Genomic DNA, 54,350 nt, shown 5'->3' with positions numbered 1-54,350 from the left:
GTCGCGCTTTTCCACCGGGATGCGGTCGGGGGTGAACTCCTGGTAGCCGGCGGGCACCATCTTGTCCTTGGCCGGCAGGTTGATCCAGAGCTGGAAGCCGGAGAGGAGGCCGTTCTCCTGTTCCGGCATTTCCGAATGGACGATGCCGCTCCCGGCCGTCATCCACTGGATGCCGCCCGGCTCGATAACGCCGGCATTGCCGCGATTGTCGGCGTGGCGCATGCGGCCGTGCAGCAGGTAGGTGACCGTCTCGAAGCCCCGGTGCGGGTGGTCCGGGAAGCCGGCGAGGTAATCCTGCGGCTTGTCGGAATGGAACCAGTCGAGCATCAGGAACGGGTCGAGGAAGTCGAACCGGGGCGTTCCCAGCATGCGCCGCATGCGCACGCCGGCGCCGTCGGAGGCGTTCATGCCGTCGGTGCGAAAGACGACCGGTCGGATTTTCTGGTCGATATCGGTGACGGTCATCGTTTGCTCCTTGCTGTCTCGTGCTGCGCGCCCGCCGGACGCGTCATCTTGTGGCGATATGTGGCGTCGTTTGCGCCTTTGAAAAGCGCTTGCAGCGGAAACAGAGTGTTTGCGGCGGATCAGGAGAGGGCGTCGGCGGTGCCGTGCGCGGCGCGAAGGTCTCTGAGGAAGGTCTTCAGGGTTTCCGTCGGCCGGTAGCCTTTCCTCAGGATCAGGCAGAAGGTGCAGGTATAGGCGACCTCGTCCGGCAGGATCGCTTTCAGCCGGCCGTCCTCGACCCATTGCCTTGCATAGTGCTCCGGCAGGAAGCCGAGATAGCGGCCGGACAGGATCAGCATCAGTTGCGGCTCGATCTGGTGGACGGTCGCCTCCACCGGGCCCAGCAGCAGCCGCTTTTCGTCGGCCGCCCGCCAGTAGCCGCGGCGGATGAAGGCGTGCTGGCGCAGCGCCTCCGGCGTCACCGCGTCCTCGGCCAGGACCGGATGGTCGGTGGCGGCGTAGAGGTAGTGCTGTTCGTCGTAGAGCGGGACGGATTCCAGCCCGGAGATCAGGTGCGGGAAGCTGCCGATGCCGCAGTGATAGACGCCGTCATAGACCTTCTGCTGCAGTTCCTGGGGGCGGTCCTGCATCAGGGTGACGGAGACGTCGCCGCCGCGCCCACCGAATGCCGCGATCGCCTCGGAGATGCGGGAATTGGGGTCGGTGACCATGCTGTCGACGAGGCCGATGCGCAACTCGCCCGTCAGCGTGCCCTTGAGTGCGCCGATTTCCGCGTCGAAATCGCCGATCGCCTTGAACAGGCGCCGCGCCGCGTCGAGCACCATGGCGCCCTTTTCCGTCAGCCGGAAGCCGGTGCGGCCGCGCTGGCAGAGCTTGATGCCGAGGCGCTCTTCCAGCGCCGTCATGTGGTTGGAGATCGTCGAGCCGGAAATGTTGAGCTCGGCCTCAGCGGCGGAGAAGGCGCCGTGGCGGGCGACGGCCTCAAAGACCTGCAAGAAGCGCAGGTCGCTGCGGGACAGGCGGACGGGCATAGTTTGATATTTCCAAAAGTGAGTTTTGATAATTCCCTATTTTTTCCAGCTACGCCAGCCGTTAGCCTGCTTAAACGATTGGCATGACTAATTCGTGGTCAATAACGAGGTGTCCATGAGGTTCAACCAGCCGCTCGGCGGCAACGAGATGCCGCGCTTCGCCGGCCCGGCGACGATGATGCGGCTGCCGTCGCAGGAAACGGCGGAGGGGCTGGATGCCTGCTTCGTCGGAATCCCGCTCGATATCGGCACCTCGAACCGCTCCGGCACGCGCCAGGGACCGCGCTACATCCGCATCGAGTCCTGCATGCTCAGGCCCTACAACATGGGCACGGGGGCTGCGCCCTTCGACAGCCTGCAGGTCGCCGACATCGGCGACGTCGCCCTCAACACCTTCGATCTGAAGAAATCGGTCGCGATCATCGAGGAGGCCTATGACGGCATCCTTGCCCATGACTGCCGGCCGTTGACGCTCGGCGGCGACCACACGCTGGTCTATCCGATCCTCAAAGCCATGGCCAAGAAGCACGGGCCGGTGGCGCTCGTTCACGTCGATGCCCATGCCGACATCAACGACGAGATGTTCGGCGAGAAAATCGCGCACGGCACACCGTTCCGCCGGGCCCTCGAAGACGGCTGCATCGCAGCCGACAAGGTGTTCCAGATCGGGCTTCGCGGCACCGGCTATTCGCCCGACGATTTCAACTGGTCGCGCCAGCAGGGCTTCACCGTGGTGCCGGCCGAGGACTGCTGGATGAAGTCCTTGAGCCCGCTGATGGCGGAGATCCGCGACACAATCGGCGACCACCCGACCTATCTCTCCTACGACATCGACAGCCTCGATCCGGCCTTTGCACCGGGCACTGGCACGGTGGAGATCGGCGGCCTCACCATCTGGCAGGCGCTGGAGATCATCCGCGGCTGCCGCGGCCTCAATATCGTCGGCGGCGATCTCGTCGAGGTCTCGCCGCCCTACGATCCGTCGGGCAACACCGCGCTCGTCGGCGCCAACCTGCTCTACGAAATGCTCTGCATCCTGCCCGGGGTCCGCTATCCGCACGAGGCCCCGCAAGCCAAAGAAAACCAATAAACCGACCAGATCCCTCCAAGAACCATCCAGAGGTGAACCGAGCCATGAACACCGCGATCAAACGACTGAAGCTGACGGGCGCCGTTGCGCTCAGTTCGCTCCTTGCCGGCGTCGCCGCCATGCCCGCCGCCAATGCCACGGAAGAACTCAACGCGCTGGTCTGGTGTGATCACACCGACCCGGCGCTGATCGAGCCGTTCGAGAAGAAGTTCGACGTCAAGGTGAACCTGAAGGAATATGAGGGCACGGGCTCGGCGCTTGCCATCGTGGAACAGTCGCAGCCCGGCGACTGGGACGTCTTCGTCATCGACGGCGTCGACGTGCCGCGCGCCATTGACGCCGACCTGCTGGCGCCGCTACCGGCCGACGAGTTGCCGCTCGACGACATCTTCCCGGAGCTGCGCCTGGAAAGCTCCCTGATGCGTGACGGCAAGCTCTACGCCGTCTCCGAAAAATTCGGCTACAACACCGTCTCCTTCAACAAGACCAAGGTCGATGCCGCCGACATGAAGGACATGACGGTGCTGTGGTCCGACGCATACAAGGGCAGGATCGCGGTCTACGACTACTACCTGCCGGTGATCGGCATGGTCGCCGTCGGCCTCGGCAAGAAGACCTCGGAGCTGACCGCCGACGACCTGCCGGAGATCAAGGAGACCCTCTTCAAGATCAAGGACAACGCCAAGCTCGTCGGCGAGGTGGTGTCGAGCCAGACGGCGATCGCGACCGGCGAGGTCGACATCCTGGTCGGCGGCGGCGAGTGGGTGACGGCCGGGCTTTCCGCCGACAAGCCGGAGCTGGACTGGATCCTGCCGGACCAGGGTGGCGTGCGCTGGTCGCAGTCGATCGGCGTCTTCAAGGACAGCAAGCGCAAGGAGCTGGCGACGGAGTTCGTCAAATACATCGTCTCGCCGGAAGGCCAGGCGCGGCTCGCCACCTCGTCCTGCTACTGGGCGATGCCGGCGAACGCCAAGGCGGGCGCGGAGCTGACCGACCAGCAGAAGGCGGCGCTGCGCTGGGACGACCAGGAAGCCTATCTGAAGAACGCCCAGATGTACCCGGCGCCGGACGCCGAACTGGACGCCGCCATGCAGGATCTGTGGACGGAATTCCTCCAGCACTAGAAACTCCTCCTGCAATCAGGCGAGCCTTGCCGGGCGTGACGTGACGTCCGGCAAGGCTTGACGCGAACGAGGCGGCAAGGACGATGGCGGCACGGGGACAACGGTTCGATCTCGGCCCCTGGGGCTTCGTTGCCCCGGCGCTCCTTTGGACGGCGGCGTTTTTCGTTGCCCCGTTCGTCGTCATGGCGGTGGTCAGCCTCTGGGAGCGGATCGGCACCGATCTCGTCGCCAGCTGGAGCTTTGCCAACTACCTGAAGTTCTTCGAGCGCGGCCACTTCCTGGAGGCCATGCTGAATTCGCTGGAGGTGACCGTCATCGTCACCGTCACCTCCATCCTGCTGGCCTATCCCTTCGCCTGGATCATCGCCGAGAAGGTGCCGCCGCGGCTGCAGCGGATGGCGCTGGTGCTCGCCATCCTGCCGTTCTGGACCTCCTATGTGGTCCGCTCCTATTCCTGGCTGCTGGTGCTTGCCAATAACGGCATCATCAACGAGACGCTGCTTTCCATCGGCCTCATCGCCGAGCCGCTCGACCTTGCCAACAGCCGCACGGCGACGGTCATCGGCTTCGTCCACTTCTTCGTCATGCTGCTAACGCTGACGATCTACGCCAACCTCGTCCAGCTCTCGCCGAACTACCGAAAGGCCGCAGCCGATCTCGGGGCCGGGCCGCTCTCCACCTTCTGGTTCGTGGTGCTGCCGCTGACCCTGCCGGGCATCATGGTCGGCGCCTTCCTCACCTTCGTGCTGTGCATCGGCGACTACATCACGCCGCAGGTGCTCGGCGGCAACAACGAACTCCTGATGCCCCAGGTGATCATGCTGCAGATCGGCCGGCGCGCCGACTTCCCGACCGCCTCGGCGCTGGCGATCCTCTTGATGATCGTCGTCACCATCGCCTATCTCGGCTTTGCCCGCTGGATCCGGCTGGAAAGGGCATGACCATGCGCGGCACGTCCTGGCGCACGGCTGCCTCCGCCCTCTACGCCGTCCTCGTCTACGGCTTCATCTTCCTGCCGGTCGTGGTGCTGGTGCTGTTCTCGTTCCAGGATGGGCGGTTCCCGATCCCGCCGTTTGAGGGGTTCAGCCTTCGCTGGTACGAGGCGGTGCTTGCCGACAGCCGACTGATGGAGGCCCTCGCCAACTCCATCGTGGTCGCCGTCGGGTCCTCGCTCGTCGCTGTCCTCCTCGGCTTCCTCGCCGCCTACGGCCTTGCCCGCTTCGCCCTGCCGGCCAAGGGCGTGCAGCGGGCGCTGCTGACGGCGCCGCTCACCGTCTCCTACCTGATCATCGGCATGGGGCTTCTCATCACCTTCAACTTCATCGGCTTTCCGAAGTCGCTGCTCGCCGCCGGGATCGGCCATGTGGTGATCAACCTGCCGCTCTGCTTTGCCATCATCTACAGCCAGATGGGCGACCACCAGGCGAATATCGAGAAGGCGGCCCGCGACCTCGGCGCCTCGGAATGGCAGGTGATCACGCTCGTCACGGCGCCGATGCTGTGGCCGGCGCTGTTCGCCGCATTCTTCCTGTCGATGACGTTCTCCTGGGACGAGTTCATCATCTCGTTCCTGCTCACCCGCTTCGACGTCACCCTGCCGGTGGAGATCTGGAGCTTGCTCCGCTCCGGCCTCAACCCCAAGACCAACGCCGTCGGCAGCCTCGTCTTCGGCATCTCCGCCGTTCTCGTCGTCGTGCTGGAACTGGTCGTCCTCAGAAAGGGGAGGCGCGCATGAGCGCGACCGCCGTCGACGTCAAGAACGTCACCCATCGCTACGAGGCGTTCACCGCGCTCGCCGATGTGTCGCTGACCGTTCCGACCGGCTCCTACACGGTGTTCCTGGGGCCCTCCGGCTCCGGCAAGACGACGCTTCTGTCCGTCATCGGCGGCTTCCTGGTGCCGCAGGCCGGCTCCGTTCTCATCAACGGCGCCGACATGACCGCGGTGCCGCCGGCAAAGCGGCCGACGACGACCGTGTTCCAGGACTACGCGCTGTTTCCGCACATGACGATCGGCGCCAATGTCGCCTTCGGGCTCCGCATGCGCGGCATCGGCTCGAAGGAGCGCATGCGCCGGGCGCACGAGATGCTGGAGCTTGTCGGGCTCAAGGGCTCGGAGGCCAAGCGCCCGCACGAGCTTTCCGGCGGCCAGCGCCAGCGCGTGGCGCTCGCCCGGGCGCTTGCGGTGGAACCCTCCGTGCTCCTCCTCGACGAGCCGCTCGGTGCGCTCGATCTGAAGCTGCGCCGGCAGATGCAGGCGGAATTGAAGGCGATCCAGCGCGAGGTCGGCACCTCCTTCGTCCACGTCACCCACGACCAGGAGGAGGCGATGGCCATCGGCGATACCATCGTCGTCATGAGCCACGGCCGGATCGAGGATATGGGGACGCCGGAGCGGGTGTACCTGAAGCCCGCGACCCTGTTCGCGGCCGGCTTCATGGGCCAGAGTTCGTTTCTGAAGGGGAAGGTGAGATGGCGCACCGGCGGGCGTCTCGATATCGAGACCCCCGTCGGCCGGTTGCCTCTTCCCCTCAACGGTTCAGGCGCCGACACGGGCGACGATGTGGTGCTCTCCATCCGGCCGGAGCATTTCGTCGTCGGTGCCGTGGAGGGTGCGGCGCTGTCGCTTGGCAGCGCCACGGTGGAGGACATGACCTTTGCCGGCGCCCACCACCTTGCCGTCATGCGCCATGAGACCGTCGACAGTTTCCGGCCGATGGTGCAGATGCCGCAGACCGGCGAGACGACGCCGGGCACCACGGTGGCGCTCGGCGTGCTGCCGGAGGACGTGGTTATCCTGAAGGACGACAGCTGATGGCGGAGTTACCGCGGGCGACGGCGGAGGCCTGGTACGAGACGAGGACGGTCGGCGACGACGTCACCTTCATCTCCGAGCCGTTTATTCTGGAGTTCTACCGCTGCAACATCTGGCACGTGCGCGGGCGCGACAAGGACATGCTGGTCGACAGCGGCATGGGCGTCGTCTCGCTCAGGCAGCAGGTGCCGCTGGTCACCGAGCGGCCGTTGGAGGCCGTCGCCAGCCACACCCATTTCGACCATATCGGCTGCCACCACGAATTCGACCACCGCACCGTCCACCGTGCCGAGGCAGAGCTTCTGGCGGAACCGACGCGGGCGAACACGCTCGCCGACCCCTACGTCACCGACGCCATCTTCACCGCGTTGCCGCCGCAGCCGTACCTTTCCACCGAATATGCGGTGAGGAGGGCACCGGCGACGCGCATCGTCGAGGACGGCGACGTCATCGACCTCGGCGACCGGCATTTCACGGTCATCCACACGCCGGGCCATTCACCGGGCGGCATCGCGCTCTTTGAGGCCGCCACCGGCATCCTTTTCTCCGGCGACATCCTCTATGACGGGCCGCTGATCGAGGATACCTACCATTCCGATCTCGGCGACTACATCGCCAGCATGGAGCGGCTCCTCGACCTGCCGGTGCGGCTCGTCCATGGCGGCCATTTCCCGAGCTTTTCCGGGGAGCGCTATCGCAGCCTCATCCGCGACTGGCTGGCGGCGCACGACCGGTGAGGGGGCTTCCAAAAGAAGGCTTGTCGTCATCGCGAGGAGCCGCAGGCGATGCGGCGATCCAGAGGCAACGCGCTCGGAGCGTGCCGCTTCTGGATTGCCGCGCTCGCTTCGCTCGCTCGCAATGACGACACGCTGAGGTCGGCTCTCGTTTTTCGCGTTAGTCGGCTGTCCATTCGACCCGCCCTTCGGGCCAATCCGCCGGACGATCTGCCGCGGAGGAGCATTTCGCGGCGGCGACGGATTGCCCGAAAGTTAGAACATTTGTATATTGCATGCATCAAGTGTTAAGTGCGCGTGTTTCATTCAGAGGTTTCACTCCCATGAAAGCGACATGTCTGAAGGCGCTCGAGGAGCTCGGCGCCGCGCTCTCCCGGCTCGACGACGACGCCATGCGGGCCGCGATCGACGAGATCGCCGCGGCGGACAGAATCGCGCTTTACGGCGTCGGCCGCGAGGGGCTGCAGATCAAGGGCCTGTGCATGCGGCTGTTCCATCTCGGCCTGAAGGTGGCGATGGTCGGGGACATGACGACGCCGCCGCTCGGCAAAGGCGACCTCCTCGTCGTGTCGGCCGGTCCGGGCAATTTTTCCACCGTCTCCGCGCTGATGGGCGTTGCCAAAGAGGCGGGTGCGCGGACGCTCGTCGTGACCGCTCAGCCGGACGGTGCGGCGCCGAAGGCTGCCGATACGGTGCTGCCGGTGCCGGCCCAGACCATGGCCGACGACCAGGCCGGCGAGGGGAGCATCCTTCCGATGGGATCGCTCTTTGAGGGCGCGGAATTCATCGTCTTTGAGGCCCTCGTCATCGGCGTGCGCGACCGGCTGAAGGTGAGCCCGGAGGCGATGCGCGCGCGCCATACCAATCTCGAATAGGCGCGGTTTCCGCTACGGTGTAAGGATTGACGGGGGCGCGAGGAAATGCCGGGCAGAAGGGCCGCATGACGACGTCCCGCAGGAAGAGGCAAGGAATGGCGGACGGTTCCGACGGACTGACAGGCGGTATGGATGCCGAGCACCTCGTGGCCCGGGTCGCCTGGTACTATTACGTCGCGAACATGACGCAGCAGGAGATCGCCGACCGGCTCGGTCTGACGCGCCTCAGGGTCAACAAGATCATCGGCCAGGTCCGCGCCGACGGTTCGGTGCAGGTGGAGATCCGGCTGCCGCTCGCTTCCTGCGTTGCCCTGGAAGAGGAGCTGAAGTCCCGCTTCAAGCTGCAGGACGCGGTGGTCGTGCCGTCGATCCGCGACGAGGTGGCCCAGAAACGGGTGATCGGCGAGGCCGCCGGCGTGCTTCTCAACGGCATGCTGAAGGACGGCCAGACCATCGGTCTCGGTTGGGGCGACACGCTGGGGGCGGCCGTGCGCAAGCTGACGCCGCGCCAGTTCTCGCGCACAAGGGTCGTCTCGCTGATGGGCGGGCTGACCCGCGGCTCCGGCGCCAACACCTTCGAGGTCGCCAGCCAGCTCGCCCGCGCGCTCGGCGCCGAATGCCACTACATTCCCTCGCTGCTCTACTATCCGGACGACGAGAGCTTTGCCGGCCTGATGGCCTATCCGCCGCTGGCCGAGGTGATGGCCGAGGCGCGCCAGGCGGATCTGGTGCTGGTCTCCTGCGGCGACCTCTCCGGCCGCTCGCAGCTCTTTTCCGCCGTTTCCCTGTCGCCGCGCGACATCGACGAGCTGAAGGAAAAGGGCGCCGTCGGCGAACTCCTCGGCACCTTCCTCGACGCCGACGGCAAGGATGTCGACCATCCGCTGAACAAGCGGGTGATGGCGCTGCACCCCTCCGGCCTCGGCAACATCGCCAAGACGATCCTCGCCTCGGGCGATGCCTACAAGCTGCCGATCATCCGGGCGATCCTGAAGCTCGGCAACGTCACCCACCTGGTGACGGACGAGGCGGTCGCGGAAGGATTGATGCGCGGCTAGGCACGTCCAACCAAGAGCGGAAACGTTTCTGAAAAAGGACCGCGCAAAAGACTGACGGCTGAAGGATGTGATGTGTATGGGTTTGGCCGAACGATGCTTCAGAAGTCGCTAATAGGCGCTGTTTTTCTTTATTCATGAATGGGTTACGGGGTGTCGGAAATGCGCTGTTTTGGCGCAGAGATACCTAACCGACAAATCAATTGAAAAACAGAAATTACAAATGTAATGTCCTTTGACCGGTAGGGAAGATCCGCAAGCTCGTTCGAGCGAGTAGGGCGCCATGAACGCCGTAGCCGCCGAACGACCGTGTGAGGGCTTCTCATGCGCGGCCCGGTCCGCGCAGATGGAGTGCCAGCATGTGCTTCCATTACCGGCGGTGAGGAAAAAAGTTCGAGGAACATTCCCATGAAAAAACTCCTTTTGGCGTCAATCCTGGCTGCTGTCGTGGCTGGTCCTACGGTTGCTGCCGCGCAAGACCAAGACCCGCTTCGCTTCGTCATCGTGCCGAAGGTGGTGCATCCGTGGTTCGACCTCGTGAACGACGGCGCCAAGGAAGCGGCAAAGATGCTGACCGAGACCACCGGCCGCGAGGTGCAGATCGAGTATCGCGCACCGCAGAAGGCCGATGTCATCGAACAGAACGACATCATCTCCCGCTCCATCGCCACCCAGCCGGACGGCATCCTCGTCGACCTGCTGGACGGCAAGGGCAACCGCGTCGTGCTTGAAGAAGCCGTCGACCAGGGCATTCCGGTGACCGTGTTCGACTCCGTTCCGCCCGAGGGCATGGCCCTCACCAGCATCGGCAATGACTTCTGCGAGCAGGCCAACATCGCGTCCGAACGCCTCGTCAAGCTGCTCGGCGGCAAGGGCGAAGTGGCGATCATGATGGGCGTGCCGACGGCACCGAACCACGCGATCCGCGCCGAATGCCACAAGAAGACGTTCGAGAAGTATCCGGACATCAAGCTTGTCGCGACCGGCATCGACAATGACAGCATCGAGACCGCCCAGAAGCAGGCCGCGGCCATCATGCAGGCCAACCCGAACCTGAAGGGCTGGGTGGCGTGCGACGCGGCCGGCCCGATCGGCATCGGTCAGGCGATCAAGGAAGCCGGCAAGGTCGGCGACGTGATCCATGTCGGCCTCGACAACCTGCCGGACCTCCTGGCCCTGATCAAGGAAGGCGTCGTCGACTCCTCGTCCTCGACCAAGCCGGAAATGCAGGGTTACTGGGCCGTCATCGCGACCTGGCAGAAGGCCATGGGCAAGCCGGTTCCGAAGTATATCGACACCGGTATCGCCATTATTACCAAGGAAAGCCTGGAATAGTCCTTCGCATGCACCCCACGGTTTCTGGCAACGGAATGCCGTGGGCCCCATGAATGACTTCCAGTGCGGGGCGGACGAGCCGGTATTTCACCGCCTTGCCCGTCCCGCGAGTCCCCACCAGCCGATTTGGTGACACGATGGCTTTCCTCCGCGTCCAAGGCATCCGCAAGGAGTTCCCCGGTGTCGTGGCGCTGGACAATGTCGACCTCGAGATCGAGCGCGGCACCGTCCACGTCTTCGCCGGCGAGAACGGAGCGGGCAAGTCGACCCTGATCCGGGCCCTGACCGGGATCATGCCGGTCGACAGCGGCACCATCCACATCGACGGGCGCGACACCGCCGAAGACAAATCGCTCTTCGACCTCGTCGCCTATGTGCCGCAGGAACTCAACGTGTTCCCGCACATGTCGGTGGCCGAAAACCTGTTCATGCCGTTCGACAAGTCCGGCTTCGGCGGCGCCGTGCTCTCCGGCTCGCGGATGACGCGCGAGGCGCAGGAATATCTCGACCGCTTCGACATCCACGCCCGGCCCGACCAGGCGGTGGGGTCGATCGCGGTCTCCGACCGGCAGCTCCTGCAGATCGCGCGCGCGGCGACAAAGAAGTCGTTTCAGATCCTGATCCTCGACGAGCCGACCACGTCGCTGACCACCAAGGAAATCGAGCGCCTCTTCAAGATCATCCGGCAGCTCCGCGACGAGGGCAAGGCGATCGTCTTCGTCTCCCACAAGATGGACGAGATCTTCGAGATCGGCACCACGGTCACGGTATTGCGCAACGGCCAGACGGTCGGCCACCGGGCGATGGACGAGGTGACCGAGCCGGAACTGATCCGCATGATGTCCGGCGGCGAGATCCGCCTCGACCAGACCTTCCTGCCGGAGACCGAGCCGGGCGAGCCGATCCTGACGGTCGAACACCTTTCCGGGCGCGGCTTCACTGACGCCTCCTTCACGCTCCGGCGCGGCGAAATCCTCGGCTTTGCCGGGCTGATCGGCGCCGGGCGCTCCGAGCTGATGCAGGGCGTCTTCGGCTACAAGAAGCCCAAGCACGGCCGCATCGTCCTGAAGGGCGAGGAATTGCGCCTCGGTTCGCCGGCCGCATCGGTCGCCGGCGGCGTTCTCTACCTTTCCGAAGAGCGCAAGCTGCACGGCATCCTGCCGACGCTCAGCGTGCGCGAGAACATCGGCATTTCCGTGCTCGACCAGACGGCGCCCTCCGGCGTCATCTCCGGCTCCCGCGAGCGCTCGATCGTCGGCAGCGTCATCGACGACTACGACATCAAGACCTCGTCCTGGGAAAAGAAGATCATGTTCCTGTCCGGCGGCAACCAGCAGAAGGCCATCATCGGCCGCGCCATGGCCCGGCGTCCGGACGTTCTCATCTTCGACGAGCCGACCCGCGGCATCGACGTCCGCAACAAGGTCGAGATCTACAAGATCATGAAGTCTCTGGCCGAGGAGGGGGTGGGGATCATCATGATCTCTTCCGAACTGGCCGAGTTGAAGAGATGCGCGACGCGCATCATCACCATGCACGACGGCGAGATCAGCGGCGAATTCGACACGATGACAACGGATGCCGACACGCTGGTGAGCGCCATTATCGGTTCGGGAGAGTTGCGCCATGTCGTCTGAAGTCGCTGCCGAAACGGCATCCCCCGCCAAACGGACCCTCGCCAGCCGCATCGCGGCGGTGCCGCTGCTCGGCGTGTTCACCGCGCTGGTCGTGATCTTCGTCGTCTCGTGCATGCTCTCGCCGCACTTCCTGACGCCCTACAACATGACGATCATATCGCGCACGCTCGCCTTCGTCGGGCTGGTCACGCTCGGCCAGTCGATGCTGATGATCCTCGGCGAGCTCGACCTCTCGCTCGGAGCTATCGCCGGGCTTTGCGGCGTCGTCGGCGGCATCATGATGGTGCAGATGGGCTGGAACCCGTGGCTGTCGTTCGCGCTCTGCCTGGCGCTCGGCACCTTTTGCGGCATGTTCAACGGCTTCCTGGTGGTCGCTCTTCGGCTGCATTCGCTGGTGCTGACCATCGGTATGGCCGGGGTCTATGGTGGCGCCAACCTCGTCGCCACCAAAGGTGTTGCCATCACCGGCATTCCGGACGCCATCCGCGTCCTCGGCAACAGCAAGCTCTATGGCGTGCCGGTGCCGTTCGTGATCCTGGTCGTCGCGCTCATCGTCATCACCTTCATGGCCGTGAAGACGCCGTTCGGGCGCTATCTCTACGCCATCGGCAACAACCCGCCAGCCGCCCGCATGCTCGGCATTCGCGTCGACACCATCCGGGTTCTGGTGTTCGCTGCCGCCGGCTTCCTGTCGGCGCTTGCCGGCATGCTGATGGTCGCCCGCCTTGGCACCGCCCAGCCGTCGATCGGCGAGGGCTGGGTGCTGGCGCCGATCGCCGCCTCGGTCATCGGCGGCGTTGCCACCACCGGCGGCGTCGGCAGCCCGATCGGCGCCATTCTCGGTGCGGCGATCATCGGTATCATCGAGAACATCATCGTGCTGTTCGGCGTCTCGCCCTACTGGCAGTCCATGGTCTCCGGCGCCATCGTCGTCCTGGCCATCTCGTTCGACTCCATCTCGCGCCGCTACCTGCGCCGCGAGGGCTGACGCCGGGAACACCCGGCCGGACGCCGCCCGCCCGGCCGGGAGAGAAAAAAGGGAGTGAAAAACATGAAACTCGGAGTGAATCTCTCCTTCGCCGTCAAACGCTGGCTGGAACCCGAAGCGCTTGCCGCGCTGATCCACGACCGGCTCGGCGTCAAATACGTCCAGTACACCTGGGACCTGACCGATCCGTGGTGGCCAGCGGCCGAGCGCGACCGCCTCGCGGTGGCCTATGCCAAGGCGTTTCGCGACGCCGGGCTCGTCGTTGAGAGCACCTTCGGCGGCCTTGCCTCCTACACCTACAATCACGTCCTTGCGCCGAATGCGGACTTGCGCAAGCTCGGCAAGGAGCACCTGAAGCGCGCCATCGACATGACGGCGGCGATGGAGGTGCCGGCGACGGGTATGCCGTTCGGCTCCTATTCGTCGGCCGATGCGGTCGATCCCGCCCGGCGCGAGGAGATCCTGAAGCTCGCCGAAGAGGCCTGGGTCGAGCTTGCCGCGCACGCGGCCGAAAGCGGCCTTGAGATGCTCTATGTGGAGCCGGTGCCACTCGGCACGGAGTTCCCGTCCACCGCCGCCGACGGGCTGCGCCTGATGCAGGACCTCGACGGCAAGACCGAGGTGCCGGTGCGGCTGCTGGTCGACTGGGGCCATGCCATGTTCGAGCCGCTGTTCGGTATTGAGGCCAACATGGACCACTGGATGAAAACCTGCGGCGACTACATCGCCGCCTATCACATCCAGCAGACCGACGGCCAGCTCGACCGTCACTGGAGCTTTGCCCAGGACGGCCTTCTGAACAAAGGCGTTCTTGAGGACTTCTGGAAGCGCTACGACCTGAAGGAGCAGACCTTCTTTGCCGAATTCGTTTACCCCTTCGAGGCGACCGACGAGTACGTTCTGGGCGACATGGTCGCGTCGATGGCGGCGCTCGACGTCGCCAAAGCGGCCTGAAGGCGAGGGAAAGCTTTACCCATGAGACGCGTGAAAAAGATCCTCAACGATCCGGCCAAGGTGGTCGAAGAGACGCTGGAAGGCATGAACCTTGCCGGCGACGGCGCCACCAGGCTGCTGCCGGGCAACATCATCGTCGCCGACCGCGAGAAGACCGACAAGCCGGCGCTCCTCATCGGCGGCGGCTCCGGCCACGAGCCGATGTTCGCCGGCTATGTCGGGCCCGGTCTCGCGGACGGCGCCGTCTGCGGCCAGGTGTTCGCCGCGCCGAGCCCGGACGCGATCGTGGCAGCCACCAAGGCCGTCGATTGCGGCAAGGGTGTCCTCTACGTCTACGGCAACTATTCCGGCGACAATATGAACTTCGATATCGGCGCCGAACTGGCCGATGAGGACGAGAACATCGCGACCCGCACCGTCCGGGTCCGCGACGACGTCGCCGCGGCGCCGGTCGAGCGCATGGACGACCGGCGCGGCATCGCCGGCGACTTCTTCGTCATCAAGGTGGCAGGCGCGGCTTCGGAGGCCGTCGACACGCTCGAAGAGCTCCACCGCATCGCCGCCAAGGCGGAGGCCAACACCCGGTCCATCGGCATTGCCGTTTCGGCCGGCTCGATCCCGGAGACCGGCGAGCCGACCTTCGAGCTCGGCGAGGACGAGATCGAGATCGGCATGGGCGCCCACGGCGAGCCGGGGGCGAAGCGCCAGAAGCTGGCGCCGGCCGACGAGATCGTCGACCAGATGATGGACCTCCTGCTGGCCGACCTGCCGTTCAAAAAGGGCGACGAGGTCGCGCTTCTCATCAACAATCTCGGATCGTCGACGCCGATGGAGCTGTTCGTCGCCAACCGGCGGGTGCGGGCGCGGCTGGCGGATGCCGGCATCACCGTCCACCGTACGGAGGTCGGCCCGTTCATCACTTCCCAGGAGATGGCCGGCTACTCGATCACGCTCATGCGCCTCGACGACGAGCTGAAAGGGTATCTCGATGCCCCGGCCTCCTCGCTGGCCTATTCGAACTGACGGAGGGTGCGCCCGATGACCACGGAACTTGATGTCGCCGGTGTGCGGGGAATGTTCGTTGCCGCCTGCGACGCGATGCTGGAAAACATCGAGCTGTTGACCCACGCCGACCAGGCGATCGGTGACGGCGACCACGGCGTCGGCATGAAGCGCGGGTTTGCCGCCGCGCTCGCCTTCCTCAACGAGAACGAGCCGGCCAATGTCGGCGAGATCTTCAAGGGGGTCGGCGGGGCCATCATGTCGGCCTCGGGCGGCGCTTCCGGGGCGATCTTCGGCACCTTCTTTAGGGCCGGCAACAAGAGCATCGGCGATGCGGTGATGCTCGACGGCGCCGGCTTTGCCGCCTTCCTGAAGGCGGGGCTGGAAGCGGTCGAAAAGCGCGGCGGTGCGGCCCCCGGCGGCAAGACCATGATCGACGCGCTCGATCCGGCGGCAACGGCTGCGTCGGGCGCCGGCGAGGATCTTGAGGCCGTTCTTGCCGCGGCCGCGGCGGCGGCAAAGGACGGCGTCGAGGCGACCAAGTCGATGATCGCGACGACCGGCAAGGCGCGCACGCTCGGCGAGCGCTCCCTCGGTCATCCCGATCCGGGCGCGATCTCGCTGTCGATCGTGCTCGATGCCATGGCGAAGGCCGCCGCCGGGGCGGACGCCGCCACCGCCTGATCTCCCGAGGCTGCCCCGGAGCGGCGCCAAGACCGTCCGGGCCCGGCACGCCAAGTGCCTGCAGCGTATAGAAAAACACGGACCGGTTGCCGCCGGGCGGATCGCCCGGCGCAGGGAAGGAATTTGTCCGATGACATCCTCGTTCTGGATCGGCACGAGCTGGAAGATGAACAACACCATCGCCGAGACGCGGTCTTACCTGACCGAACTCGTCGCGGCGCCGCTGCCGGAGTCCATGTCGGTGTTCGTCGTGCCGTCGTTCACCGCGCTGCCGGCGGCCCGCGAGACGATCGGCGATGCACCTGTCCATCTCGGTGCCCAGAACATGCACTGGGACGAGAAGGGCGCCCATACCGGTGAGATCTCTCCCCTGATGCTCCTGGAATGCGGCGTGGAGATCGTTGAGCTCGGCCATTCGGAGCGGCGCACCGACCAGGCCGAGAGCGATGCCGACGTCAATGCCAAGGTGCGCTCGGCCATCGCCCATGACCTGCGCCCGCTCGTCTGCGTCGGCGACCACGAGGAAGAGCTTGCGGCCGGCGCTTCGGCCGAGACCGTCATCCGCCAGGTCAAGCTGGCTCTGTCCGGCATCGACACCTCGCAGCTCTCGCGCTGCCTGATCGCCTATGAGCCGGTCTGGGCGATCGGCGAATCCGGCCGGGTGGCGAGCCCGGAACATGTGGCGGCGGTGCACGGCGCGGTGCGCGATCTCCTCGACACGCACGGCCTTGCCGCGGTGCCGGTGCTCTATGGCGGCAGCGTCAATGCCGGCAATGCTGGCGCCCTTGCCGCCACCGCCGGCGTCGGCGGGCTCTTCGTCGGCCGGTCGGCCTGGACCGCGGGCGGCTTCCTGGAGGTCATCGCGGCGGCGGAAAAAGGCCTGGCCGCGCGGAATGCCCTGGCGACCGCATAGCGGCGCCTGCACGCAAAAGGCGAGGGGCGCATTACATGTGTAATTCCGATACGAAAACTTGTTGCGAATATGTCGCGTGCCGTCTGAACATGGCGTCAGGCCGGTGACCGCCGGTGCGTTCGATTATTCGAAAAGAATAAATAATTCAATACGATACTTCGCTAACCGTTCTGAGAACTAATGTATCATCAGATTGACAAAAGTTCAGGCCGAGAATAGCATTCCGGCAATGGATGAGGTCCAGTCCGGCGGCCGGGGGCGCGAGGCATCTCGGGCGTTCCAACGGATACATCATCAAAGACGGCTACTCCGGCGGGTAACGCCGGTGTCAGCGCAGGTCGAGGGCGCCGCTCTTTCCTGGGGACGCTGCCGGCCGGAGGGAACAACGATGGCGATCGCAATCCGTTGCGGCGAGGTCGGTACGGCCTTGAAAGAAAGCCTCAAGCTCTATTTGACGGAGCATGGCTGCGAGGTCGGTGACTTCGGACGCTTTGACGGCGCGGCGGTGCGCTTTTCCAACATCTCCGGCGCCCTTTCGACATCGATTGCGGCGGGGAGACACGCGCCGGGCCGGGGCTGACGACGCCGGCGAGACGGTCGCGATTGTTGACGGTGCCGCGCTTGACCTTGATGCTGGTCGGCCCCAGCCGTTTCATTGGAGATTTGACTTATGGACGACAAGCTCTCCCAGATCCGCCGGCACACGGTGATCGTCGCCGACAGCGGCGACATTGAGAGCATCCGCGCGGTGGAGCCGCAGGACTGCACGACCAATCCGTCGCTGATCCTGAGGGCCGCGAAGATGCCGGCCTATGAGGAATATGTCAGCGACGCCGTTGCCTGGGCCAAGCGCCAGGCCGACGACGACACCTGGGTCGACCATGCACTCGACCGCCTTGCCGTCAATTTCGGCACGGAACTGACCCGGATCGTGCCGGGCGTCGTCTCCACCGAGGTCGATGCGCGGCTGTCCTTCGATACCGAAGGCACGATCGCCAAGGCCGAACGCCTCATCAAGCTCTACGAGGAGGTCGGCGTCGGCCGGGAGCGCATTCTGATCAAGGTGGCGGCGACCTGGGAAGGCATCCGCGCCGCCGAGGTCCTCGAAAAGCGCGGCATCCACTGCAATCTGACGCTGATCTTCAGCCTCGCCCAGGCGATCGCCTGCGCGGAAGCCGGCGCGTTCCTGATCTCGCCCTTCGTCGGGCGCATCCTCGACTGGTACACGAAGTCGACCGGCAAGACCTATGACGCCGACAGCGATCCGGGCGTCCAGTCGGTGACCGAGATCTACAACTACTATCGGAAGTACGGCTACCAGACCGTCGTGATGGGCGCCTCGTTCCGCAACACGGGCGAGGTCGAGGCCCTCAATGGCTGCGACCGGCTGACGGTCGGCCCGAACCTTCTCGGCGACCTTGCCAGCGAGACGGGCGATGTGCCGGTGCGCCTGACGCCGCCGGACGGGCCGCCGGAGACGCCGCCGGCACCGCTTACGGAAGAAGAATTCCGCTGGCGCCTCAACTCAGATGCCATGGCGACGGAAAAGCTCGCCGAGGGCATCCGGCTGTTCCACCGGGACGCCGAACAACTGCGCGAATTTGTGCGCACGCACAAAGCGCCCCAGGCCGTCGCCTAAAGGCGGCCCATGTGGCGGCGCCCTCGGCCGGTCGGCCCTCCTCCCACCGATCGGCCGAAGAGACACACCCGCGTGCCTCAACCGCCGGCGGGCGGCCGCGTTCCGGGTCCTGCCGGACCCGAATGCGGTCGTCCGTCGGCGGACGTTTTTTTAAGGTGCAAATATCCGCACCGATGTTTCGGCGGAATTCTGTGAGAGCCGCCGGGCCCAAAGGGCTCGCAAGGCCGACCGGCCGCCGGCGCCTATGCGCCACCCCGTCGGAGCGGTGCGCGAAGCGCATTCGCGTGAGACATGAAAAATGGTGCGGACGGCGGGACTCGAACCCGCATGGCCGAAGCCGAGGGATTTTAAGTCCCTTGTGTCTACCGATTCCACCACGTCCGCGTGCAAGGGGCCGCAAAGAGTAACCGTGCGGCCCAATCGTTCCTGCAAATATCAAAATCCGTTTGTCGTGCCAAACGCTTCTGTCGTAAAAGCCGCGGCGTGCGGCGACGCGGTGCCTTTGGCGGCGTTGTGGGACGCCGGGGCGTGTTGCGGCCGCGCGTTGCGGCGCTAGATGCTCTGTTTGACTGTTTGTTCTTGCGCGCCTTGACCCGGACCCGGCTCCGACGGGCGCGCTTCGGCACGGAAGGGTGATGCGATGACGCGGCGGGCCTATGTCGACCATCACCAGCGGATCTGCGTCTTCTGGAGCCCGAAATCGGCTTCGCGCACCGTGCTTTCCTGGTACGCCGAGGCGTTCTGCGGCATCAACCGGCTGTCCGGTGGAAAGGCGCGGCGGCTGACCCAGATCGCCAATTACGACGTCGTCAGGGCCTGCTATCTGGCCAATCGCGAGGGCTATTTTTCCGCCGCCTTCGTGCGCCATCCGGCGACCCGGCTGCTCAGTGCCTATCTCAATAAGTTCGTGCGCGCCAAACGGCGCCCGCTGACGGCCTTTTGCGACCTTGTGCCCTATGCGCAGACGGCGGTGCGTCAGATCGCGGCGCTGAAGGGCGAACGGTTCGACGAGGAGGGCTATGAAGGGATCTCCTTCGTCGACCTCCTCGATCTCTGCGAGGCGCGGATCAAGTCGCGCGACGTGGAGCCCGACCTCAACGCCCATTGGAGCACGCAGGTGCCGTTCGTCGCGCCCGTAGTGAAGCTTTCCTATGACCATGTGGTGGCCGTGGAGACGCTCGCCGACGACATGGCGCCGCTCGTAAAGGCGTTCGGCGGCACCGGGCCGACGGAGGCGCGCAACCGCACCGCGCTCGATGCCGGCGCTCCAGGCGGCGTCCCGGATGCCCCGCACAACAGCGCATCGAAGACGGCGGCGGCGGACACCCCCTCGGCACGGCTTGCCGGCGAACGGCTCGATCCGTCCGCCTTCCTTACCGACGCGATGCTTGCCCGCATCGGCGAGGTGTTTGCGCAGGATTTCGAGCATCTCGGCTACGATCCGAGGGCGCCGGACCGACCGCCGGCCATCCGCACCCGCAACAAGCCGGAAATTCATCACGACCCGATGCGCGAGATCTGCCGCCGGCGCGCCAACCGCGCCTTCGGGGCGCGCAAGCTGAAGCGGTTCTATGCCGAGCGGCGCAAGCGGAATGCCGACAATGGGTGAGGCAACGCCGTTCGCCTCCAAAGGCGCGCTGACCGTCGTCTTTCCGGACGCGCTTTCGGAGCGGGCCGGGCGCGAGACGCTGGTCGTCACCGGCTCGCCGCGCGGCGGCACGTCTGCCATTGCTTATGCGCTGCGGCGGCTCGACTATGTCCTCGGGGAGCGGGTCGGCGCCAACAACCACGAGGACCTCGATTTTCTCGATGCCTTCAATCTGGAGCCCGCTCGAAAGCGCAAGGCGGCGCTCGGCCAACTGATCGCGGCGCGCAATGCGGTCCATTCGCGCTGGGGCTTCAAGCTGCCGAAGGCGGCGCTTCATCTTGCGGAATTCGCCGAATTGGCGCGCGATCCCGTTGGCGTCATCATCTACCGCAATCCGCTCGCCGTCGGCCGCTCCATCGTCAATCGCGGGCCGAAATTCCCGCAAGGCTCGGAAGGCCTGCTGAAAGGCGTGGCCGTGGCGGCGGAGCGCATGCGGGCGGCGTCGGACCAGCTCCTGGCGGCGCGGCTGCCGGCGGTGCTGATCGATTTCGACCGGTTCCGGGAGGACGCTCGCGGTAATCTCGTCGCGCTCGCCGACCTGCTGGCGCTCGATGCCGACGGTGCCGCGATCGATGCGGTGGCGCGGGATATCTCCAAGCCGGGCTACAAGAAGATTCCGGGCTGAGTCGGGGAAGGGCGGGTCTTAGCCCACGGGTCCCTTGGCGATCGGCGGCTGGAAGGCGAGGCCCATGTCCCAGGGGAAATAGATCCAGGTGTCCTGGGAGACCTCGGTGATGAAGGTGTCGACCAGCGGCCGGCCCTTCGGCTTGGCGTAGACGGTGGCGAAATGGGCGTCCGGCAGGATGTCGCGGACGACACTCGCGGTCTTGCCGGTATCGACCAGGTCGTCGACGACGAGAACGCCCGCGCCCTTGCCCCCGGCCTTGTCGACGACATCCTTGGCGACCTGTTTCAGGATCATCAGCTCGCCCTGGTCGCGGTAGTTATGGCGCGAGGCGATGCAGATGGTCTCGATCAGCCGGATGCCGAGCTCGCGCGAGACGACGGCGGCCGGGACAAGCCCGCCGCGGGTGATGCAGACGATGGCCTCGAACGGTCCGTCGCCGGAGATCCGCCAGGCAAGCGCCCGTGCATCGCGGTGAAACTGGTCCCAGGATACCGGGAAGATCTTTTCGGGGCTCGTCGGTTCGGACATCGCTCAACTCGTCTTGTCGTTTTTCGCGAGCCCTTCCAGCATCTTCTCGACGTCGGCGGCGGCTTCCTCCAGGAGGTCGGCGTCGCGGGCGCGGATGACGATGCGGGTGGAGAAGATCTCGCCATCGAAATAGGGGTAGGAGCCGATGGCGGTGCCGGGATGGGCATCCTGGATCTCGCCGAGCGGCGTGGCGACAATGCCCTCGGGCCGGTGCGCCTCGATGGTTTTAGACAGCATCTTGCGACCGGTGGCAAGGCGCGGCGCAAGGCCGTCGAACATCGCCTGCATGACGGACGGCACGCCGGCCATGACGAAGACGTTGCCGATGTGAAAGCCCGGCAGGCCGGAGACCGGATTGTCGATGAGATCGGCGCCTTTCGGCACCCTGGCCATGCGCCGGCGGCCGGGCGTCAACTCGCCCTCGGCGTAGCGCTCCTTCATCATGGCAAGGATGCGCTCGTCCTCTACGACGGGGGCCTCGAAGGCTGCGGCGACGGCGTCGGCGGTGACGTCGTCATGGGTCGGGCCGATGCCGCCGGTGGTGAAGACGTAGTCGCAGCGCAGCCTGAGGACGTTGATCGCCTCGACGATGCGTGGCAGCTCGTCCGGCACGATGCGCACCTCGCGCAAATCGATGCCGATCGCCGTCATGTAGTCGGCGAGGAAGCCGATGTTCTTGTCCTTGGTGCGGCCGGAGAGAATTTCATCGCCGATGACGATGACGGCCGCGGTGACGATCTCTTGTGCTGGCGAGGCAGACATGGTCCGCGTTCAGCCCCCGTTGTCGCAAGATTCGTTTCCGCGCGGCCCCTCCGGCAGTCTCGCCGAACGCGCAAGGAGAGGGTAAATCAGGCAGGCTGAGCGCTCAAGCGGGCATCTCGTGCATCTCATGCGGCGGCCGGGCGCGGCGGCTGCCAGCCATAGATCCAGTCGAAGCGCGACAGCAGCCTTTCGGAGGGGATGAGCTGCAGGGCGGTGTCGCGCGCGGCGGCCGGAAATCCGCGAAGGTGGTAGATGCGGTCGTTCTTCAGGGCCGTCGCGATCACCCGTTCCACGCGCTTGCGGCGCAGGCCCTGGTAGCGTTTCAGGACGTTTTCGACGTCGTCGGAGCGGGACAGCAGGTCGCCGAGGACGGCGCCGTCCTCGATCGCCATTGCCGCGCCCTGGGCCATGAAGGGAAGCATGGCGTGGGCCGAATCGCCGAGAAGGGCGACGCGGCCGCTGTACCACGGGCTGCCGGTCGGCATGCCGCAGAGCGCCCATTTCAGCCAGGTCTCCGGCAGCGACAGCAGGTTGCGGACCCGATCCGGCCAGCCGGCAAAGCGCGACAGCAGCACCTCGCGGTCGCCCTCCGCGTTCCAGCCTTCCTCGTTCCAGTCGTCGTTGACGATGGCGACGAGGTTGAATTCGTTGCCGGCGTGGATCGGATAGTGGACGAGGTGGACGCCGTCGCCGAACCAGACGACGGAATCGCGCAGGAAATCGGCCGGTATCTCGCTTGCCGGTACGATGGCGCGCCAGGCGGTGCGGCCGGTGAATGCGGCGCCCGGCAGGCTGAGGCCGAGCTTGCGGACGCTGGACCAGACGCCGTCGGCGCCGACAAGCAGGTCGGCCCGGAACGTTTCTTCGTGCCCGCCGATGTTGACCGTTGCGGATGCGCCGGTGTCGTTCTGGTCGACGGCGGTGAGGGTGGCGCCGAGGTGGATGTCGATGCGCGGCTCGCGCTGGGCGGCCTGGTGGAGGGCGTCCTGCAGGTCGGCCCGGTGCACCACCCAGTAGGGCGAGCCGTAGCGCGGCATCGCCCGGGTGCCGAATTCGATGCGGTTCAGCTCGCCGCCGGTGCGGGCGGAACAGATGCGCAGCCGTTCCACGGCGACGGCATCGGAATGGAGCGGGTTGCCGAGGCCGAGATCGATGAGGACGCGGCTGGCGTTGGGCGAGATCTGCAGGCCGGCGCCGACCTCGCGGACGATGCTGGCGCGCTCCAGGAGGGTCACGGAAAGCCCGGCACGGGCGATGCACAACGCCGCCGTCAGGCCGCCGATACCGGCGCCGACGACAATGGCACTCTTTTCGGACATCGGTGCTTGCGGTCTATTCCGCTGCTTCGGCGTGCCACACGCAGTCGGCCGGATCGGCGCTGTCGGAGGCTACCTCGGGATCGTAGACGTAGCGGGCGCCGCAATAGGGGCAAAGGGCCTCCGAGTCGCCGCCCATGTCGAGGAAGACATGGGGATGGTCGAAGGGCGGCGAGGCCCCGATGCACATGAACTCCTTGACGCCGATGCGGATCGTCTCGACGCCTTGGTCGTTGCGGAAATGGGGGGTGACATGCTGCGCCATGGTGCCGTGTCCGACTTGTTGGATATCGGCCGGACACTAGAGCATTTGCGCGCCATATTGAAGTCATTCCGGGAAACCGGTGAATTGGCTGCGCGGTCCGGCCTGACGCACCGTTGAAAAGCCACCGCCAGGGGCTATGTTGAGGCAGCCTCAGGGCCGCGCCCGTCCGGTGCGCCGGCCCGTTTCCCGAACCCGCGACGAGCCTCCATGACCCATTTCGATTCCGACGGCGTTTCCATCGCCTACTACGAAGAAGGCGAGGGGACGCCGATCCTCCTCATCCACGGCTTTGCCTCCAACGCCCATGTCAACTGGGTCTATCCCGGCTGGGTGCGCGACCTTTCCCGCGCCGGCCGGCGGGTGATCTCCATCGACAATCGCGGCCACGGCGACAGCGAGAAGCTCTACGACACGGACGCCTACGGTGCGCCGACCATGGCGGAGGACGCCAAGCGGCTGCTCGATCACCTAGATATCGAGCGGGCCGACGTCATGGGCTATTCGATGGGCGCGCGGATCACGGCCTTCCTCGGCCTCAACCATCCGGACCGGGTGCGCAGCGTCATCTTCGGCGGCCTCGGCTACGGCATGGTCACCGGGGTCGGCACGCCGGAGCCTATTGCCGAGGCGCTGGAGGCGCCGTCCCTCGACGATGTGCGCCACGCCACCGGGCGCACCTTCCGCCAGTTCGCCGAGCAGACCGGTTCGGACCTGAAGGCGCTTGCCGCCTGCATGCGCTCCTCGCGCCAGAAGATCGCGCCGGAAATGCTGTCGGAGCTGCAGCCGCCGGCGCTGGTTGCCGTCGGCACGCGGGACGCCATTGCCGGTTCGCCCCAGGCGCTCGCCGACCTCATCCCCAACGCCGACGTGCTGCATATCCCCGACCGCGACCACATGCTTGCGGTCGGCGACAAGGTCTACAAGGCCGGCGTCATGGATTTTCTGGCGCGCCAGGACTGAGGCGTCTAACGGCCGGTGAATAGCGGCCGCCGTTTTTCCAGGAACGCTGCACGGCCTTCCGCGAAGTCGGCGCTGTCGAAGCAGGCGTCGGTCATGGCGCGGATCTCCGCCATGTCGACGCTGCCAGGTTCTGCCGTCACCGCGTCGATGGCGGCCTTGGCGGCCTGCAGCGTCAGCGGCGCGTTTTCGGCGATGGTGGCTGCCAGCTTGCGGGTCCCGGCCTCCAGCTCGGCGGCGGCAAAGACGCCTTCCACCAGGCCGATGGCCAGCGCCTCGTCGTGGCCGACCCGGCGGGCGGTGAAGAACAGGTCCTTGGCGCGGGCAGGGCCTGTCAGCTTGACAACGTCGCGGATCGCCTCCGGCGGATAGCCGACGCCGAGGCGCCCGGCGGGGATCGAAAAGAGGGCATCGTCAGAAGCGATCCGCATGTCGGTGGCGACCGCAAGGCCGACGCCGCCGCCGAAGCAGAAGCCGCGGATCATCGCAAGGGTCGGCTTGCGGGCACCGCGGAGCGCCGCGAAGGCCTCGGCATTGGCCTCCTCATAGGCGCGGGCGGTGTCGGCGTCGCGCCGGACGGTCTCGAATTCGGAAATGTCGGCGCCCGAGACGAAGGCGGCCTCGCCGGCTCCGGCAACGACGATGAGGCGGACGCTGTCGTCGGCATCGAGGCTGCGCACGGCGTCCGGGATCGCCTGCCACATGGCGAGATTCACCGCGTTGCGGCGGCGGGCGTTGTCGACGATCAACCAGCCGATCGGCGCCTCCACCCGGCAGACGATGCGCCCCTCCGTCTCGCCGGTCTCGCCTGTCGCCGTTGTTGCCGTCGTTCCTGCCTCGGTCATTTCCGTTGCCCCGTTTTCCTGTGTGCCGGTCCATTCGTCCGCGCCCGAAATTGCGATTTCGCAATCTAATGTGATGGGCCGGTGATGGTATGCTTTGTTTAAAGCTCTATGTTATGGGGAAGAAAATTCCAACGGGGACCGTCGACCATGGCGCAACCAAATGTCCGCATAGAGAACACGCTTGCCACCCACGATCCGGTCTGGACGCGGATTCGCGAAGAGGCCGAGGAGATTGTCGGGCGCGAGCCGCAGCTTGCCGGCTTCCTCTACGAGAGCATCCTCAATCATTCCGCGCTTGAGGATGCGATCATTGCCCGCATCGCCGCCCGGCTCGACCATGGCGCCGTTGCGGCCAACCACATCCGCTCGGCCTATGACGATGCCCTCGGCGACGATCCGTCGCTGCGCGATGCATTCCGCGTCGACATCGCCGCCGTCTTCGACCGCGATCCGGCCTGCAACCGCTATATCGACCCGGTGCTCTACTTCAAGGGCTTCCACGCCCTGCAGACCCAGCGGCTCGGCCACTGGCTGTGGAAGCACAATCGCGAGGATTTCGCGCTCTATCTGCAGAGCCGGTCCTCGGAGATCTTCCAGGTCGACATCCATCCGGCCGTGCCGATCGGGCGCAGCATCTTTCTCGACCACGCCACCGGCCTCGTCGTCGGCGGCACGGCGGTGATCGAGGACGAGGTGTCGATCCTGCAGGGGGTGACGCTCGGCGGCACCGGCAAGGAGACCGGCGACCGGCATCCCAAGATCCGCACGGGCGTCCTGATCGGCGCCGGCGCCAAGATCCTCGGAAACATCGAGATCGGCTGCTGCTCGCGCATTGCCGCGGGCTCCGTGGTCCTGCGCGACGTCCCGGCCGCCGTCACGGTGGCCGGCGTTCCGGCGAAAATCGTCGGCCGGGCGGGTTGCGCCGAGCCGTCAATCATGATGGACCAGACCCTTGCCGAGCGCGACGAGGCCGGCGATTCGGACTGAATCGCCGGAACCTTGCCTTCGCGCCAATCGTTTGACCGACACGTCCGTCCCAAGGGGCGTTCTTTTCAAGAAACCAGGGAGACGGCGCATTGAAGCGCGAAGAAATCAACAAGCTTGAAGCCTATCTGCAAAAGAAATTCGAACTGCCGAAAATGTCGGTGCGGGCGCGGCCGCAGAAGGACGATTCCGCCGAGGTCTATATCGGCGACGAATTCATCGGCGTCCTGTTCCGCGACGAGGAGGACGGCGATCTGTCCTGGAACTTCCAGATGGCGATCCTGGAGTTCGACCTGGAGGAGTAGGGCCGCTACTCCCGTATCCGCATCCTGTCGATGAGCATCCGGATGGCCGGGTCGAGCCTGGCCCAGTCGGCGAGCATCGGCTTGCGGAACCGGTAGGAGACGGCCAGCGCGTCGCCGATATGGATGGCGCGCAGGCAGGTCACCGGGACGATCCGCTCGCCGGTCTTGGAACAGCGGGCCGAGAACGGATCGGTGGAGCCGGGCTCGAAGAACACCTCTTCCGAATCGTAGCCGGAGCCGGGCTGCAGGTCGCGCGAGACGAGGCCTGCGGGTCCCGGCTTGTCGCCTTCCTGGAAGAACCGGGCGTAGAGCCCGATGAGCCGGGTGGTGGAATCGACCTGGTCGCGGCGCGGCTGCAGCGACAGGAAGAGCAGCGGTGCGTTCGGCGTGACGTCATCGAAGGCGGCGGCAAAGCGCTCCGAATAGCCGGTGAGGCTCGGCCAGTGGACGACGAGGTCGAGCCGGTCCCAGCGGCCCTCCTGGCGCTGGTCGGCAAAGCGGATCATGTTGCCCGGAATGGCGAATTTCTCGCCGGCGATCTCCACCATGACCGGCGTCGGATCGGCGGTGAAGCCGGCCTTCTGGGCCTCGCCGCCGAGCCAGTAGACCGCGAAATTGGCAATCCCGATGAAGGCGGCGACGATGCCGGCGATGACGGCGGCCGGCAGCCAAACGCCGCGGGAGGGTGTCGGTGCTGATGCTGTGGCGCTGCTCACGTTGCCCCCGATCGCGACGAGACGGCCGTTTTCGCGTCCCGATGCCGAAAACGTCCCCGGCCAGGCGCTCCAAAACGGCACAGGCCCTATCGTCCTTTTGCCGACGATTGTCCCATTATGGTTAACGATCGCTTAAGGATTGGCGGAAAGGCGCCGATCCGCTGTGTCCGGTACGGCCCTTGCGAGTCCCTTGACGAACGCCGGAACCTGTCCGGAATCGACACGCATGGTGAAGAAAGCGTGAAAGGGACACCGATGATCGCCGGAGAACTCCTCGTCGTTGGCTATGCAACCGCCATCGGCTTCGTCGCCGCCGGAATGCTCGGCAGCTTCTACCAGCTCCTGACCCGGCGCCCGCCGAGCTTCGTTTTGTCGGTCGACACCTGGTGGACGATCTTCTCGTCGACGGTGATGTGCGCCTTCGCCGGGCCGTTCATCATCATGCGCAACGCCCTGCGCGGCCGGCGCATCGAGCATCGCCCGCTCGGCTGGCTTGCCGCCTCGACCGCGATCGCCGCCGGCTGGAGCCTGTGCTCGGGCATCGTCGTCCTGGAGATGACGCTGTCGGTGGTCTCCTAAGGACCCGCATTCCGTCAATGACGTCGGGCCGGATTTTTCCTAGGCTTTCCCTGCGAATCCCAGCCGATGTCCGAGGAGTTTTCGATGCCCCTTTATGCGCTTGGAACCGTCGAGCCGACGTTGCCGGAAGAGGGCGCCTATTGGATTGCGCCGGACGCCCAGGTCATCGGCGCCGTGATCCTTGAAAAAGACGCCAGCGTCTGGTGGGGCGCGGTCTTGAGGGGCGACAACGAGCCGATCACCGTCGGCGAGGGCTCGAACATCCAGGACGGCTCGATCCTGCACACGGACATGGGCTATCCGCTGACGGTCGGGCGCGACTGCACGATCGGCCACGGGGTCATCCTGCACGGCTGCACCATTGGCAACAACAGCCTGATCGGCATGGGCGCGACTATCCTCAACGGCGCCGTCATCGGCGACAACTGCCTGATCGGCGCCAATGCGCTGGTCACCGAAGGCAAGGTGATCCCGGACAATTCGCTGGTGGTCGGGGCGCCGGCCAAGGTCGTGCGCGAACTCGACGAAAAAGCCATTGCCGGGCTGACGGCGTCTGCCCGCGGCTATGTCCGCAACTGGCAGCGCTTTGCCGGCGAACTCAGCGAACTCTGATTTTTCCTGAACAAACCGCCGCTTGACACACGGCAAAAAAGTGAGCCGGCCCGGGGGTAACGGGCCGGCTCTTCAAGACCCGGTCTGGGTGGGGACGGGGAGGGTGGGGACACGACCGGGCCTGAAACTGTTGTCGCTCACCAATTCCCGTTGTCGCGTCAGCGTTTGGCGAGACTGCCGACGGCTGTGACGCGGTTGTCCGTTATGCGTTTCCAGCGGGCACTGTCGGTCTCCGACTGGCGTTTCACGTAACGGTATTCGGTCTCGTTCCACGGCAGCACCGCGCCGACCTGATTGTCGAGCACGAAGTCGCCGCGGTCGGTGCGCACCGTCAGGACGGCGTGTCCGTCGCCGGCCGTATCGCGCACCACGGTGATCAGGAGGGCGCTTTTCGGCCACCCGCGATCGGCGAGAATCCGCGCCTTCAGAAGCACGTAGTCCTCGCAATCGCCCTCGGTCGTCGGATAGGTCCAGTATTCGGCGACCTTGTAGAGTTCCTGGTCCGTCACCGGCTTGATGCGGCCGTTGACGTAGTCGTTGATCTCGATCAGCTCGTTCCAGCGCGACCGGGTGAGCTGCACAACCTTGGCCGTCGTCGACCGGTTGCGGCATTCGCCGCGGTTGGCCTTGCAGAACTGCACATGCCCGATTGGCGCGGTCGTATTGCCCGCGGTCGGCATGAACCGTTCTGCGTGGAGCCGTGCGGCGGATGCAGTGCTCGTACCCAAAAGCAATGCCCCCACTGCCGCAAGAATAATTAAGTGTCCCTGTTGCCTACTTGCCATGATGTTACCCTCCCTCATGGTGGTCACACTATGGCAGAGACATTTTTATCTTGAGATAAGTTTTGTAATACTATTTGAGACAAACTGTAATTGTATTTATATTAGATTTTTATCTTGTTTTACGAAAATTAGATCTGCATTTGAGTCAACTTTGAACGATTTCCGAAAGGCCCTGGAAATGCTTCGAAGCGCCCGGGATTCCGCATGATCGACCGGCCCGATGAGCCGGTGATGGAAGATCTGGGGAAGGGAACGGGACGGAAGGTTTGGCGCCGCGGGTGCGCGTCGTTGCGCGGCTGCCGTCGATCCTGTCGACCGGGCAAGCGCAAACGAAAAACGCCCGCGCGGGTCAGGCGGCGGGCGTTGTCGTCAGGCGCACAGGCGGCCGATGGTGTGGCGCTACATGTTCTTTCGGATGGAATCTTCGCTCTGCACGGAGGCGAATTCGACCGCGATGCCCTTTTCCAGGTGGCGGACGACGCGGGCGCGCATCTTGCCGAGGGTCACCGGGGTGCCGATGGCCGGCTTGACGCCGATCACCACGGCCGCACCGGAGAGCGACACGTCGATCGCCTGGCAGCGATAGGAGCGGCCGTCGTCGAGGGTGAGGTCGGTGATCGGGTTGTCCGGGATGACGCGCTCGTGGCGGCGGTCTTCCGGCAGGTTGAGAATGTAGCGGTTGGCGAGCCAGGTGAGCTGGTCGGCGAGCTTTTCGCGTTTGCGCGGCGTCGCGTCGACGCTCATGGCGAACCCGCCCTCAGTGTAGCGGGTGATGTTGCCCTCGATACGGCCGATATGGTCGATATAGGCGATCACGCGTTCGCCGATATTGCCGATGATCGGGGTGACGAGGCTGGCGCCGCCGGGCGACATGTCGGTCACCTGGCAGGGGTATTCGGTTCGGTTCTCCAGCATGAAGCGGCCGAGAAGGCTGACCTGAACCCGCTGAAACTGGCGGCGTTCGGCCTTGCGCATCGCTTCCAGGCGCTCGTGCGTTTCTATGGAGGCGATCTTCATTGACTGTCCGCGAACCCAACTGCCTCGGTGCACGGCACGGAAAAACCCCTGTCGTGTCCGATGATCTTAGTGGGCAGAGGGTTAACAAGCGGTAAGACCGCCCCGTTATTCGGCCTTTTGGGTTAAATGAATACGGTGCTTACAACAAAGCGTTGTTCAATCTGGGATTATTGCCGCCCGCCCTGGTACAGGGTGAGGTGCCCGAAGCGTCCGAGCATGCCGCGGACGGCCGGATTTATCACGATGTCGTTGTCGTCGATGGCATCGGCCGCGCGCAGGAAATAGGGCTTCTCGTCCGGCCAGATCAGGCGCACCGAGACGATCTCCTGGGTCATGATCGGCTGGATGCCGAGCCAGTAGGGCTGCTCCACCGGCGTGCAGGTGCCGAGCACCCGGCTGTAGGTTCCCGTCATCTCGCCGAAACGCAGCGGCAGCAGCAGCAGCTCGAAATTGAGCGACTTGCCTGTCTCGGTATGGCCCTTGAAGCCGAAGACGGCGGCAGCCGCGTCCTCGGTGACGGCGGCCAGCATGGTGGCGACGGCCTCGCGGTCGCGGCCCTGCCAGAGGCGGAGGAACTCGCGCTCCTTCAGTTCCCGGCAGAAGGCGGCGCACATGCGCGTTCCGGCGAGGCGGAAGGGGTAGGTCTGGCTCCCCGCCGCCTCCAGAATAAAGGTATCGCCGAGGATCTCGCGAATGTCGCTCGGCTCGATGTCCCGGCGTTCCGGCGCCGGCTGGTCCCCCCGGAGCCTGCTCCAGTAATCGTAGAGCCGACGTGTTGCGGCGAGTTTCATTTTGCCACCCCTGGTTCTCGCTGTCCCAAATGTGCCCGTGATGTCCCGTGGCGGAACACCGTGAGCGTGATTTCTCATCCCCGCGGGCTTCGGAGCACGTCGCGTGCCAGTTCGGACGGCGGAACCGGAATTAAGGATAACGGGGTGTTTTCGTTGAAAAATACCGGCGGCTTTGGCACCTTGCGGATATTCCATTGACGCCGCACGGGGTGTCATTGCACCGGAATCGTACGATTCCCGAAAGGGAGTTGACCAGGAGGCACTGGTTACAACCCGCGCAATCGACAGATTGCGCGGGCTTTTTTTCACCTCCGCAGCGCCCCATGGTTAACGTCGAAAGGCTATCTTCCTGATTTTTCGGGCATTTTTCTACGGGAAACACCGTAGGTCCCGGCCTGCGACGCCGTTTTCTCGCCCCACCGGCTTGACAGGGTGGGAAGGAGGGGCACGACATGCGGCGCGGGCGCCGGATGCATGCCCGAAACTTCCTCCGCGCCGCCGCTCCGGCATGCGCAATGAAAGGCAATACGTGACGCACCGTGAGGACGCGCCGTTCGGCGAGGCGCCGAAAGAGCCGATGTTCAACCTGCCGCCGGTGATCCTCTGGCTCAGCGGCGTGATGGTCGTCATCCATTCGATTCGCGCCTTCCTGCTCGACCAGGTGCAGGATGTCGACGTCATGGTGCTCTTTGCGTTCCTGCCGATGCGCTACGACCCGGAGATTGCCGCGCGCACGATCTTTCCCGGCGGCATTGCGGCCGACGTCTGGACCTTCGTCACCTATGGCCTCCTGCACGGCGATTTCGTCCACCTTGCCGTCAACGTCTTCTGGCTCGCCGCCTTCGGCAGCGCCGTTGCCTGGCGGTTCGGGGCGGTGCGCTTCCTCCTGTTCTGCGCGGTGACGACGGTGTTCGGGGCGTTCGTCCATCTCGCCGCCCATTTCGGCGAGGCGGTGCCGATGATCGGCGCGTCGGCCGCGGTCTCCGGGCTGATGGCGGCTGCCGCCCGATTCGCCTTTTCCGGGCAGGGCGCCATCGCCGGCGGGCGCGGCAACCAGCGCCGCTGGCACCGGCCGGCCCCCCCGCTCCTGGCCGCGCTCAGCGACAGGCGGGTGTTTGTGTTCCTTGCCGTCTGGTTCGGCCTCAACATTGTTGTCGGGCTGAACTCCGGCTCGTTCTTCGGCGACGGCACGACGATCGCCTGGGAGGCCCATATCGGCGGCTTCCTCGCCGGGCTGTTGCTGTTCCCGCTGTTCGACCCGGTGCCGAGCAATCCGCAAGGGCCGCAGGGCATCGACCTGCCGCGGCCTTAGAGCGAAGAGTGGCGGCACACAGCGCGCTTTGCGTTCGTCCATCGATATGACATCATTGCGCGATATGCGTCCGTTTGCCGCACTCTGCCGTGCGCGATCGGGCGGGGCGCGCGCGACACACAACGAAAAACAGCGTCGGGGACCACATAGCGCGCAGCCTTCTCGCCACCGGCGCAAAGGAGGAAGGGCTCAATGACCGTAGCCGCCATTCTATCGGACAAGGGACGTGACGTGATCACCGCCTCGCCGGAGGCGACGTTGTCCGAAATCTGCGAAACGCTTGCGGCGCGCAAGATCGGCGCCATCGTGCTAACGGCAAGGGACGGCAGCATTGCCGGCATCGTCTCCGAACGCGACGTCGTCCGGGCGGTGGCCAGCGGCGGTGCCGGGGCGCTGGAGAGCGCGGCCGCCGACCACATGACGCGGTCGGTGATCACCTGCAGCCCGCAGGAGACCATCAACGAGGTGATGGAGCGCATGACGCAAGGGCGCTTTCGGCACCTGCCGGTGATGGAGGGCTCAGGGCTCGTGGGCGTCATCTCGATCGGCGACGTGGTCAAGATCCGCATCGCCATGGCCGAGCAGGAAGCGGCCGAGATGCGCAGCTACATCACCACGGTCTGACGGGGCACGCCCGATGGAGGGCGCCGCAATGCGCCCTCAGGATTTGTCCTTGGTACCGTAGACGACGTCCGGATCGAAGAGGGGGCCGTCCTCCACGACGGTGAGTTCGGTCGCGGGCGTCGGCGTTGCGCCGAGCGGTACGGCGCGGAAGAAGCACGACCGGTAGCCGAGGTGGCAGGAGGCGCCGGAGCCTTCCACGCGGACCCGGATCAGGATGACGTCCTGGTCGCAGTCGGTGCGCATCTCCACGACTTTCTGGACCGAGCCGGAGGTGGCGCCCTTGTGCCAGCGCTCGGCGCGCGACCGGCTCCAATAGACCGCCTCGCCGAGGCGGACCGTCTCGGCGAGCGTTTCCACACTCATATGCGCGAACATCAGCACCGCACCGCTGTCGGCATCGACGGCGATGCAGGGGATGAGGCCGTCGGCATCGAATTTCGGGGCGAAGGTCGTTCCCTTTTCCACCGCGTCCCTGGAGGTTCTTGCGGCAAAGGGGCTGGAGGTCTCGGTCATGTCGGATCCATCGGTTCTGCAATGACGGGACCATAGAGGACACGGCCAAGGATTTGAATCACCTTCCGGCGCCATCCCGTTGGCGGCGAATCGCTTCTTGCCGGGTGCGCTCGAAGGGAGGGGTTGGCGGCCGGCGTGGACAGATCGATTCAATGCTCCGTCGTAACGCCCTCAAGCAGAATCGGAAATCGGGATGGGTGCGGGTCGATGCTCCACCCGCTCTTCACAAAACGATTCAAGTCGATTCAGGAAAGCGTGCGAACGCCCTCGGAATACAGCGGATGTCTTGATCCGCTCACCGTCGGAAATCGATTCAACGCAAAAGCCCAGCCGGTTCTGTCGACTGCATTTTCGGGGCTGTCCTAGGAGTGATCCGTGGTGGCGTCCAGCGACGACGGCAATAACGGCGATGGCGCCGCCGATAACGCTGCATACGTATTCCATCGCGCCGGGCCGATGGGCCCGGCGGGTCGCAGTCGCAGTGTCGATATTTCGGACGGCCTATTTGCCGGACCGGACCAGGGTCAGGAACCGGACCTGCTCGGTCGGGTCGTCCTGGAAGACGCCGGTGAACTGGCTGGTGATCGTCGACACGCCCGGCTTCTGCACGCCGCGCAGGGACATGCACTGGTGCTCGGCCTCCAGCATCACGGCGACGCCGCGCGGCTTCAGGGTCTCGTCGATGGCGCCGATGATCTGGGCGGTGAGGTTTTCCTGGGTCTGCATGCGCCGGGCAAAGACGTCGACGACGCGGGCGAGCTTGGACAGCCCGACGACCCCTTCGCTCGGATAGTAGGCGATGTGGGCCTTGCCGACGAAGGGCACCAGGTGGTGCTCGCAATGGGAATAGAACGGGATGTCGCGCACGAGGACGATGTCCTCGTAGCCACCGACCTCGTCGAAGGTGCGCTCAAGGGCGTCCTCGGCGCGCTCGTTGTAGCCGCGGTAGAACTCCTCGAAGGCCTTGGCGACGCGCTTGGGCGTATCCACCAGACCCTCGCGGTCCGGATTGTCGCCGGCCCAGGCGATCAGGGTGCGAACGGCGGCCTCGGCTTCCTCGCGGGTCGGGCGCCGGACAGGCTCCAGCGCGACTTCCTTTTCGTCCGCGGGACGAAGCGACTTAACGATGGCGTCCATGGGCATGTCTCTGGGCTGACCTATCCGAACCTAGCTACGGGAGAAGACGTCCATTGGACCTGTCGACGGCAGCGGTTTCATTGATATCGCTCCCTCCTCCCACATTTATATGGTCGGTGACCGGAGCGGCAACGACCATTATATTACGTTTCGGCATCCTTGACGAATATGCAATCCCGTCCGTCACCCCGAAACCGCTTCCGTTATATAGGACTTGCTAAAATAATTGGAAGCGCCGAACCGCTGCGAAACGGCATGCTCGATTCTGTCTACAACGAAAAGATCCTGGAATTCGCGGGCAATATCCCGAGCCTGGGGCGCCTTGAGAACCCCGATGCCTCGGCAACTGCCCATTCGCGCCTGTGCGGCTCGACCGTCACCGTCGACATCCGCATGAAGGATGGCGCGGTCAGCGATTTCGCCCATGACGTCAAGGCCTGCGCGCTCGGCCAGGCGTCGAGCTCGATCATGGCGCGGCACGTGATCGGCGCCACCGGCGACGAATTGCGCCAGGTGCGCGACGAAATGCGCGCGATGCTGAAGGAGAACGGCCCGCCGCCGTCGGGCAAATGGGCCGATCTCGCCTATCTGGAGCCGGTGCGCGACTACCGGGCACGGCACACTTCGACGATGCTGACCTTCAATGCCGTCGTCGATGCGGTGGAGCAGATCGAGGCGGCAGAACAAGCCGCAAAATCGTGATCGGGACGCTGCCGCGGCGCGGCGCGCGCGCGCTCATCCGCTTCTACCAGGTGACGCTCTCTGCGCTGATGGGCCGGCAATGCCGGCACCTGCCGACCTGCTCGTCCTATGCCGACACGGCGATCGACCATTTCGGCCTGTGGGCCGGCGGCTGGATGGCGCTTGCCCGTATCCTCAGGTGCAATCCCTGGGGCTCCAGCGGCTTCGATCCGGTGCCCGAAAACCTGCCGAAGGCCGGGCGCTGGTACGCGCCCTGGCGCTACGCGCAATGGACCGGAGGCCACATCGACCCGGCGACGCGGTTAGACGCGTCTGACTAGGCTCGGAACGGGGAGGGCGGTTACCAGCCGGCCTTCACATAGGCGTCGGGCACCGCTTCCTTGGACGCCCACATCTGATCCTCGGCCTCGTTGCGGTAGAGCGGGCCGATGACGCAGGCCCAATAGCCGTTGCGGAAATTCGGGTATTCGTTGGTGGAAACGACCTCGCCGTCGCCGAACATGGAGCAGCGACGGTAGGCGGCGTTCTGGCTGCGGAAGGCGCCGAGGACGACGAAATATTTGCGGGCCGCGGCGACTTGAAAGCTGCCCTCGGGCCGTTCGGCAACGGCGGGCGGCGCAAGAAGCTGTTCGGCGGCCGATCCGGCGGCAAGGGCGCCGGTAGTGGACCCGGCGGCGCAGGCAATGGCGAGCGCGAGCGCGCGAAAAACGGACATGACTTCCCCTCCTCGATACGCGCTTGATTGCGCGTTTTCGCTATAGAAGCACGATATCGTTGGGGAGGTGGGAGATTTTTGCGTCTTCGATGGTCAGGACGTTTCCGTCGCCGAAATCGATCTGCACGTCGTCGCCGACCTCGCTGGCAAGGGCGATGACGTCGTCGATCGTCGTGCCGTCGGCAACATCGATGGCGATCGTATCGATATTGTTCTGGAAGTCCCTGATGCGGTCGCTATCGCCGGTCTCGCTGTCATAGACGAAGCGGTCCGCGCCCCATCCGCCCCACAGCGCATCGTTTCCGGTGCCGCCGTTCAGCAGATCGTTGTGGGCGCCGCCGGAAAGCTTGTCCTCGCCGTTGCCGCCAAAGAGCGTATCGGTGCCGTTGTTGCCGTCGAGGCGGTCATTGCCCTTGTTGCCGCTCAAGAAATCGCTGCCTCGGTGGCCAGCCAGCGTGTCGCCGCCGCCATGGCCGCGGATATCGTCGTCGCCGCGCAGGCCGAGGAGGCGGTTGCGGCCGCTGTTGCCGGTGATGAGGTCGTCGCCGTCGGATCCGGTGACGTTCTCGATCGAATGCAAATCGTCATGGCCGCCCCATCCGTCGATCGCCTCACGGGACGACAGGTTGACGGTGACGCCGTCGGCCGTCGGATCGTCGCGGTAGCTGGCCATGTCGACGCCGAAGCCGCCATAGAGGTCGTCGTTGCCGGCGCCGCCTTCGAGCCGGTCGGCGCCCGGGCCGCCGAAGAGGTCGTCCGAGCCGCCGAAGCCGAACAGCTTATCGTCGCCGAAAAGCCCGAACAGCCGGTCGGAATGGCTGGTCCCGTTGAGGGTGTTGTTGCCGAGATTGCCGACTTTGATCGTCACGGTCGCATCCTCCGTTCGCTGCGGTCACGACTTGGAATCTAGTACCGCCGTGCGGCCGCACGATGGCGGCCGCACGGTGGAGGGTACGTCAGACCAGTACCAGATCGTTGGACAGGTGCGAGACCTTGGTATCCTCGATGGTCAGCACGTTGCCGCCGCCGAAATCGATGGTGACATCGGCGCCATCCTGGTCGGCGCGGGCAATGATGTCGTCGATCGTGGTGCCGGAGCTGACATCGATCTCGATGGTGTCGGTGTTGTTCTGGAAGTCGTGGATGTCGTCGCGGCCGCCGGAAAAGCTGTTGTAGACGAAGCGGTCGTTGCCGCTGCCGCCCCACATGTCGTCATTGCCGGTGCCGCCGTTCACGGTGTCCCTGTGGGCGCCGCCATAGAGCGAATCCTTGCCGTTGCCGCCATAGAGGGTGTCGCGGCCGCCTTCGCCTTCGATGACGTCGTTGCCCTTGTTGCCGGAAAGCAGGTCGTTGCCGCGGTCGCCGAACAGGTGGTCGCTGCCGTTGTTGCCATAGATGTCGTCGTCGCCGCGGGCGCCGTCGAGCGTGTCGCCCCGGCCGTTGCCGCGGATCAGGTCGTCGCCGCCGAGGCCGGTGATGACGTTCCTGACATTGTTGCCGATGAGGTTGTCGTCTCCCCAGGAGCCGGCGATGTCCTCGATGGAAAACAGCTTGTCGCGGGTGCCCCAGCCGTCCGTGGCGGTGCCGGTGACGAGATTGACGGTGACGCCGTCGGCGGTCGGGTCATCCCGGTAGCTGGCGAGGTCCGCGCCGCGGTCGCCGAACAGGTAGTCGTGGCCGTAGCCGCCTTCCAGGTGGTCGTTGCCGCGGCCGCCATAGAGATTGTCGGCGCCGCCATTGCCGTAAAGGGTGTCGCTGGCCCAGTAGCCGTAGATGTCATCGGCCTGCCAGGAGCCCTCGATGATGTCGCTTGCGTTCGTGCCATAGATGATCGGCATCGATCATGTCCTCCGATTGTCCAACCAATGCCCCTTGAGGATGGTGCTATCCGCGCAATATGCGGCCCAATGATGGCAAGGATAGCGGGTGCTGCTGAACCGGCGGTGAACGGCGTATGCAACGGCGACAAAAGCGGTCGCCGGCGCCGGCCGCAAGGCGCGGAACCCGCCAGCCTTGCGAAAACGGGCCCGATTCATTAGGTGATTGGGTCGCAAGAACCGGGCCTTTCTCCCTGTCGGCCGCGATTCGTTTCGCATTTGCCGCCGGCAACAAGGGCCCCGACAGACGACCCCAATCCGCTTACCTGCAATCGTAGGCAGCGAGTGAGCAGGAGAATGCTATGATTTCCCTGACCTTTCCGGACGAGTCCCAGCGCGAGTTCCAGCCCGGCATTTCCGGCCGCGAGATCGCCGAGGGCATTTCCAAGTCCCTTGCCAAGAAGGCGGTCGCCGTCGCGCTCGACGGCAGGCTCGCCGATCTTTCCGAACCGATCACCGGCGATGCGAAAATCGAGATCGTCACCCGCGACGACGACCGGGCGCTGGAGATGATCCGCCACGACGCCGCCCATGTGATGGCCGAGGCCGTGCAGGAACTCTATCCGGGCACCCAGGTCACCATCGGTCCGGTGATCGAGAACGGCTTCTACTACGACTTCCACCGCAACGAGCCGTTCACGCCGGAAGACCTGCCGAAGATCGAGGCGAAGATGCGCGAGATCATCCAGCGCGACGCCCCGTTCACCAAGGAGGTCTGGAGCCGCGACCAGGCCAAGGCCTATTTCCGCGACCAGGGCGAGAACTTCAAGGTCGAGTTGATCGATGCGATCCCGGACGGCGAGGACGTCAAGATTTACCGCCAGGGCGACTGGCTCGACCTTTGCCGCGGCCCGCACATGCCGTCGACCGGCAAGATCGGCCCGGCCTTCAAGCTGATGAAGGTCGCCGGCGCCTATTGGCGCGGCGATTCCAACAATCAGATGCTGTCGCGCATCTACGGCACCGCCTGGACCAACGAGAAGGACCTGAAGGCCTATCTGCACCTCCTCGAAGAAGCCGAGAAGCGCGACCATCGCCGGCTCGGCCGCGAGATGGACCTGTTCCATTTCCAGGAGGAGGGGCCGGGCGTCGTGTTCTGGCACGCCAAGGGCTGGCAGCTCTTCCAGAGCCTCGTCTCCTACATGCGCCGCCGGCTGGAAGACGACTATGACGAGGTCAACGCGCCGCAGATCCTGAACAAGGAGCTGTGGGAGATCTCCGGCCATTGGGAATGGTACCGGGAGAACATGTTCCAGGTGGAATCGGCCGGCGACGACGCCGAGGACAAGCGCATCTTCGCGCTGAAGCCGATGAACTGCCCGGGCCATGTGCAGATCTTCAAGCACGGCCTGAAGAGCTACCGCGACCTGCCGCTGAGGCTTGCCGAATTCGGCGTCGTCCACCGCTATGAGCCGTCGGGCGCCATGCACGGGCTGATGCGCGTGCGCGGCTTCACCCAGGACGATGCGCATGTTTTCTGCACCGAGAACCAGCTCGCCGACGAGTGCATGAAGATCAACGATCTGATCCTCACCACCTATGCCGATTTCGGCTTCGACGAGATTGTCGTCAAGCTATCGACCCGGCCGGAGAAGCGGGTCGGCTCGGACGAGAGCTGGGACCACGCCGAAGAGGTGATGACCGAGGTTCTGGAGCGGATCGCGGCGCAGTCGGACGGGCGCATCAAGACCGGCATCAATCCGGGCGAGGGCGCCTTCTACGGCCCGAAGTTCGAGTACACCCTGCGCGATGCCATCGGCCGCGAATGGCAGTGCGGCACCACCCAGGTCGACTTCAACCTGCCGGAACGGTTCGGCGCCTTCTACATCGACTCCGACGGCGAGAAGAAATACCCGGTGATGGTGCACCGGGCGATCTGCGGCTCCATGGAGCGCTTCCTCGGTATCCTGATCGAGAACCATGCGGGCCACTTCCCGCTGTGGCTGGCGCCCAAGCAGGTAGTCGTCACCACCATCACCTCGGACGCCGACGACTACGCCCGCGAGGTGTACCAGCGGGCACGGGCCGCGGGCCTCAGGGCCGAGCTCGATCTTCGCAACGAGAAGATCAACTACAAGGTCCGCGAGCACAGCCTTGCCAAGGTGCCGGTGATCCTCGTCTGCGGCAAGCGCGAGGCCGAGGAGCACACCGTCAACATCCGCCGGCTCGGCTCCAAGGACCAGACCGCGCTGCCGCTCGCCGAGGCGCTTGAGGTGCTTGGCGAGGAGGCCGTGCCGCCGGACCAGCGCGTCGACCGGAAACTGGCCGCAGAGTAAGGCAACGCACCGCATTTCGCGGCTCGTGCGACTGACATGAGGCTGTCGCACAAGCCGCGTTAGGGTGCCTTTTTGTCCTTACCTTTCGAATCGTCCCGGGCCGCCATGGCCATCTGGGGCGGCTTTCGGGAGCGCGCCGGTGAAATTCAAGGAATTGAGCTACGCCTCGCCGTCCGATCCGCGGCTGAAGCGCTGGGTGATCCACACAGTGGAAGGGTTATCGGGCCGCGGGCGCCTTGTCGCGCTCTACGAGACCTGGCGCCGCGACATCGTCGGCAGGTCGAGCCGGGTGATGGGCGATCTCCTCAATCTCATCGGCGTGGAGCTGGAGATTTCCGGCGCGCCGTGGCCGCCGGCGGATCTGCCGGCCGCACCGCTCGTCATCGTCGCCAACCATCCCTTCGGCATCGGCGACGGCATTGCGGTGCTCTCGCTCGCCGAACAGCTCGGCCGGCCGTTCCGGGTGCTGATCCACAACGACCTCCTGAAGGTGCCGGAGATCCGGCCCTATTCCCTGCCGATCGATTTCTCCGAGACCCGCGAGGCGATGCTCCTCAACATCGCCACCCGCAAGGAGGCTCTGCGGCTGCTGAAGGAGGGCGTCACCATCGTCATCTTCCCGGCCGGCGGGGTGGCGACGGCACCGAGCCCGTTCGGCAAGGCGGTGGAACTGCCCTGGAAGACGTTCACCGCGCGGATGATTCTCGACGCCCGTGCCGCTGTCCTGCCGGTCTTTTTCGAGGGCCAGAACAGCCGGCTCTTCCACCTCGTCAGCCGGGTCAGCCAGACGCTCCGGCTGTCGCTGCTGGTCCGGGAGTTCCGGCGCTTCATCGGCTCGCGGCTGCCGGTCCGGGTCGGAGAGGTGATCGACCATGCGGAGCTTGCCCACCTGAAAGACCGGCAGGCGCTGATGCAACGGCTGCACGACGAGGTACACGCGCTCGGCCGCAACGAACGGCGGTCGCGCCGGCGCTTCGATTTTCCAAGGGCTGCTTGATTGTAGGCGTTCAAGCGCCACGCAGGCTTTGCGGCGCATGGGCGCCGGCGCCCGCTTGGGCTTGCGACGCCTGGCGGCGTCGATTGAGCGATCCGGCGGGGCTGTCCAGACGTGGCCTCAGTTGCGCTTCAGCGCCAGCACCTCGACCTCGCGGTCGATGCCGCTTTCCACGGAGAATTCGCGGTTGAAGATCTGGTCGTGGTTCTTGGCGACGACGGCGTAATCGCCTTCCGCCAGGATGAAGGAGGGAAAGGCGCCGACGCTTTCGGCAAGCTGGTCGCCGCCCGGCGTCAGCAGCGACCATTCGGTGTTGGCCAGCGCCTCGCCGCCGGGCTCGTTGACGAGCTTCAGCGTGATGCGGGCGGCCTTGTGGTAGACGGTCGCCTCCGTCAGCTTGCCGGGCTGCACCTTGATGTCGGCGCGCACCACGGCATTGACCGCGCCATATTTGCTGACCACGTAGTAGCTGCCGGCGTTGAGCCGCAGCATGGTGCCGATGCCGGCCTTGGACGCAACCAGGCGCCGGGCGCCGGCCGCGCCGGTCTCGCCCCTTGTCTCGTTGGCATAGACGTCGAATTTGACCTCGTCGGCATCGAGCGGGCGGTTCTCGGCGAGTTCGGCATCGAGCTTCAGGCCGCCGGCATCGAGCACGATGGTCCGGGTGTTGACGCGGCCGGGCTCGACCTGGATCCGCGTCGTGGAGCCGGCATAGCCGAAGCCGGCATGGACCAGGTAGGTGCCGGGATCGAGGCGGAATTCGGCATCGCCACCGGTGGCGTTGGCGACCAGCGTCAGCTTTCCTTCCGTATCGCGCTTGTCGGAATAGACCCGCCACATCATGCCGCGGTCGAGGGGATCGCCGTCCTTGACGAGGCGCGAGACCAGATAGACCGTGCCCTCGTTCTCGTCGGCCGGCGTGCCGGTGTCGGCATCGAGCGGCGGCGCATAGGGCGTGGCGCTGTCGGGCACTTCCGGCTCGGGCGAAAAGCCCGGCGGCAGCGCGGCTTCTTCATCCGGAGAGGGTTTTGGCAACGGCACCGGCGGGCGCTTCAGCGCTTCTGCGGTCATGGCCGCGGCATCGCTCTGGGCACGGGCCGGCGGCGAAGACATGAGGCAAAGGGCGACGGCGGCAAACATGCCGGCGACGGCGCCGAGACGGGTTGCCCCGCGGCGTCCTGTTGAGCTGAAAGCGGCGTTTCGCCCGGGCATGATCGCGCGCCCCTGCATGCTGACCTATCCTCGGCGGAATCCGATTGTCCTTGTTCCTACCAGCGATCCCCGAAAACCGTGGCGATTTCAAGTCCGAAACGACGCAAGGTGCAAACACAGCGTTCGGATCCGGGGTGTCCGCGCGTTATTGACAGGACCGGCCGGCTTCTGTCCTCTTGGCGCCAAACCGTTTCGAACGTCCAGACCCGATAAATTCCGACGAAAGCAAGAACATGCCCGACGCACTCGACCTCCTGACCACCCGCCGGTCGGTTCCGGCCGTCAACCTCGCAGAGCCGGCCCCCGACGCCAAGACCCTGAAGGCGCTCTTGACCATCGCCAGCCGGGTGCCCGACCACGGCAAGCTGTCGCCCTGGCGTTTCATCATCTATGCCGGCGAGGCGCGCGCCAGGGCCGGGGAACGGCTCGCCAAGATCGTGGAGACCCGCGACGGCGTTACCGATGCCGAACGGCTCGCCCATGAGCGCAGCCGGTTCACCCGGGCGCCGCTGGTCGTCGGCGTCGTCAGCCGGGCCGCGCCGCACGAGAAAATCCCGGTTTGGGAGCAGGAACTCGCCGCCGGCGCCGTCTGCATGAACCTCCTCAATGCCGCGCACGCCTGCGGCTTTGCCGGCCAGTGGCTGACGGAGTGGTGCGCGTTCGATGCCGATGCCGGCAAGGCGCTCGGCCTCAAGGACGGGGAAAAGGTCGCCGGCTTCGTCCATATCGGCACGCCGACCGAAAAGCCGGAAGACCGGCGCCGGCCGGACATCGACAAGCTGACGACCTACTGGACCGGAGCCTGAGGCGCCATGTTCTACGAGACGGAAGGCGGCGGGCACGGGCTCGCCCGGGATCCCTTCAAGGCGCTGATCGCGCCCAGGCCGATCGGCTGGATTTCCTCGGTCGACGGCAAGGGCCGGGCGAACCTTGCGCCCTACAGCTTCTTCAACGCGGTCTCCTCCAACCCGCCGGTGGTAATGTTCTCCAGCGACGGCAAGAAGGACTCCATGACCAATATCGAGGAGACCGGCTGCTTTGTCTGCAATCTCGCGGTCTATGGCCTGCGCGACCAGATGAACAAGAGCTCCGCGACGGTCGCCCACGGCGTCTCGGAATTCGAGCTTGCCGAGCTGACGCCGGCGCCGAGCCGGCTGGTTGCCGCGCCGCGCGTCGGCGAGGCGCCGGCGGCGCTGGAATGCCAATATCTGAAGACCATCCCCGTGCCGACGGTGGATGGCGGCGAGTCGGGCAATTTCATGATCCTGGGGCAGGTCGTCGGCATCCATATCGACGACAGCCTGATCGTCGACGGACGCGTCGACATGATCCGGCTCGCCCAGCTCTCGCGGCTTGGCTACATGGATTATTCCGTCGTTGGTCAGGTGTTCGCCATGGACCGGCCGGAGGTCTAACTCAGATTTTCCCGGCGAGTCGGGCACGCTCCAGCAGCTTTTCGGCGCGGCGCAAATGCGGCCGGTCGACCATTTCGCCGTCGATGCCGACGACCCCGACGTCGCCGGCCCCGGCAAACGCCGCGGCGATCCTTTTCGCTGCCGCGATGTCTTCGTCCGACGGTGTGAAGACGGCGTTGATCACCGGCACCTGTGCCGGGTGGATCGCCATCTTGCCGGTGAAGCCGTCACGGGCGGCCGCGCGGCATTCCGCTTCCAGCCCTTCGGTATCGCGGAACGCGGTGAAGACCGTGTCGATGGGCGGGACCTCGGCCGCGACCGCGGCAAAGAGCGCGAGGCTGCGGGCGAGGCGGAACGGCTCGAGATAGGCACCGGTGCCGTCGCGGTTGGCAGCAGCGCCGATATCGGCGGAGAGGTCCTCCGCGCCCCAGGTGAGACCGGCAAGGCGCTGGCTGCACTGGCGGTAGGTTCCCATGTGGAAAAGCGAGGCGGCGGTTTCCGTGGCAACAACCACGATCCGGGTCGCGCCGTCTTCGGTCCCGAAGGTCGCCTCGCGGACGGCGAGCTTGGCGTCGAGATGGGAGACGTCGCGCCCGGAGATCGCCTTCGGCAGCATGATGCCGTCGGGCGTTGATGCCATCACCGCATCGAGGTCGGCGTCGGTGAGGCCGGTGTCGAGGGCATTTACCCGCACGTAGAGCAGCGGTCGGTCGGCGTCGCCAAGGTGGGCGGTGAGGAAATCTGCGACAGTTTTTCGGGCGCCCTCCTTGGCCGACAGCGCAACGGAATCTTCAAGGTCGAGCAACAGGACGTCGGCACCTGAACCGAGCGCCTTTTCCAGCTTCCTGGGGCTGTCGCCGGGAACGAAAAGCAGCGAGCGCATTTTTGTTAGACCTCGATCTGATCCGGAGCGTCGCGCTTCTGCATCAATGCCTGACGCCTGCATATGGCGACCATCTCTCCGGTCTGCTTGAAGGCCTTGTGCTCGAACTCCACGATACCGGCATTGGGCCGCGATTTGGAGCCCCGTGCTGCGACGATCTCCGTCGTGCAGGAGACCGTGTCGCCGTGGAAGAGGGGGGCGGGGAAGCGCACGTCGGTGAGGCCGAGATTGGCGATCAGCGTGCCGATGGTGGTGTCGTTGACGGAGATGCCGATCATCAGGCCGAGGGTGAACATGGAATTGACCAGCGGCTGGCCCCATTCGGTCTCGGTCCGGCAATAGTGGTGGTCGATGTGCAGCGGCTGCGGGTTCAGCGTCATGTTGGAGAACAGCATGTTGTCGCTCTCCGTGACGGTACGCCGGAGTTCGTGGGCGATCACCCGGCCGACCGCGCAGTCCTCGAAATAAAGCCCCGGCATGGCGCCGCTCCCTCCGTCCCCGTTTTGCCAAGTGGTAGCGCCAATGGTGCGCCGGCGGCAACTGTTGCTATCTCAATTCTGCAATCGATGCGCGCCGCTTTACCCTTCATTAACCACGATTTGTGAGGCTAGACGACCAGACATGCGGCGTCCTGCGCCGCCGACGCCACTCCGGGGAGGGCGCGAGAGATGAAGCCCATCCAACCGCCGATGATCAGCGATCGTATCGAGCGCGCCTTCCAGGTGGCGAGCCGGGCGACGGGCACCCCGTTCGACTATCTCCTGCAGACGGCGGGAACGGAATCCAGCTTCGACGCCGAGGCCAAGGCGCCGACCTCCTCGGCCACCGGGCTGTTCCAGTTCATCGAATCCACCTGGCTGGAAACCATGAAGGAATCCGGTCCGGCGCTCGGCTACGGCAATTACGCGGAACACATCGAGCGCACGCAGTCCGGCGACTACCGGGTCGCCGACCGGCGGATGCGGGCGAAAATCCTCGACCTGCGCAACGATCCCAAGGCCTCGGCGCTGATGGCCGGGGCCTATACGGAGAAGAACCAGGCGCAACTGAGTTCCTCGCTCGGCCGCGAACCGACCTCCGGCGAGCTCTATATCGCCCACTTCCTCGGCGCCAACGGTGCACAGAAGCTGATCTCGCTTGCCGAGGCTCGGCCAGAGAAGAACGCGGCCGCCGTGTTCCCGGCACAGGCGCGGGCCAACCGCTCCATCTTCTACAATGCCGGCGGCCGGCCGCGCAGCGTCTCGCAGGTCTACGACACCCTCGTCAGTCGTCATGGCGCGACTGCCATCGCCAGTGCCCGCCAGCCGGCGGCAACGGCTCAGCAGCAGGCGACACAGGTTGCCGCGAACGGTGCGCGGTCCGTCGACGAGGCGTTCGAGATGACCTCGGCGAACCTCGTCACGTCCTTTGCGCCGACCCTTGATACCGGCAACCGGGTGCAGCGGGGCTGGCAGGCGGCGGAATCGAACGCGCCGTTCAGCGTGCTTTTCCGCGACAACCCGAACGCATCGACCGATCCGGTCGGGCCAACCTTCTGGGGCGCGTTTGCCGCCGCGCCCGATTTCTTCGGCAACCGCGACGCCAAGCCGGCTCCGGCAGTGCCTGCCCAGCCCGCCACGCGCACGCCTGCGGCGGCGACCGAGACCGACACTGCCGAGCGCGCGGAAGCGCGGGCCGAACAGAGCGCGCGCGATGCCGCCCGCCTGCGCAGCCGCGCGCGGCGCGCCCGCGGTCCGCTGAACCTCACCAGTTTCCTCGACACCCAGTCCGGGCGCGGCCCGAAGAACCTGTTGCCGCCGTCCTGAGCGACAGGCCGCTGCTGCTGTAAAACGCCCTTGGCCGCCTCTTGCAGCCGGTTTCTGACGGCTGTTGCGGGCCCCTCTTCAGGGCCCTTTTCACGACGCCGAACTCCTTAAAATCGTTAATAGAATCCTGCCAAACAGGGTGAACCGATCGTTAAGCACTTCGTGCGAGGCTTCGATGATCGGACGAGGCCGGCATGCGCGGCCTGGCGTTCCGACAAGTCTTTCCGCGTGGAGTCAGTCATGGTTGTCAGAGCGTTTCTTCACTGGATGCAGACCGCCCCGGTCGAGCAGCGAGTCGCTGCGGCAAGTGCGCTCGCCCGGGCATGGCTGCAGTCCGAGTTGAAGGGCGCGGAGCGCGAGGACGCGGAGGCCGCGCTCTCCGTGCTTCTCGACGATCCGGCGCCGCGTGTGCGCGCGGCGATGGCGGAACATCTGGCGCCGAGCCTCGACGCGCCGCGCCAGGTCGTGCTCGGTCTCGCCAACGACCTTCCGGACATCGCCGAGACGGTGCTCCGCCAGTCGGCCGTGCTCCTCGACGCCGAACTGTGCGACCTCATCGCCACCAACGAGGTGCGCTACCAGGTGGCGATCGCGTCGCGGCCGCACCTGTCGCAGCCGGTGTCCTCAGCGATCGCGAACGCCGGTGAAGCGGCGGCCTGCGTTGCCCTCGTGGAGAACGACGGCGCCGACCTTTCGGCGGCCGCCATGCGCCGTATTGCCGACCGGTTCGGCGACGAGCCGGCCGTGCGCGAGGCGCTGCTGGCGCGGCCCGACCTGCCGGTCCCGACCCGCCAGGTGCTGATCGCCCGGCTCGGATCCGTTCTCGGCGGCTTCGTCACCGAGCGCTCCTGGATGCGGCGGGAGCGGGCAGACCGCATCGTGCGCGAAGCCTGCGACAAGGCGACGGTGGAACTCGTCATGGGAACGGGCGAGGGGGAACTTCGCCCGCTCGCCGAGCATTTGCGCGACAGTGGCCAGCTCACCGCGGCGCTGCTCTTGCGCATGGTGTGCTCGGGCAACATGGCATTCTTTGAGACCGCGCTGTCGGTGCTCTCCGGCGTTCGTGCCGCGCGGGTCGCCTCGCTGATCGCGGAGGGCCGGGTCTCCGGCCTCAGCGCGCTCTACCAGAAGGCCGGCCTGCCGAAGGCGGCGTTCCCGGCGTTCTCCATTGCGCTGGATGTCTTCCGCGAGATGGATTTCGACGGCGAGCGCGGCGACATCCACCGCTTCTCGCAGACCATGATCAACCGCATCCTCGATGAAAGCAGCCGGTTTGCTCCGAACCAGTCGGACCACCTGATCGTGCTCTTGAGGCGGTTTTCCAGCGAGGCGGCGCGCGATGCCGCTCGCGATTTTCTGGCAACGACGATCGCCGCCTGACGCGTTCGGGCGCCTTGCAGCCAGTCAGCGGGACCGGGCGGAGAACCTTGCGGCCCGTTCGCCGCCGAGCTTGCGCAGCTCCGCGACGAGCTGGCGGCCGACCGGGTCTTCGGCGTTCTGGACCTTTTCCTTGACGATCGCCTTGATGGCATAGACGTGCTGCTCGACGAAGGGCAGCGGCGCGGCGCCGGGATCGCGCTCGAAGTCGTCGAGCAGAAGGCAGAGGGAATCAGCGATATCGCCGATCAGCGGATATCCGAAGGTGGCGGCCTCGCCCTTCAGGTCGTGGGAGACCGAATAGAGCTGCTCGAAGGTCGTCTTGTCCAAGCCGCCGTCGGCCGAGATCGTCTTCCACACCCGGTTGAGCCGGCCGATCTCGTCGGTCATCCAGTATTCGAAGGTCTTCGACAGCTTGCCGAGCGCCTGTTCGGCGCGCGACACGGGGTCGAACGCCGAGCCGCGCGGCAGGTCCGGCACCTTGCGATTGAGGTTGACGGGGTTCTGTATCTTCACCCCGGGCGCGTTCGCCATGTCCGTCCTCTTGCCTCGAACACATTCCGCAGCAATGTGTGCTGCAACCGGTTAAACCATTCCAAATCCGACCACACACATATTCGTTTTCTTCTATCGTCGTTCAGGACGCCATGGAAGGCCTGACGACGTGGTCGGTCGGCTCCTGCTGGCGCCGCTCCTCGCCCTGGTAGTTGCTGCTTTCGGCGCGCCGCCGGTCCGGCCCGAAATAGGTCCGGGTCTCGATGAACGGGCGCGGATTGACGATGGTGTTGGCGATCCTGAGATAGAGCGATTTCGCCGAGATCGGCTTGCACAGGAACTCCGTGATGCCGGCGTCGCGCGCTTCCACCACACGCTTCTTTTCCGAATGGCCGGTCAGCATAATGATCGGCACGAAGGGGTTGGTGCTGGTCTCGCGATTGCGCAGCATTCTGGACAGTTCCATCCCGTCGATGATCGGCATCACCCAGTCGGTGATGACGATGTCCGGCGAGGTCGCCTGGAACGCCTCAAGGCCGGCCGCGCCGTCCTCGGTCTCGACCACGTCGCGGGCGCCGAAACCGGTCAGCAGCATGCGGATGATGCGGCGCATGTGCGTGTTGTCCTCGACAACAAGGAACCTCAAATTCGAGAGGTCCAGCTTCATGATGTCTCGGGTCGCTGCCAACGGTCTTTCCCATGCGCAGATCACAAGATCGCTGTGGCCACGGCATCACGCGCAGCGGTCAGCGAACCGCATCCTAAAACACGTGCAGTCGATTCGACCGACGCCACATGCCTTAGCCGTATGTTTTTGCGCGTTTTTTCCCCAAAACCGGTACGTGCTTCCGGGGGACACGCTTAAGCGGCAATAATCCCTGAGTCTTGCCGAAAGGGGCAAGACGTAATTGGCCGTCATCCAAAGGGTTATCGGGCAAAGGGTTATCGGGCAAAGGGTTGTCGGGCGCGCGGCCGGGGATCGTTATCGGCCCCTTGCCGATCAATAGCGGAACTGCTCGGTCAGGATGCGCTCATCCCAGCTATGGTCGGGGTCGAACATGATGATGCCTTCCGACTTGCGGTCCTGCTGGATGGTGACGCTGGCGACGTCGCGGATCTCGTTGTGGTCGGCGGCGGCGCTGACGGTGCGGGCCTCGGCCTCCAGCACGTCGATGGTGACCCGGGCGTGATCGGGAAGCAGCGCGCCGCGCCAGCGCCGCGGCCGGAAGGCGCTGATCGGGGTAAGCGCCATCAGCGGCGCGTAGATCGGCAGGATCGGGCCGTGGGCGGACAGGTTATAGGCGGTGCTGCCGGCCGGGGTGGCCAGCAGGATGCCGTCGCAGATCAGCTCTTCCAGCCGCATCTTGCCGTCGATGGAGATGCGCAGCTTGGCGGCCTGGTAGGTCTGGCGCAGCAGCGAGACCTCGTTGATGGCGCGGGCGACATGCGCGGTGCCGGAGGTGTCCGTCACCGTCATCTTCAGGGGATGAATGGTGGTCCTGACGGCCTCGCGCAGGCGTTCCTGCAACCCGTCCTGGCGGAACTCGTTCATCAGGAAGCCGACCGAGCCGCGGTTCATGCCGTAGATCGGCTTGCCGCTGTCCATGAACTCGTGCAGCGTGCGCAGCATCAAGCCGTCGCCGCCGAGGGCGACGATGACATCGGCCGCACCGGGCGCCACGTCGCCATATTCCTCGATCAGGTGCTCCTTTGCCGTGCGGGCCTCATCGGTCGGGCTGGCGGCAAAGGCGATGGCGAGAGCTTTCGGCTCTGATGTCGGCGCAGGGAATGTCGCCATGGCTGGTTCGATCTGTCCCGGAATCCGCTCTGGAAAGACGTCGGCAGGTGGCGTAGCACGAAGACCGTCACCGCACCAATACGGGAGCGCCCGAATGCGGCTCATCCGCAATCCGGCATGCGCCCGGCGGCAGAAGGGACGGAGAGGGACGCCATGACGCAACCGGTTTTCATCTATGCGACGTTTCCCGATACCGCCAGTGCCCGCAAGACCGGGCGGATGCTGGTGGAGAACAGGCTGGCGGCCTGCGTCAACATCCTCGACGGCATGGTCTCGGTCTATCGCTGGGACGGCGAGATCGCCGAGGACGACGAGGTGGTGATGATCGTCAAGACGCGGAGCGACCGGGTCGCGGCGGTGACCTCGGCGATCACCGACGAACACCCTTACGACGAGCCGGCGGTGGTGGCACTGCCGATCGTCGGCGGCAGCGACAGCTTCTGCAGGTGGATCGTCGAGGAAAGCAACGCCCAGGGCTGATCGCGATCACGCCGCCGCGCGGCAGCAAGCCCGTCGATTCACGCCGAACGCCCGCCCGCATGCGAGAGGTGCCATGCCATTTGCCTGGGCCGGTCGTTCCGGCGCGTGCCTTGCCCCCGGTCGATACCGCTTCAGGGGAGACGCCTCAGAACAGGATCACCTCCAGGGCGGCGATGCCCCAAAGCGCGGCGGCAAAGACGAGGCCGGCGAAGATGCCCCTGGCAAATCCACCGTCAAGCGAGGCGACGCGGCCGGCAGGCCGCCCGGATTCGAATGTGCACGCCATCTTTCCGCTTCCCTTTCGTCGCAGCCGATGGGTGACGCAAACACTGGATAAAGCCTAGCACAAATGCGTATTCCGCGGGAGCGCGACGGAATGCACGGACCGACACATTGTCGTGAGCCGCGCCCCATCTGGACCTGCGCCGGCGCGGCGCCCGGCCGGCGCGCCTCTGCGGCCGGCGGCTATTTCTTCTCCACCCGGCCGGTGTCGTTCCTAAAACGTGTCGTTGGCGACCCGATGCCCGGGGCCGCAGTAAAATCATATTCAGGGAATCGATAGCGTCACAATCGAGGGCGCCGACACGCCTTCGTGAGGCGGCGCCTTTGCGGGGCCGGGGAGGCGCGCCCGCCGCCGGCGATTTCTCCGCCCGTGCCCTTTCGTTCCGGGCGGCGGGGGGGTACAAATTTGCCGCCCGCTGCGCCTCATGCGCGGCGGGCACATTGCATGAAGAAACGGTATCAGGGAGAGAAAAAAATGACCGCAGAGATCGGGCATTTCATCGGCGGCAAGACCGTATCCGGTCAGTCGGGGCGGTTCGGGGACATTTTCGACCCCAATCTGGGGACGGTTCAGGCGAAGGTCGCGCTGGCCTCAAAGGCCGAGGTCGAGGCGGTGATCGCCAATGCCGAGGCGGCGCAGGTCGAATGGGCGGCGCAGAACCCGCAGCGGCGCGCGCGGGTGTTTTTCAAATTCCTCGAGCTCGCCGAGAAGGAAAAGCCGGAACTCGCCAAGCTGCTCTCCAAGGAGCACGGCAAGACCGTGCCCGACGCCATGGGCGACGTGCAGCGCGGGCTGGAAGTGGTCGAGTTCGCCTGCGGCATCCCGCATCTCCTGAAGGGCGAGTTCACGGACGGCGCCGGCCCCGGCATCGACATGTACTCGATGCGCCAGCCGCTCGGCGTCGTTGCCGGCATCACGCCGTTCAACTTCCCGGCGATGATCCCGATGTGGAAGTTCGCGCCGGCGATCGCCTGCGGCAATGCCATGATCCTGAAGCCGTCGGAGCGCGACCCTTCGGTGCCGATGCGGCTTGCCGAACTGATGTTCGAGGCGGGGCTTCCGGAAGGCATCCTCAACGTCGTCAACGGCGACAAGGAGGCGGTCGATACGCTGCTCACCGATCCGCGCGTCAAGGGCGTCGGCTTCGTCGGCTCCTCGGCGATCGCCCAATACATCTATTCGACCTGCGCGGCCAACGGCAAGCGCGCCCAGTGCTTCGGCGGTGCCAAGAACCACATGATCGTGATGCCGGACGCCGACCTCGACCAGACGGTCGATGCGCTGATCGGCGCCGGCTACGGCTCGGCCGGCGAGCGCTGCATGGCGATCTCCGTCGCCGTGCCGGTGGGCGAGGGCACCGCCAACGCGCTGATGGAAAAGCTGGTGCCGCGGGTTGAAAGCCTGAAGATCGGCCCGTCGCACGACCCGGAGGCCGACTACGGCCCGCTGGTCACCCGCCAGGCGCTCGACCGGGTACGCGGCTATGTGGACCTCGGCGTCAAGGAAGGCGCCGACCTCGTCGTCGACGGCCGCGACTTCGTCATGCAGGGCTACGAGGACGGCTATTTCATGGGCGGCTGCCTGTTCGACAAGGTGACGCCGGACATGCAGATCTACAAGGACGAGATCTTCGGCCCGGTGCTGTCGGTGGTGCGCGCGCACGACTATGACGAGGCCTTGAGCCTGCCGAGCACCCACGAATACGGCAACGGCGTTGCCATCTTCACCCGCGACGGCGATGCCGCCCGCGATTTCGCCTCCAAGGTCAATGTCGGCATGGTCGGCATCAACGTGCCGATCCCGGTGCCGCTCGCCTACCACACCTTCGGCGGCTGGAAGGCGTCGGGCTTCAACGACCTCAACCAGCACGGCCCGGATTCGATCCGCTTCTACACCCGCACCAAGACGGTCACCTCGCGCTGGCCGTCGGGCGTCAAGGAAGGGGCCGAATTCGTCATCCCGACGATGTCCTGATCGGGACCGGCCCGCGATTCCGGCTCGCGATTCCGCAGTGCGCGGCGGCCCTCTTCGGACGGCCGCCGCCATTGTTGATGACGCGGGCTCTTGCCGCACTGCAAAAAAACAGTAGTTTTAGAAGCGTTCGACCGGCAAAGCCCCTGACGTTGCACCGCAGCACCCGGTGCCCCGCAGCTTTGGAGCACGCGTCGGGGAATCCAAGGGAAAGGCAGGTCCGATGTTTCTGGCAATGAACCGATTTCAGGTGATCAAGGACAAGGCGGGCGACTTCGAGGCGATGTGGCTCGGCCGCGACAGCGACCTGCCGAACAATCCCGGTTTCGTCGAATTCCGCCTGCTGCGCGGGCCGGAGCACGAGGACTACATCCTCTACGCCTCCCACACTTTCTGGGAGAGCGAGGCGGATTTCGTTACCTGGACCAAATCGGAGAGCTTCCGCAAGGCGCACAAGAACGCCGGCAAGGCGTCCGATCCGGTAACGATCGGCCATCCGAACTTCGAGAGCTTCGAGACGTTGCAGACGATCGGCAAGTCCGGCGGATAGGGGAGGTCTTCCCAAAAATTCGGCGGCGCAGCGTCAGGAGGGTTTCCCACCGACTGCTTTCATTTTATAATCATTCTGAACTGTCCGCCTCCCGGACCGTCGCGTCTTCGGACAATATCATCTTCGACCTTTCGCCGGATCGTTCGATCCGGCTTCACATGATCAGATCCCAACCCTGTCAAGGAGTGAACCCATGCCTGTGGTCAACACTGTGCCCCAGACCGTTTTCAAGACCCGCGTGCGCAACGAGGCGCTCGGCGGCCCGAACCCGTTCGAGTGGAAGGACGTCAGCACCGACGATCTGTTCAAGGGCAAGCGCGTCGTCATCTTCTCGCTGCCGGGCGCCTTCACGCCGACCTGCTCGACCAGCCACCTGCCGCGCTATGAGGAGCTCTACGACGAGTTCAAGGCCGAGGGCATCGACGAGATCGTCTGCATCTCGGTCAACGACGCCTTCGTCATGTACCAGTGGGGCAAGCACCAGGGCGCCGAGAAGGTGTTCCTGCTGCCGGACGGCAATGGCGAGTTCACCCGCAAGATGGGCATGCTGGTCGACAAGTCGAACCTCGGCTTCGGCATGCGCTCCTGGCGCTACGCCGCGGTGATCAATGACGGCACCATCGAGAAGATGTTCATCGAGGCGGACTACAGCGACAACTGCCCGTCCGATCCGTTCGAGGTCAGCGACGCCGACACCGTTCTTTCCTGGCTGAAGAACAGCACGCACTAGTTTTCCTGGGTGTTCGGCGCAAAGGTGCCGGCGCGCATTTGCGCTTGCCACGAACCGTCGCGCGACGGTTCGTGGAGGAGCACGCACGAAAAGCTCAAAAAGGAGGCCCGCGCCGACATCGGC

At 65.4% G+C, this 54,350-nt stretch carries 61 protein-coding genes and 1 tRNA gene (1 of these 62 running past the window's edge); 38 read left to right on the top strand and 24 right to left on the bottom strand.

Annotated features, from left to right (window positions below; translation table 11 throughout):
* Window positions 1-465, bottom strand: partial view of a pirin family protein gene (locus CH339_RS07495; RefSeq protein WP_111433719.1) — the 5' portion only. Its footprint begins 399 nt before the window's first position; only the first 465 of its 864 coding nucleotides appear in the window; it begins with the start codon at window positions 463-465; its stop codon lies beyond the left edge, outside the window.
* 119 nt (window positions 466-584) lie between these two features.
* Entirely contained in the window at window positions 585-1,496 is a 912-nt protein-coding gene (locus CH339_RS07490) for a LysR family transcriptional regulator (RefSeq protein WP_111433718.1), read from the bottom strand.
* Between the two features lie 115 nt (window positions 1,497-1,611).
* On the opposite strand from CH339_RS07490, the gene speB reads away from it, so the two are divergent.
* The 17 genes from speB to tal all read left to right on the top strand — a co-directional run bounded on the left by speB (window position 1,612) and on the right by tal (window position 18,340).
* Window positions 1,612-2,586 carry an agmatinase gene (speB, locus tag CH339_RS07485; RefSeq protein ID WP_111433717.1) on the top strand — a complete coding sequence of 325 codons (975 nt, stop codon included), beginning with the start codon at window positions 1,612-1,614 and terminating at the stop codon, window positions 2,584-2,586.
* 44 nt (window positions 2,587-2,630) lie between these two features.
* Complete coding sequence (locus CH339_RS07480; RefSeq protein ID WP_111433716.1) at window positions 2,631-3,710, top strand: ABC transporter substrate-binding protein; 1,080 nt, start codon at window positions 2,631-2,633, stop codon at window positions 3,708-3,710.
* Between the two features lie 83 nt (window positions 3,711-3,793).
* Window positions 3,794-4,651 (top strand): ABC transporter permease, encoded by an 858-nt coding sequence (locus tag CH339_RS07475; protein WP_111433715.1) that lies wholly within the window; start codon window positions 3,794-3,796, stop codon window positions 4,649-4,651.
* The gene (locus tag CH339_RS07470) at window positions 4,648-5,445 is read left to right on the top strand and encodes an ABC transporter permease (protein WP_244669078.1); all 798 of its coding nucleotides are present in this window, start codon (window positions 4,648-4,650) and stop codon (window positions 5,443-5,445) included. Before CH339_RS07475 ends, CH339_RS07470 begins: the two co-directional genes overlap by 4 nt.
* Entirely contained in the window at window positions 5,442-6,524 is a 1,083-nt protein-coding gene (locus tag CH339_RS07465) for an ABC transporter ATP-binding protein (protein ID WP_111433714.1), read from the top strand. The genes CH339_RS07470 and CH339_RS07465 overlap by 4 nt, the downstream gene beginning before the upstream one ends.
* Entirely contained in the window at window positions 6,524-7,261 is a 738-nt protein-coding gene (locus CH339_RS07460; protein WP_111433713.1) for an MBL fold metallo-hydrolase, read from the top strand. The genes CH339_RS07465 and CH339_RS07460 overlap by 1 nt, the downstream gene beginning before the upstream one ends.
* A 320-nt stretch (window positions 7,262-7,581) precedes the next feature.
* On the top strand, window positions 7,582-8,133 hold the full coding sequence (locus CH339_RS07455) for an SIS domain-containing protein (RefSeq protein WP_111433712.1): 552 nt from the start codon (window positions 7,582-7,584) through the stop codon (window positions 8,131-8,133).
* Between the two features lie 95 nt (window positions 8,134-8,228).
* Window positions 8,229-9,191: a sugar-binding transcriptional regulator gene (locus CH339_RS07450; RefSeq protein WP_111433711.1), complete on the top strand. Its 963-nt coding sequence runs from the start codon at window positions 8,229-8,231 to the stop codon at window positions 9,189-9,191.
* A gap of 444 nt (window positions 9,192-9,635) precedes the next feature.
* Window positions 9,636-10,523: a substrate-binding domain-containing protein gene (locus CH339_RS07445; protein WP_245408115.1), complete on the top strand. Its 888-nt coding sequence runs from the start codon at window positions 9,636-9,638 to the stop codon at window positions 10,521-10,523.
* 185 nt (window positions 10,524-10,708) lie between these two features.
* Window positions 10,709-12,160: a sugar ABC transporter ATP-binding protein gene (locus CH339_RS07440; protein WP_245408114.1), complete on the top strand. Its 1,452-nt coding sequence runs from the start codon at window positions 10,709-10,711 to the stop codon at window positions 12,158-12,160.
* The gene (locus CH339_RS07435) at window positions 12,150-13,148 is read left to right on the top strand and encodes an ABC transporter permease (protein ID WP_111433708.1); all 999 of its coding nucleotides are present in this window, start codon (window positions 12,150-12,152) and stop codon (window positions 13,146-13,148) included. Before CH339_RS07440 ends, CH339_RS07435 begins: the two co-directional genes overlap by 11 nt.
* Before the next feature lie 63 nt (window positions 13,149-13,211).
* Window positions 13,212-14,102, top strand: a complete 891-nt coding sequence (locus CH339_RS07430; protein ID WP_111433780.1) for a sugar phosphate isomerase/epimerase family protein — start codon at window positions 13,212-13,214, stop codon at window positions 14,100-14,102.
* 21 nt (window positions 14,103-14,123) lie between these two features.
* On the top strand, window positions 14,124-15,125 hold the full coding sequence (locus tag CH339_RS07425; RefSeq protein ID WP_111433707.1) for a dihydroxyacetone kinase subunit DhaK: 1,002 nt from the start codon (window positions 14,124-14,126) through the stop codon (window positions 15,123-15,125).
* A gap of 15 nt (window positions 15,126-15,140) precedes the next feature.
* Window positions 15,141-15,788, top strand: a complete 648-nt coding sequence (gene dhaL / locus CH339_RS07420; RefSeq protein WP_111433706.1) for a dihydroxyacetone kinase subunit DhaL — start codon at window positions 15,141-15,143, stop codon at window positions 15,786-15,788.
* 130 nt (window positions 15,789-15,918) lie between these two features.
* A complete protein-coding gene (locus tag CH339_RS07415) occupies window positions 15,919-16,701 on the top strand; it encodes a triose-phosphate isomerase (protein ID WP_111433705.1) in 783 nt (260 codons plus the stop codon).
* A gap of 388 nt (window positions 16,702-17,089) precedes the next feature.
* Entirely contained in the window at window positions 17,090-17,281 is a 192-nt protein-coding gene (locus CH339_RS07410) for an RpiB/LacA/LacB family sugar-phosphate isomerase (protein WP_111433704.1), read from the top strand.
* Between the two features lie 90 nt (window positions 17,282-17,371).
* Window positions 17,372-18,340, top strand: a complete 969-nt coding sequence (gene tal / locus CH339_RS07405) for a transaldolase (protein WP_111433703.1) — start codon at window positions 17,372-17,374, stop codon at window positions 18,338-18,340.
* Between the two features lie 299 nt (window positions 18,341-18,639).
* Here the strand turns inward: tal and CH339_RS07400 are convergent.
* Window positions 18,640-18,724: transfer RNA gene (locus CH339_RS07400), tRNA-Leu, on the bottom strand.
* Between the two features lie 256 nt (window positions 18,725-18,980).
* On the opposite strand from CH339_RS07400, the gene CH339_RS07395 reads away from it, so the two are divergent.
* Both CH339_RS07395 and CH339_RS07390 read left to right on the top strand, forming a co-directional pair.
* A complete protein-coding gene (locus CH339_RS07395) occupies window positions 18,981-19,949 on the top strand; it encodes a sulfotransferase family 2 domain-containing protein (protein WP_111433702.1) in 969 nt (322 codons plus the stop codon).
* Entirely contained in the window at window positions 19,942-20,613 is a 672-nt protein-coding gene (locus CH339_RS07390; protein ID WP_111433701.1) for a hypothetical protein, read from the top strand. The genes CH339_RS07395 and CH339_RS07390 overlap by 8 nt, the downstream gene beginning before the upstream one ends.
* An 18-nt stretch (window positions 20,614-20,631) precedes the next feature.
* Here the strand turns inward: CH339_RS07390 and gpt are convergent, their stop codons facing one another.
* From gpt to CH339_RS07370, 4 genes are all read right to left on the bottom strand, one after another.
* The gene (gene gpt, locus CH339_RS07385) at window positions 20,632-21,144 is read right to left on the bottom strand and encodes a xanthine phosphoribosyltransferase (RefSeq protein ID WP_111433700.1); all 513 of its coding nucleotides are present in this window, start codon (window positions 21,142-21,144) and stop codon (window positions 20,632-20,634) included.
* Window positions 21,145-21,147: 3 nt separating this feature from the next.
* Entirely contained in the window at window positions 21,148-21,906 is a 759-nt protein-coding gene (locus CH339_RS07380; protein WP_111433699.1) for a competence/damage-inducible protein A, read from the bottom strand.
* Between the two features lie 125 nt (window positions 21,907-22,031).
* Entirely contained in the window at window positions 22,032-23,225 is a 1,194-nt protein-coding gene (locus CH339_RS07375) for an FAD-dependent monooxygenase (protein WP_111433698.1), read from the bottom strand.
* Window positions 23,226-23,238: 13 nt separating this feature from the next.
* Window positions 23,239-23,487 carry a zinc-finger domain-containing protein gene (locus CH339_RS07370; RefSeq protein ID WP_111433697.1) on the bottom strand — a complete coding sequence of 83 codons (249 nt, stop codon included), beginning with the start codon at window positions 23,485-23,487 and terminating at the stop codon, window positions 23,239-23,241.
* Window positions 23,488-23,694: 207 nt separating this feature from the next.
* On the opposite strand from CH339_RS07370, the gene CH339_RS07365 reads away from it, so the two are divergent.
* The gene (locus CH339_RS07365) at window positions 23,695-24,447 is read left to right on the top strand and encodes an alpha/beta fold hydrolase (RefSeq protein ID WP_111433696.1); all 753 of its coding nucleotides are present in this window, start codon (window positions 23,695-23,697) and stop codon (window positions 24,445-24,447) included.
* 5 nt (window positions 24,448-24,452) lie between these two features.
* On the opposite strand, the gene CH339_RS07360 is transcribed toward CH339_RS07365, so the two are convergent.
* Window positions 24,453-25,289 carry an enoyl-CoA hydratase gene (locus CH339_RS07360; RefSeq protein WP_111433695.1) on the bottom strand — a complete coding sequence of 279 codons (837 nt, stop codon included), beginning with the start codon at window positions 25,287-25,289 and terminating at the stop codon, window positions 24,453-24,455.
* A 147-nt stretch (window positions 25,290-25,436) separates the two neighbouring features.
* Here CH339_RS07360 and cysE point away from each other — a divergent pair, with 147 nt between their 5' ends.
* Together cysE and CH339_RS07350 are read left to right on the top strand one after the other, a co-directional pair.
* On the top strand, window positions 25,437-26,276 hold the full coding sequence (cysE, locus tag CH339_RS07355) for a serine O-acetyltransferase (protein WP_111433694.1): 840 nt from the start codon (window positions 25,437-25,439) through the stop codon (window positions 26,274-26,276).
* Window positions 26,277-26,365: 89 nt separating this feature from the next.
* Entirely contained in the window at window positions 26,366-26,578 is a 213-nt protein-coding gene (locus CH339_RS07350; RefSeq protein WP_111433693.1) for a DUF3126 family protein, read from the top strand.
* A gap of 5 nt (window positions 26,579-26,583) precedes the next feature.
* On the opposite strand, the gene CH339_RS07345 is transcribed toward CH339_RS07350, so the two are convergent.
* Complete coding sequence (locus tag CH339_RS07345; RefSeq protein WP_146610131.1) at window positions 26,584-27,294, bottom strand: hypothetical protein; 711 nt, start codon at window positions 27,292-27,294, stop codon at window positions 26,584-26,586.
* A 240-nt stretch (window positions 27,295-27,534) separates the two neighbouring features.
* Here CH339_RS07345 and CH339_RS07340 point away from each other — a divergent pair, with 240 nt between their 5' ends.
* Both CH339_RS07340 and CH339_RS07335 read left to right on the top strand, forming a co-directional pair.
* Complete coding sequence (locus CH339_RS07340; RefSeq protein WP_201240965.1) at window positions 27,535-27,873, top strand: DUF6949 family protein; 339 nt, start codon at window positions 27,535-27,537, stop codon at window positions 27,871-27,873.
* Window positions 27,874-27,957: 84 nt separating this feature from the next.
* Window positions 27,958-28,485 carry a gamma carbonic anhydrase family protein gene (locus tag CH339_RS07335; protein WP_111433779.1) on the top strand — a complete coding sequence of 176 codons (528 nt, stop codon included), beginning with the start codon at window positions 27,958-27,960 and terminating at the stop codon, window positions 28,483-28,485.
* Window positions 28,486-28,643: 158 nt separating this feature from the next.
* On the opposite strand, the gene CH339_RS07330 is transcribed toward CH339_RS07335, so the two are convergent.
* The 3 genes from CH339_RS07330 to CH339_RS07320 form a co-directional block, all read right to left on the bottom strand.
* Entirely contained in the window at window positions 28,644-29,165 is a 522-nt protein-coding gene (locus tag CH339_RS07330) for a transglutaminase-like cysteine peptidase (protein WP_201241097.1), read from the bottom strand.
* Between the two features lie 504 nt (window positions 29,166-29,669).
* Window positions 29,670-30,287, bottom strand: coding sequence for a PilZ domain-containing protein (locus CH339_RS07325; protein ID WP_111433689.1), 618 nt, complete (start codon window positions 30,285-30,287; stop codon window positions 29,670-29,672).
* Window positions 30,288-30,454: 167 nt separating this feature from the next.
* Window positions 30,455-31,078, bottom strand: coding sequence for a PAS domain-containing protein (locus CH339_RS07320; RefSeq protein WP_111433688.1), 624 nt, complete (start codon window positions 31,076-31,078; stop codon window positions 30,455-30,457).
* A gap of 529 nt (window positions 31,079-31,607) precedes the next feature.
* Between CH339_RS07320 and CH339_RS07315 the strand changes: the two genes are divergently transcribed.
* Together CH339_RS07315 and CH339_RS07310 are read left to right on the top strand one after the other, a co-directional pair.
* Window positions 31,608-32,390 (top strand): rhomboid family intramembrane serine protease, encoded by a 783-nt coding sequence (locus CH339_RS07315; protein WP_245408113.1) that lies wholly within the window; start codon window positions 31,608-31,610, stop codon window positions 32,388-32,390.
* Between the two features lie 192 nt (window positions 32,391-32,582).
* A complete protein-coding gene (locus CH339_RS07310) occupies window positions 32,583-33,014 on the top strand; it encodes a CBS domain-containing protein (RefSeq protein WP_111433686.1) in 432 nt (143 codons plus the stop codon).
* Between the two features lie 36 nt (window positions 33,015-33,050).
* Here the strand turns inward: CH339_RS07310 and hisI are convergent, their stop codons facing one another.
* Window positions 33,051-33,527 carry a phosphoribosyl-AMP cyclohydrolase gene (hisI, locus tag CH339_RS07305; protein ID WP_111433685.1) on the bottom strand — a complete coding sequence of 159 codons (477 nt, stop codon included), beginning with the start codon at window positions 33,525-33,527 and terminating at the stop codon, window positions 33,051-33,053.
* Between the two features lie 501 nt (window positions 33,528-34,028).
* Window positions 34,029-34,664: a GTP cyclohydrolase I FolE gene (folE, locus tag CH339_RS07300; RefSeq protein ID WP_111433684.1), complete on the bottom strand. Its 636-nt coding sequence runs from the start codon at window positions 34,662-34,664 to the stop codon at window positions 34,029-34,031.
* Window positions 34,665-34,919: 255 nt separating this feature from the next.
* Here folE and CH339_RS07295 point away from each other — a divergent pair, with 255 nt between their 5' ends.
* Window positions 34,920-35,366 carry an iron-sulfur cluster assembly scaffold protein gene (locus CH339_RS07295; protein WP_111433683.1) on the top strand — a complete coding sequence of 149 codons (447 nt, stop codon included), beginning with the start codon at window positions 34,920-34,922 and terminating at the stop codon, window positions 35,364-35,366.
* On the top strand, window positions 35,363-35,686 hold the full coding sequence (yidD, locus tag CH339_RS07290) for a membrane protein insertion efficiency factor YidD (RefSeq protein WP_306461169.1): 324 nt from the start codon (window positions 35,363-35,365) through the stop codon (window positions 35,684-35,686). The genes CH339_RS07295 and yidD overlap by 4 nt, the downstream gene beginning before the upstream one ends.
* 20 nt (window positions 35,687-35,706) lie before the next feature.
* On the opposite strand, the gene CH339_RS07285 is transcribed toward yidD, so the two are convergent.
* From CH339_RS07285 to CH339_RS07275, 3 genes are all read right to left on the bottom strand, one after another.
* Entirely contained in the window at window positions 35,707-36,081 is a 375-nt protein-coding gene (locus tag CH339_RS07285; RefSeq protein WP_111433682.1) for a hypothetical protein, read from the bottom strand.
* A gap of 40 nt (window positions 36,082-36,121) precedes the next feature.
* Window positions 36,122-36,949 carry a calcium-binding protein gene (locus CH339_RS07280; protein ID WP_111433681.1) on the bottom strand — a complete coding sequence of 276 codons (828 nt, stop codon included), beginning with the start codon at window positions 36,947-36,949 and terminating at the stop codon, window positions 36,122-36,124.
* Window positions 36,950-37,037: 88 nt separating this feature from the next.
* Window positions 37,038-37,919 (bottom strand): calcium-binding protein, encoded by an 882-nt coding sequence (locus tag CH339_RS07275; protein ID WP_111433680.1) that lies wholly within the window; start codon window positions 37,917-37,919, stop codon window positions 37,038-37,040.
* Between the two features lie 341 nt (window positions 37,920-38,260).
* Here CH339_RS07275 and thrS point away from each other — a divergent pair, with 341 nt between their 5' ends.
* Window positions 38,261-40,234, top strand: a complete 1,974-nt coding sequence (thrS, locus tag CH339_RS07270; RefSeq protein WP_111433679.1) for a threonine--tRNA ligase — start codon at window positions 38,261-38,263, stop codon at window positions 40,232-40,234.
* 139 nt (window positions 40,235-40,373) lie between these two features.
* Complete coding sequence (locus CH339_RS07265) at window positions 40,374-41,231, top strand: lysophospholipid acyltransferase family protein (protein ID WP_111433678.1); 858 nt, start codon at window positions 40,374-40,376, stop codon at window positions 41,229-41,231.
* A gap of 117 nt (window positions 41,232-41,348) precedes the next feature.
* Here the strand turns inward: CH339_RS07265 and CH339_RS07260 are convergent, their stop codons facing one another.
* Window positions 41,349-42,299: an RgsD C-terminal domain-containing protein gene (locus CH339_RS07260; RefSeq protein ID WP_146610130.1), complete on the bottom strand. Its 951-nt coding sequence runs from the start codon at window positions 42,297-42,299 to the stop codon at window positions 41,349-41,351.
* Window positions 42,300-42,673: 374 nt separating this feature from the next.
* On the opposite strand from CH339_RS07260, the gene CH339_RS07255 reads away from it, so the two are divergent.
* Both CH339_RS07255 and CH339_RS07250 read left to right on the top strand, forming a co-directional pair.
* Entirely contained in the window at window positions 42,674-43,246 is a 573-nt protein-coding gene (locus CH339_RS07255) for a nitroreductase family protein (protein WP_111433676.1), read from the top strand.
* Between the two features lie 6 nt (window positions 43,247-43,252).
* Entirely contained in the window at window positions 43,253-43,855 is a 603-nt protein-coding gene (locus CH339_RS07250; protein WP_111433675.1) for a flavin reductase family protein, read from the top strand.
* 1 nt (window position 43,856) lies between these two features.
* On the opposite strand, the gene CH339_RS07245 is transcribed toward CH339_RS07250, so the two are convergent.
* Together CH339_RS07245 and CH339_RS07240 are read right to left on the bottom strand one after the other, a co-directional pair.
* Window positions 43,857-44,738 carry an HpcH/HpaI aldolase/citrate lyase family protein gene (locus CH339_RS07245; protein ID WP_111433674.1) on the bottom strand — a complete coding sequence of 294 codons (882 nt, stop codon included), beginning with the start codon at window positions 44,736-44,738 and terminating at the stop codon, window positions 43,857-43,859.
* A gap of 5 nt (window positions 44,739-44,743) precedes the next feature.
* The gene (locus tag CH339_RS07240) at window positions 44,744-45,217 is read right to left on the bottom strand and encodes a MaoC family dehydratase (RefSeq protein ID WP_111433673.1); all 474 of its coding nucleotides are present in this window, start codon (window positions 45,215-45,217) and stop codon (window positions 44,744-44,746) included.
* A 189-nt stretch (window positions 45,218-45,406) separates the two neighbouring features.
* Between CH339_RS07240 and CH339_RS07235 the strand changes: the two genes are divergently transcribed.
* Entirely contained in the window at window positions 45,407-46,543 is a 1,137-nt protein-coding gene (locus CH339_RS07235) for a lytic transglycosylase domain-containing protein (RefSeq protein WP_111433672.1), read from the top strand.
* 240 nt (window positions 46,544-46,783) lie between these two features.
* Window positions 46,784-47,923, top strand: coding sequence for a DUF2336 domain-containing protein (locus CH339_RS07230; protein WP_111433671.1), 1,140 nt, complete (start codon window positions 46,784-46,786; stop codon window positions 47,921-47,923).
* Between the two features lie 24 nt (window positions 47,924-47,947).
* Here CH339_RS07230 and CH339_RS07225 read toward each other — a convergent pair whose 3' ends face one another.
* From CH339_RS07225 to CH339_RS07215, 3 genes are all read right to left on the bottom strand, one after another.
* The gene (locus tag CH339_RS07225) at window positions 47,948-48,454 is read right to left on the bottom strand and encodes an Hpt domain-containing protein (protein ID WP_111433670.1); all 507 of its coding nucleotides are present in this window, start codon (window positions 48,452-48,454) and stop codon (window positions 47,948-47,950) included.
* Between the two features lie 103 nt (window positions 48,455-48,557).
* Complete coding sequence (locus CH339_RS07220) at window positions 48,558-49,085, bottom strand: response regulator (RefSeq protein WP_111433777.1); 528 nt, start codon at window positions 49,083-49,085, stop codon at window positions 48,558-48,560.
* A 330-nt stretch (window positions 49,086-49,415) separates the two neighbouring features.
* The gene (locus tag CH339_RS07215; protein WP_111433669.1) at window positions 49,416-50,213 is read right to left on the bottom strand and encodes an NAD kinase; all 798 of its coding nucleotides are present in this window, start codon (window positions 50,211-50,213) and stop codon (window positions 49,416-49,418) included.
* A gap of 153 nt (window positions 50,214-50,366) precedes the next feature.
* On the opposite strand from CH339_RS07215, the gene cutA reads away from it, so the two are divergent.
* Complete coding sequence (gene cutA, locus CH339_RS07210) at window positions 50,367-50,693, top strand: divalent-cation tolerance protein CutA (RefSeq protein WP_111433776.1); 327 nt, start codon at window positions 50,367-50,369, stop codon at window positions 50,691-50,693.
* 145 nt (window positions 50,694-50,838) lie between these two features.
* Here cutA and CH339_RS24620 read toward each other — a convergent pair whose 3' ends face one another.
* Complete coding sequence (locus CH339_RS24620) at window positions 50,839-50,979, bottom strand: hypothetical protein (RefSeq protein WP_170138439.1); 141 nt, start codon at window positions 50,977-50,979, stop codon at window positions 50,839-50,841.
* A 471-nt stretch (window positions 50,980-51,450) separates the two neighbouring features.
* Between CH339_RS24620 and CH339_RS07205 the strand changes: the two genes are divergently transcribed.
* From CH339_RS07205 to CH339_RS07195, 3 genes are all read left to right on the top strand, one after another.
* Complete coding sequence (locus CH339_RS07205) at window positions 51,451-52,950, top strand: CoA-acylating methylmalonate-semialdehyde dehydrogenase (protein WP_111433668.1); 1,500 nt, start codon at window positions 51,451-51,453, stop codon at window positions 52,948-52,950.
* A 220-nt stretch (window positions 52,951-53,170) separates the two neighbouring features.
* Window positions 53,171-53,497, top strand: coding sequence for a heme-degrading protein HmuQ (gene hmuQ / locus CH339_RS07200; RefSeq protein WP_111433667.1), 327 nt, complete (start codon window positions 53,171-53,173; stop codon window positions 53,495-53,497).
* 193 nt (window positions 53,498-53,690) lie between these two features.
* The gene (locus tag CH339_RS07195; RefSeq protein ID WP_111433666.1) at window positions 53,691-54,227 is read left to right on the top strand and encodes a peroxiredoxin; all 537 of its coding nucleotides are present in this window, start codon (window positions 53,691-53,693) and stop codon (window positions 54,225-54,227) included.
* Window positions 54,228-54,350: the final 123 nt, after the last annotated feature.

The organism is Rhodobium orientis (assembly GCF_003258835.1).
In the GTDB taxonomy this organism is placed as follows: Bacteria; Pseudomonadota; Alphaproteobacteria; order Rhizobiales; family Rhodobiaceae; genus Rhodobium; species Rhodobium orientis.
The sequence above is the reverse complement of the archived record's forward strand: the minus strand, read 5'-3'. Positions and strand labels throughout refer to the sequence as shown.

Bases quoted from the DNA above. Each gene is read 5' to 3' on its own strand.
- CH339_RS07375 (WP_111433698.1), bottom strand. From the start codon at position 23,225: ATGTCCGAAAAGAGTGCCATTGTCGTCGGCGCCGGTATCGGCGGCCTG.
- cutA (WP_111433776.1), top strand. From the start codon at position 50,367: ATGACGCAACCGGTTTTCATCTATGCGACGTTTCCCGATACCGCCAGT.
- CH339_RS07360 (WP_111433695.1), bottom strand. From the start codon at position 25,289: ATGACCGAGGCAGGAACGACGGCAACAACGGCGACAGGCGAGACCGGC.
- CH339_RS07390 (WP_111433701.1), top strand. From the start codon at position 19,942: ATGGGTGAGGCAACGCCGTTCGCCTCCAAAGGCGCGCTGACCGTCGTC.
- CH339_RS07205 (WP_111433668.1), top strand. From the start codon at position 51,451: ATGACCGCAGAGATCGGGCATTTCATCGGCGGCAAGACCGTATCCGGT.
- CH339_RS07460 (WP_111433713.1), top strand. From the start codon at position 6,524: ATGGCGGAGTTACCGCGGGCGACGGCGGAGGCCTGGTACGAGACGAGG.
- CH339_RS07365 (WP_111433696.1), top strand. From the start codon at position 23,695: ATGACCCATTTCGATTCCGACGGCGTTTCCATCGCCTACTACGAAGAA.
- speB (WP_111433717.1), top strand. From the start codon at position 1,612: ATGAGGTTCAACCAGCCGCTCGGCGGCAACGAGATGCCGCGCTTCGCC.
- CH339_RS07260 (WP_146610130.1), bottom strand. From the start codon at position 42,299: ATGACCGCAGAAGCGCTGAAGCGCCCGCCGGTGCCGTTGCCAAAACCC.
- thrS (WP_111433679.1), top strand. From the start codon at position 38,261: ATGATTTCCCTGACCTTTCCGGACGAGTCCCAGCGCGAGTTCCAGCCC.
- dhaL (WP_111433706.1), top strand. From the start codon at position 15,141: ATGACCACGGAACTTGATGTCGCCGGTGTGCGGGGAATGTTCGTTGCC.
- CH339_RS07370 (WP_111433697.1), bottom strand. From the start codon at position 23,487: ATGGCGCAGCATGTCACCCCCCATTTCCGCAACGACCAAGGCGTCGAG.
- CH339_RS07430 (WP_111433780.1), top strand. From the start codon at position 13,212: ATGAAACTCGGAGTGAATCTCTCCTTCGCCGTCAAACGCTGGCTGGAA.
- gpt (WP_111433700.1), bottom strand. From the start codon at position 21,144: ATGTCCGAACCGACGAGCCCCGAAAAGATCTTCCCGGTATCCTGGGAC.
- CH339_RS07295 (WP_111433683.1), top strand. From the start codon at position 34,920: ATGCTCGATTCTGTCTACAACGAAAAGATCCTGGAATTCGCGGGCAAT.
- CH339_RS07325 (WP_111433689.1), bottom strand. From the start codon at position 30,287: ATGAAGATCGCCTCCATAGAAACGCACGAGCGCCTGGAAGCGATGCGC.
- CH339_RS07380 (WP_111433699.1), bottom strand. From the start codon at position 21,906: ATGTCTGCCTCGCCAGCACAAGAGATCGTCACCGCGGCCGTCATCGTC.
- CH339_RS24620 (WP_170138439.1), bottom strand. From the start codon at position 50,979: ATGGCGTGCACATTCGAATCCGGGCGGCCTGCCGGCCGCGTCGCCTCG.
- folE (WP_111433684.1), bottom strand. From the start codon at position 34,664: ATGGACGCCATCGTTAAGTCGCTTCGTCCCGCGGACGAAAAGGAAGTC.
- CH339_RS07250 (WP_111433675.1), top strand. From the start codon at position 43,253: ATGTTCTACGAGACGGAAGGCGGCGGGCACGGGCTCGCCCGGGATCCC.
- CH339_RS07285 (WP_111433682.1), bottom strand. From the start codon at position 36,081: ATGTCCGTTTTTCGCGCGCTCGCGCTCGCCATTGCCTGCGCCGCCGGG.
- CH339_RS07410 (WP_111433704.1), top strand. From the start codon at position 17,090: ATGGCGATCGCAATCCGTTGCGGCGAGGTCGGTACGGCCTTGAAAGAA.
- CH339_RS07470 (WP_244669078.1), top strand. From the start codon at position 4,648: ATGACCATGCGCGGCACGTCCTGGCGCACGGCTGCCTCCGCCCTCTAC.
- CH339_RS07465 (WP_111433714.1), top strand. From the start codon at position 5,442: ATGAGCGCGACCGCCGTCGACGTCAAGAACGTCACCCATCGCTACGAG.
- CH339_RS07255 (WP_111433676.1), top strand. From the start codon at position 42,674: ATGCCCGACGCACTCGACCTCCTGACCACCCGCCGGTCGGTTCCGGCC.
- CH339_RS07490 (WP_111433718.1), bottom strand. From the start codon at position 1,496: ATGCCCGTCCGCCTGTCCCGCAGCGACCTGCGCTTCTTGCAGGTCTTT.
- CH339_RS07310 (WP_111433686.1), top strand. From the start codon at position 32,583: ATGACCGTAGCCGCCATTCTATCGGACAAGGGACGTGACGTGATCACC.
- CH339_RS07195 (WP_111433666.1), top strand. From the start codon at position 53,691: ATGCCTGTGGTCAACACTGTGCCCCAGACCGTTTTCAAGACCCGCGTG.
- CH339_RS07245 (WP_111433674.1), bottom strand. From the start codon at position 44,738: ATGCGCTCGCTGCTTTTCGTTCCCGGCGACAGCCCCAGGAAGCTGGAA.
- tal (WP_111433703.1), top strand. From the start codon at position 17,372: ATGGACGACAAGCTCTCCCAGATCCGCCGGCACACGGTGATCGTCGCC.
- CH339_RS07475 (WP_111433715.1), top strand. From the start codon at position 3,794: ATGGCGGCACGGGGACAACGGTTCGATCTCGGCCCCTGGGGCTTCGTT.
- cysE (WP_111433694.1), top strand. From the start codon at position 25,437: ATGGCGCAACCAAATGTCCGCATAGAGAACACGCTTGCCACCCACGAT.
- hmuQ (WP_111433667.1), top strand. From the start codon at position 53,171: ATGTTTCTGGCAATGAACCGATTTCAGGTGATCAAGGACAAGGCGGGC.
- CH339_RS07230 (WP_111433671.1), top strand. From the start codon at position 46,784: ATGGTTGTCAGAGCGTTTCTTCACTGGATGCAGACCGCCCCGGTCGAG.
- CH339_RS07335 (WP_111433779.1), top strand. From the start codon at position 27,958: ATGCCCCTTTATGCGCTTGGAACCGTCGAGCCGACGTTGCCGGAAGAG.
- CH339_RS07425 (WP_111433707.1), top strand. From the start codon at position 14,124: ATGAGACGCGTGAAAAAGATCCTCAACGATCCGGCCAAGGTGGTCGAA.
- CH339_RS07330 (WP_201241097.1), bottom strand. From the start codon at position 29,165: ATGCCGACCGCGGGCAATACGACCGCGCCAATCGGGCATGTGCAGTTC.
- CH339_RS07275 (WP_111433680.1), bottom strand. From the start codon at position 37,919: ATGCCGATCATCTATGGCACGAACGCAAGCGACATCATCGAGGGCTCC.
- CH339_RS07235 (WP_111433672.1), top strand. From the start codon at position 45,407: ATGAAGCCCATCCAACCGCCGATGATCAGCGATCGTATCGAGCGCGCC.
- CH339_RS07455 (WP_111433712.1), top strand. From the start codon at position 7,582: ATGAAAGCGACATGTCTGAAGGCGCTCGAGGAGCTCGGCGCCGCGCTC.
- CH339_RS07320 (WP_111433688.1), bottom strand. From the start codon at position 31,078: ATGAAACTCGCCGCAACACGTCGGCTCTACGATTACTGGAGCAGGCTC.
- CH339_RS07215 (WP_111433669.1), bottom strand. From the start codon at position 50,213: ATGGCGACATTCCCTGCGCCGACATCAGAGCCGAAAGCTCTCGCCATC.
- hisI (WP_111433685.1), bottom strand. From the start codon at position 33,527: ATGACCGAGACCTCCAGCCCCTTTGCCGCAAGAACCTCCAGGGACGCG.
- CH339_RS07225 (WP_111433670.1), bottom strand. From the start codon at position 48,454: ATGGCGAACGCGCCCGGGGTGAAGATACAGAACCCCGTCAACCTCAAT.
- CH339_RS07240 (WP_111433673.1), bottom strand. From the start codon at position 45,217: ATGCCGGGGCTTTATTTCGAGGACTGCGCGGTCGGCCGGGTGATCGCC.
- CH339_RS07395 (WP_111433702.1), top strand. From the start codon at position 18,981: ATGACGCGGCGGGCCTATGTCGACCATCACCAGCGGATCTGCGTCTTC.
- CH339_RS07415 (WP_111433705.1), top strand. From the start codon at position 15,919: ATGACATCCTCGTTCTGGATCGGCACGAGCTGGAAGATGAACAACACC.
- CH339_RS07450 (WP_111433711.1), top strand. From the start codon at position 8,229: ATGGCGGACGGTTCCGACGGACTGACAGGCGGTATGGATGCCGAGCAC.
- CH339_RS07435 (WP_111433708.1), top strand. From the start codon at position 12,150: ATGTCGTCTGAAGTCGCTGCCGAAACGGCATCCCCCGCCAAACGGACC.
- CH339_RS07480 (WP_111433716.1), top strand. From the start codon at position 2,631: ATGAACACCGCGATCAAACGACTGAAGCTGACGGGCGCCGTTGCGCTC.